49 protein-coding genes and 4 tRNA genes (1 of these 53 running past the window's edge) are annotated in these 57,003 nt (G+C 61.5%); 26 read left to right on the top strand and 27 right to left on the bottom strand.

Annotated elements, in window-relative coordinates:
• Positions 1-37: 37 nt before the first annotated feature.
• The 3 genes from ACR0JC_RS03310 to gyrA all read right to left on the bottom strand — a co-directional run bounded on the left by ACR0JC_RS03310 (position 38) and on the right by gyrA (position 4,107).
• Positions 38-484, bottom strand: a complete 447-nt coding sequence (locus tag ACR0JC_RS03310) for a YqfO family protein (protein ID WP_170338929.1) — start codon at positions 482-484, stop codon at positions 38-40.
• A 56-nt stretch (positions 485-540) separates the two neighbouring features.
• A complete protein-coding gene (locus ACR0JC_RS03305; RefSeq protein WP_170338932.1) occupies positions 541-1,266 on the bottom strand; it encodes an ArsR/SmtB family transcription factor in 726 nt (241 codons plus the stop codon).
• A 138-nt stretch (positions 1,267-1,404) separates the two neighbouring features.
• Positions 1,405-4,107, bottom strand: coding sequence for a DNA gyrase subunit A (gene gyrA, locus ACR0JC_RS03300; protein ID WP_170340044.1), 2,703 nt, complete (start codon positions 4,105-4,107; stop codon positions 1,405-1,407).
• A gap of 224 nt (positions 4,108-4,331) precedes the next feature.
• On the opposite strand from gyrA, the gene ACR0JC_RS03295 reads away from it, so the two are divergent.
• The 5 genes from ACR0JC_RS03295 (at position 4,332) to ACR0JC_RS03275 (ending at position 10,427) form a co-directional block, all read left to right on the top strand.
• Positions 4,332-4,601: an usg protein gene (locus tag ACR0JC_RS03295; RefSeq protein WP_093962206.1), complete on the top strand. Its 270-nt coding sequence runs from the start codon at positions 4,332-4,334 to the stop codon at positions 4,599-4,601.
• 293 nt (positions 4,602-4,894) lie between these two features.
• On the top strand, positions 4,895-6,349 hold the full coding sequence (zwf, locus tag ACR0JC_RS03290) for a glucose-6-phosphate dehydrogenase (protein ID WP_170338934.1): 1,455 nt from the start codon (positions 4,895-4,897) through the stop codon (positions 6,347-6,349).
• Positions 6,346-7,017: a 6-phosphogluconolactonase gene (gene pgl / locus ACR0JC_RS03285; RefSeq protein ID WP_170338936.1), complete on the top strand. Its 672-nt coding sequence runs from the start codon at positions 6,346-6,348 to the stop codon at positions 7,015-7,017. Before zwf ends, pgl begins: the two co-directional genes overlap by 4 nt.
• Before the next feature lie 4 nt (positions 7,018-7,021).
• Entirely contained in the window at positions 7,022-8,632 is a 1,611-nt protein-coding gene (gene pgi, locus ACR0JC_RS03280) for a glucose-6-phosphate isomerase (RefSeq protein WP_170338938.1), read from the top strand.
• Between the two features lie 175 nt (positions 8,633-8,807).
• Entirely contained in the window at positions 8,808-10,427 is a 1,620-nt protein-coding gene (locus ACR0JC_RS03275) for a long-chain-fatty-acid--CoA ligase (protein ID WP_170338940.1), read from the top strand.
• A gap of 21 nt (positions 10,428-10,448) precedes the next feature.
• Here ACR0JC_RS03275 and ACR0JC_RS03270 read toward each other — a convergent pair.
• Positions 10,449-10,523: transfer RNA gene (locus tag ACR0JC_RS03270), tRNA-Asn, on the bottom strand.
• A 256-nt stretch (positions 10,524-10,779) separates the two neighbouring features.
• Between ACR0JC_RS03270 and ACR0JC_RS03265 the strand changes: the two genes are divergently transcribed.
• Positions 10,780-12,102 (top strand): metal-dependent hydrolase family protein, encoded by a 1,323-nt coding sequence (locus ACR0JC_RS03265; RefSeq protein ID WP_170343573.1) that lies wholly within the window; start codon positions 10,780-10,782, stop codon positions 12,100-12,102.
• A gap of 258 nt (positions 12,103-12,360) precedes the next feature.
• On the opposite strand, the gene ACR0JC_RS03260 is transcribed toward ACR0JC_RS03265, so the two are convergent.
• Together ACR0JC_RS03260 and ACR0JC_RS03255 are read right to left on the bottom strand one after the other, a co-directional pair.
• Positions 12,361-12,435 (bottom strand) — tRNA-Asn (locus ACR0JC_RS03260).
• Between the two features lie 74 nt (positions 12,436-12,509).
• On the bottom strand, positions 12,510-13,424 hold the full coding sequence (locus ACR0JC_RS03255; protein WP_170338942.1) for an MBL fold metallo-hydrolase: 915 nt from the start codon (positions 13,422-13,424) through the stop codon (positions 12,510-12,512).
• 44 nt (positions 13,425-13,468) lie between these two features.
• Here ACR0JC_RS03255 and ACR0JC_RS03250 point away from each other — a divergent pair, with 44 nt between their 5' ends.
• Positions 13,469-14,788: an ATP-binding protein gene (locus ACR0JC_RS03250; RefSeq protein ID WP_170338944.1), complete on the top strand. Its 1,320-nt coding sequence runs from the start codon at positions 13,469-13,471 to the stop codon at positions 14,786-14,788.
• Positions 14,789-14,801: 13 nt separating this feature from the next.
• On the opposite strand, the gene ACR0JC_RS03245 is transcribed toward ACR0JC_RS03250, so the two are convergent.
• Positions 14,802-14,878 (bottom strand) — tRNA-Ile (locus tag ACR0JC_RS03245).
• A 106-nt stretch (positions 14,879-14,984) separates the two neighbouring features.
• Between ACR0JC_RS03245 and purM the strand changes: the two genes are divergently transcribed.
• The 3 genes from purM (at position 14,985) to rnd (ending at position 17,895) form a co-directional block, all read left to right on the top strand.
• Positions 14,985-16,031, top strand: coding sequence for a phosphoribosylformylglycinamidine cyclo-ligase (gene purM, locus ACR0JC_RS03240; RefSeq protein WP_170338946.1), 1,047 nt, complete (start codon positions 14,985-14,987; stop codon positions 16,029-16,031).
• The gene (purN, locus tag ACR0JC_RS03235) at positions 16,028-16,624 is read left to right on the top strand and encodes a phosphoribosylglycinamide formyltransferase (RefSeq protein WP_170338948.1); all 597 of its coding nucleotides are present in this window, start codon (positions 16,028-16,030) and stop codon (positions 16,622-16,624) included. Before purM ends, purN begins: the two co-directional genes overlap by 4 nt.
• 113 nt (positions 16,625-16,737) lie before the next feature.
• Positions 16,738-17,895, top strand: a complete 1,158-nt coding sequence (gene rnd, locus ACR0JC_RS03230) for a ribonuclease D (protein ID WP_170338950.1) — start codon at positions 16,738-16,740, stop codon at positions 17,893-17,895.
• A gap of 8 nt (positions 17,896-17,903) precedes the next feature.
• Here the strand turns inward: rnd and ACR0JC_RS03225 are convergent, their stop codons facing one another.
• Positions 17,904-18,428 carry a hypothetical protein gene (locus ACR0JC_RS03225; protein WP_170338953.1) on the bottom strand — a complete coding sequence of 175 codons (525 nt, stop codon included), beginning with the start codon at positions 18,426-18,428 and terminating at the stop codon, positions 17,904-17,906.
• Between the two features lie 138 nt (positions 18,429-18,566).
• On the opposite strand from ACR0JC_RS03225, the gene ACR0JC_RS03220 reads away from it, so the two are divergent.
• Entirely contained in the window at positions 18,567-18,977 is a 411-nt protein-coding gene (locus ACR0JC_RS03220) for a SufE family protein (protein WP_170338955.1), read from the top strand.
• Between the two features lie 25 nt (positions 18,978-19,002).
• Here the strand turns inward: ACR0JC_RS03220 and ACR0JC_RS03215 are convergent, their stop codons facing one another.
• Entirely contained in the window at positions 19,003-19,674 is a 672-nt protein-coding gene (locus ACR0JC_RS03215; RefSeq protein ID WP_170338957.1) for a DUF1638 domain-containing protein, read from the bottom strand.
• A gap of 175 nt (positions 19,675-19,849) precedes the next feature.
• A complete protein-coding gene (locus ACR0JC_RS03210) occupies positions 19,850-20,548 on the bottom strand; it encodes a corrinoid protein (protein ID WP_093962188.1) in 699 nt (232 codons plus the stop codon).
• Positions 20,549-20,825: 277 nt separating this feature from the next.
• Here ACR0JC_RS03210 and ACR0JC_RS03205 point away from each other — a divergent pair, with 277 nt between their 5' ends.
• On the top strand, positions 20,826-21,896 hold the full coding sequence (locus ACR0JC_RS03205) for a PA0069 family radical SAM protein (protein WP_170338958.1): 1,071 nt from the start codon (positions 20,826-20,828) through the stop codon (positions 21,894-21,896).
• A 38-nt stretch (positions 21,897-21,934) separates the two neighbouring features.
• Here ACR0JC_RS03205 and gltA read toward each other — a convergent pair whose 3' ends face one another.
• Together gltA and gltX are read right to left on the bottom strand one after the other, a co-directional pair.
• The gene (gene gltA / locus ACR0JC_RS03200) at positions 21,935-23,230 is read right to left on the bottom strand and encodes a citrate synthase (protein WP_170338439.1); all 1,296 of its coding nucleotides are present in this window, start codon (positions 23,228-23,230) and stop codon (positions 21,935-21,937) included.
• A 114-nt stretch (positions 23,231-23,344) separates the two neighbouring features.
• The gene (gltX, locus tag ACR0JC_RS03195) at positions 23,345-24,751 is read right to left on the bottom strand and encodes a glutamate--tRNA ligase (protein WP_480763204.1); all 1,407 of its coding nucleotides are present in this window, start codon (positions 24,749-24,751) and stop codon (positions 23,345-23,347) included.
• A 78-nt stretch (positions 24,752-24,829) separates the two neighbouring features.
• Between gltX and ACR0JC_RS03190 the strand changes: the two genes are divergently transcribed.
• Complete coding sequence (locus tag ACR0JC_RS03190) at positions 24,830-26,872, top strand: ComEC/Rec2 family competence protein (protein ID WP_170338963.1); 2,043 nt, start codon at positions 24,830-24,832, stop codon at positions 26,870-26,872.
• Here the strand turns inward: ACR0JC_RS03190 and lexA are convergent.
• The 6 genes from lexA to ACR0JC_RS03160 form a co-directional block, all read right to left on the bottom strand.
• Positions 26,856-27,554, bottom strand: coding sequence for a transcriptional repressor LexA (gene lexA, locus ACR0JC_RS03185; RefSeq protein WP_170338965.1), 699 nt, complete (start codon positions 27,552-27,554; stop codon positions 26,856-26,858). The two genes, ACR0JC_RS03190 and lexA, sit on opposite strands and share 17 nt — an antisense overlap.
• Before the next feature lie 80 nt (positions 27,555-27,634).
• The gene (locus tag ACR0JC_RS03180; RefSeq protein WP_170338967.1) at positions 27,635-28,807 is read right to left on the bottom strand and encodes a molybdopterin molybdotransferase MoeA; all 1,173 of its coding nucleotides are present in this window, start codon (positions 28,805-28,807) and stop codon (positions 27,635-27,637) included.
• On the bottom strand, positions 28,804-29,277 hold the full coding sequence (gene moaC / locus ACR0JC_RS03175) for a cyclic pyranopterin monophosphate synthase MoaC (RefSeq protein ID WP_170338969.1): 474 nt from the start codon (positions 29,275-29,277) through the stop codon (positions 28,804-28,806). Before moaC ends, ACR0JC_RS03180 begins: the two co-directional genes overlap by 4 nt.
• A complete protein-coding gene (trpC, locus tag ACR0JC_RS03170) occupies positions 29,277-30,089 on the bottom strand; it encodes an indole-3-glycerol phosphate synthase TrpC (RefSeq protein WP_170338971.1) in 813 nt (270 codons plus the stop codon). Before trpC ends, moaC begins: the two co-directional genes overlap by 1 nt.
• Positions 30,086-31,105: an anthranilate phosphoribosyltransferase gene (trpD, locus tag ACR0JC_RS03165; RefSeq protein ID WP_170338973.1), complete on the bottom strand. Its 1,020-nt coding sequence runs from the start codon at positions 31,103-31,105 to the stop codon at positions 30,086-30,088. The genes trpC and trpD overlap by 4 nt, the downstream gene beginning before the upstream one ends.
• Entirely contained in the window at positions 31,102-31,683 is a 582-nt protein-coding gene (locus tag ACR0JC_RS03160; protein WP_170338975.1) for an anthranilate synthase component II, read from the bottom strand. The genes trpD and ACR0JC_RS03160 overlap by 4 nt, the downstream gene beginning before the upstream one ends.
• 196 nt (positions 31,684-31,879) lie before the next feature.
• Here ACR0JC_RS03160 and ACR0JC_RS03155 point away from each other — a divergent pair, with 196 nt between their 5' ends.
• On the top strand, positions 31,880-33,343 hold the full coding sequence (locus ACR0JC_RS03155) for a divergent polysaccharide deacetylase family protein (protein ID WP_170338976.1): 1,464 nt from the start codon (positions 31,880-31,882) through the stop codon (positions 33,341-33,343).
• 46 nt (positions 33,344-33,389) lie between these two features.
• On the opposite strand, the gene trpE is transcribed toward ACR0JC_RS03155, so the two are convergent.
• The 5 genes from trpE to fabI all read right to left on the bottom strand — a co-directional run bounded on the left by trpE (position 33,390) and on the right by fabI (position 39,372).
• Positions 33,390-34,901: an anthranilate synthase component I gene (gene trpE / locus ACR0JC_RS03150; RefSeq protein WP_170338978.1), complete on the bottom strand. Its 1,512-nt coding sequence runs from the start codon at positions 34,899-34,901 to the stop codon at positions 33,390-33,392.
• 11 nt (positions 34,902-34,912) lie between these two features.
• A complete protein-coding gene (locus tag ACR0JC_RS03145) occupies positions 34,913-36,754 on the bottom strand; it encodes a peptidyl-prolyl cis-trans isomerase (protein ID WP_170338981.1) in 1,842 nt (613 codons plus the stop codon).
• 81 nt (positions 36,755-36,835) lie between these two features.
• The gene (locus ACR0JC_RS03140; protein ID WP_170338983.1) at positions 36,836-38,011 is read right to left on the bottom strand and encodes an aminotransferase; all 1,176 of its coding nucleotides are present in this window, start codon (positions 38,009-38,011) and stop codon (positions 36,836-36,838) included.
• Between the two features lie 40 nt (positions 38,012-38,051).
• Positions 38,052-38,561, bottom strand: a complete 510-nt coding sequence (gpt, locus tag ACR0JC_RS03135; RefSeq protein WP_093962173.1) for a xanthine phosphoribosyltransferase — start codon at positions 38,559-38,561, stop codon at positions 38,052-38,054.
• A gap of 4 nt (positions 38,562-38,565) precedes the next feature.
• Positions 38,566-39,372 carry an enoyl-ACP reductase FabI gene (gene fabI, locus ACR0JC_RS03130; RefSeq protein ID WP_170338985.1) on the bottom strand — a complete coding sequence of 269 codons (807 nt, stop codon included), beginning with the start codon at positions 39,370-39,372 and terminating at the stop codon, positions 38,566-38,568.
• A gap of 135 nt (positions 39,373-39,507) precedes the next feature.
• Here fabI and pdxH point away from each other — a divergent pair, with 135 nt between their 5' ends.
• The 4 genes from pdxH to ACR0JC_RS03110 all read left to right on the top strand — a co-directional run bounded on the left by pdxH (position 39,508) and on the right by ACR0JC_RS03110 (position 41,356).
• The gene (gene pdxH, locus ACR0JC_RS03125; protein ID WP_170338987.1) at positions 39,508-40,113 is read left to right on the top strand and encodes a pyridoxamine 5'-phosphate oxidase; all 606 of its coding nucleotides are present in this window, start codon (positions 39,508-39,510) and stop codon (positions 40,111-40,113) included.
• 121 nt (positions 40,114-40,234) lie between these two features.
• Complete coding sequence (locus ACR0JC_RS03120; RefSeq protein WP_093962172.1) at positions 40,235-40,762, top strand: cold-shock protein; 528 nt, start codon at positions 40,235-40,237, stop codon at positions 40,760-40,762.
• 12 nt (positions 40,763-40,774) lie between these two features.
• Complete coding sequence (locus tag ACR0JC_RS03115) at positions 40,775-41,236, top strand: DUF192 domain-containing protein (RefSeq protein ID WP_170340046.1); 462 nt, start codon at positions 40,775-40,777, stop codon at positions 41,234-41,236.
• Between the two features lie 43 nt (positions 41,237-41,279).
• Positions 41,280-41,356 (top strand) — tRNA-Pro (locus tag ACR0JC_RS03110).
• 6 nt (positions 41,357-41,362) lie between these two features.
• Here the strand turns inward: ACR0JC_RS03110 and ACR0JC_RS03105 are convergent.
• Positions 41,363-41,803, bottom strand: a complete 441-nt coding sequence (locus tag ACR0JC_RS03105; protein WP_367646430.1) for a hypothetical protein — start codon at positions 41,801-41,803, stop codon at positions 41,363-41,365.
• 522 nt (positions 41,804-42,325) lie between these two features.
• On the opposite strand from ACR0JC_RS03105, the gene ACR0JC_RS03100 reads away from it, so the two are divergent.
• Positions 42,326-45,952 (top strand): vitamin B12-dependent ribonucleotide reductase, encoded by a 3,627-nt coding sequence (locus ACR0JC_RS03100; RefSeq protein ID WP_170338991.1) that lies wholly within the window; start codon positions 42,326-42,328, stop codon positions 45,950-45,952.
• Positions 45,953-46,493: 541 nt separating this feature from the next.
• On the top strand, positions 46,494-46,739 hold the full coding sequence (locus ACR0JC_RS03095; protein WP_170338993.1) for an EF-hand domain-containing protein: 246 nt from the start codon (positions 46,494-46,496) through the stop codon (positions 46,737-46,739).
• A 51-nt stretch (positions 46,740-46,790) separates the two neighbouring features.
• Here the strand turns inward: ACR0JC_RS03095 and ACR0JC_RS03090 are convergent, their stop codons facing one another.
• On the bottom strand, positions 46,791-48,335 hold the full coding sequence (locus ACR0JC_RS03090; RefSeq protein ID WP_170338995.1) for a trimethylamine methyltransferase family protein: 1,545 nt from the start codon (positions 48,333-48,335) through the stop codon (positions 46,791-46,793).
• 415 nt (positions 48,336-48,750) lie between these two features.
• On the opposite strand from ACR0JC_RS03090, the gene ACR0JC_RS03085 reads away from it, so the two are divergent.
• Positions 48,751-49,269, top strand: coding sequence for an outer membrane protein (locus tag ACR0JC_RS03085; protein ID WP_170338997.1), 519 nt, complete (start codon positions 48,751-48,753; stop codon positions 49,267-49,269).
• Between the two features lie 16 nt (positions 49,270-49,285).
• Here ACR0JC_RS03085 and ACR0JC_RS03080 read toward each other — a convergent pair whose 3' ends face one another.
• Positions 49,286-50,473, bottom strand: coding sequence for a pyridoxal phosphate-dependent aminotransferase (locus ACR0JC_RS03080; protein WP_170339000.1), 1,188 nt, complete (start codon positions 50,471-50,473; stop codon positions 49,286-49,288).
• Positions 50,474-50,738: 265 nt separating this feature from the next.
• Between ACR0JC_RS03080 and cysS the strand changes: the two genes are divergently transcribed.
• Genes cysS through ACR0JC_RS03065 form a run of 3 tightly spaced genes read left to right on the top strand, consistent with a single transcriptional unit; the run spans position 50,739 to position 54,549 of the window.
• Positions 50,739-52,139, top strand: a complete 1,401-nt coding sequence (gene cysS / locus ACR0JC_RS03075) for a cysteine--tRNA ligase (RefSeq protein WP_170339002.1) — start codon at positions 50,739-50,741, stop codon at positions 52,137-52,139.
• Positions 52,136-53,770, top strand: a complete 1,635-nt coding sequence (cimA, locus tag ACR0JC_RS03070; protein ID WP_170339004.1) for a citramalate synthase — start codon at positions 52,136-52,138, stop codon at positions 53,768-53,770. Before cysS ends, cimA begins: the two co-directional genes overlap by 4 nt.
• Before the next feature lie 2 nt (positions 53,771-53,772).
• Positions 53,773-54,549: a squalene/phytoene synthase family protein gene (locus ACR0JC_RS03065; protein ID WP_170340048.1), complete on the top strand. Its 777-nt coding sequence runs from the start codon at positions 53,773-53,775 to the stop codon at positions 54,547-54,549.
• On the opposite strand, the gene ACR0JC_RS03060 is transcribed toward ACR0JC_RS03065, so the two are convergent.
• Positions 54,550-55,776 (bottom strand): MFS transporter, encoded by a 1,227-nt coding sequence (locus ACR0JC_RS03060; protein ID WP_170390708.1) that lies wholly within the window; start codon positions 55,774-55,776, stop codon positions 54,550-54,552.
• Positions 55,777-55,873: 97 nt separating this feature from the next.
• On the opposite strand from ACR0JC_RS03060, the gene ACR0JC_RS03055 reads away from it, so the two are divergent.
• Together ACR0JC_RS03055 and ACR0JC_RS03050 are read left to right on the top strand one after the other, a co-directional pair.
• Entirely contained in the window at positions 55,874-56,506 is a 633-nt protein-coding gene (locus ACR0JC_RS03055) for a DNA-3-methyladenine glycosylase family protein (RefSeq protein ID WP_480763188.1), read from the top strand.
• A protein-coding gene (locus ACR0JC_RS03050) for an alpha/beta hydrolase (protein WP_170338468.1) crosses the window boundary here: on the top strand, positions 56,503-57,003 show its 5' portion. The gene runs 165 nt beyond the window's last position; only the first 501 of its 666 coding nucleotides appear in the window; it begins with the start codon at positions 56,503-56,505; its stop codon lies off the right edge, out of view. Before ACR0JC_RS03055 ends, ACR0JC_RS03050 begins: the two co-directional genes overlap by 4 nt.

Below are 57,003 nucleotides of genomic sequence, written 5' to 3'. Positions count from 1 at the left end.
CTGGAAAGATGACCGCTATGGGTATGATAGGGGGCATCTAGCCGCGGTGTGCATCAGGCACCCAGTCTTCCAGAGGCCGGTTCCAGAACCGGTTCGGGTTGTCTTCGTCCTGACCGCGGATGTGCAGCGTTCGAAAACAAGGGTGCAGAAAGATCACCGGTTCTTCATAGGGATGGGCCGCGTAGATTGCGCGCAGCACCTTCGAACGCACGCCGTCCGACACATCCAGAAAGAACGAGACTTCGACGCAGGGAACATCCACCGTGTCGCAGGTGACGGCATTGCGTCCGGTCCCGAGTGACCGAAAGCTCTGCGTTCCGGGCGTCGACCGGAAGGTGACGCGATCATAATCGCCGTAAACAAGGTTGGCTTCGGCCAGAACGGCATCAATCACCGCCTGCGCGCGGTCCTCGGGAACCTGAACGATCACGCGCCAACCTTCGTCTGTCAGATATCGTTCGGTGTCCTGTGGTTTTTGGGTCATTCCAGTCTCCTAACCAAGCAACGTCAGAATGACCGGGTTTGTATCTCAAGTGTGACTTATCGATTCGCCATCGACCGAACCGACGAACCGAGGCAATCAAACGCGGCGTCCGACAAGCCGAAATGGCGAGTCAGTGCGATCTTGCCTTCCGGCGTGATGGTCAGGGCGCGACTGGACCTTTGGCGCGTCAGCCATTTGTCTTTCAGAGCTTTTTCCAGAATCGCGATTCCCAAGGGACCTGAGATGTGATTTCGGCGGTCCGTCCAGTCCAGACAGAATTTGGCGACCGGCCGGTGGGCGCTGACCCGCGGTGGGGCAAGGTCGAGATCGGTCAGAAACGCGTGATATCGCGGACCCGGCGCCAGAGCCCCATGTGCCAGTTGTAGAACACCCGTATCCAGCAGGTTGTAGGTGATCCACACACCGAGACGCCCGGCAAGATGATTATAGCAGCAACGGGCCAACAGGACGCCCGAGTCCGGTTTCGCGGCCCGTCGGACATGGTCGCTGGGAGTTAGCGTCGACAGCTTTTCCAAAACCGATGCGACCTGTGCGTTTGCGACTCGGTGATAGACATGCCTGCCGCTGCGTATCGAAGTGGTCAGGCCGGCCTGCTCCAACTGCTTGAGATGGGCCGTTGCAGTTGGTGGCGTTATGTTGGCTGCGCAGGACAACTCTTTGTTGGTGAACGCCCGCCCGTCCATCAGTTCGCACAGGATGCGTGCGCGGGTTGGGTCGGCGAGGGCGGCGCCGATGATGTCCAGTCTGGGTTCGGGTCTCATTGGATGAGCCTACCGCAAAACCCGGCTTGACCCCAGAAAGAACGCTTCGACATTCGCCGAAACGAAAAGGAGCGGCTGCTGTTGCAGAGCCGCTCCGTCGTCGTTGAAATGAGGGCCGCCGATCAGAGGCGGCCATCCTTACGTTTCGCTGTCGTCTTCCTCGTCACCCTGGTCTGCGATCCAAGCGACGCTGACGACTTCCTCGCCTTTGCCGGTGTTGAACACCTTGACCCCGCCCGCGCTGCGGGACCGGAACGATATACCATCGACCGGAACCCGGATCGACTGCCCCTTGGACGTGGCCAGCATGATCTGGTCGTCGATTTCGACGGGGAACGAGGCCACCAGCGGGCCGCCCCGCATCGCCTTGTCCATCGCCATCACGCCCATTCCACCGCGGCCGCGCACCGGGTAGTCATGCGACGAGCTGAGCTTGCCCGACCCGCCGGCCGTGATGGTCAGGATCAGGTTTTCCGCCGCAGACATCTCGGCATAGCGCTCCTGAGGCAGGATGCTGTCTGCGTTGCCTTCGTCTTCGTCGGTTTCGGTCTCTTCGGTGACGCCTGCCATCAGGCGGCGCATCTTGAGGTAGGCGGCGCGCTCGTCTGCCGTGGCCTCGAAGTGGCGAATGACGGACATCGAGACGACCCGATCGCCATTCGTCAGTTTGATGCCGCGTACACCGGTCGACTTGCGGCCCTTGAACACGCGCACGGCAGTGGTCGGGAAGCGGATCGCCCGGCCGGAGTTGGTGACCAGCATAACGTCGTCATCCTCGGAACAGATGCGCGCGTTGACCAGTTCCACACCCTCGGGCAGATCCATCGCGATCTTGCCGTTGCGCTTGACGTTGGTGAAATCGCTCAGCGCGTTGCGACGCACGTCGCCGGCGCTGGTAGCGAAGACGATCTGAAGGTTTTCCCATTCTTCATCCGGCACATCGACCGGCATGATCGCCGCAATCGAAACGCCAGTGGGAATCGGCAGGATGTTGACGATGGCCTTGCCCTTGCCGGTGCGCCCCGATTGGGGCAGGCGCCATGTCTTGAGCTTGTAGACCATCCCATCGGTGGTGAAGAACAGCAGTTGCGTATGCGTGTTCGCCACGAACAGATTGGTTACGACGTCCTCTTCCTTGGTCTGCATCCCCGACAGACCCTTGCCGCCGCGCTTCTGCGCGCGGAAGTCGGCCAGCGGCGTACGCTTGATGTAGCCGCCCGAGGTCACGGTGACGACCATGTCCTCGCGTTCGATCAGGTCCTCGTCTTCCATATCGCCGGACCAGTCGACGATTTCAGTGCGGCGCGCCACTGCGAACTGCTCTCGAACCTCGCGCAGCTCGTCGGCGATGATGCTCATGATGCGCTCGCGCGAGGACAGAATGTCCAGGTATTCCTTGATCTTGGCGGCCAGGTCTTCCAGCTCGTCCGTGACCTCTTTGACACCAATCTGGGTCAGGCGTTGCAGGCGCAGATCAAGGATCGCGCGGGCCTGAACCTCGGTCAGGTTGTAGGTGCCGTCGTCGTTCATCTTTGACAGCGGATCGTCGATCAGCCGCAGATAGCTCTCGATCTCGGCTGCGGGCCAGCGGCGGGTCATCAGCTTTTCGCGCGCCTCTGCCGCGTCGGCCGAGGACCGGATCGTGGCAACGACCTCGTCCACGTTCGAGACCGCTACGGCCAGACCGCACAGGATATGGCTGCGTTCCCGTGCCTTGCGCAGGTCGTATGCAGTGCGGCGGGCAACGACATCTTCGCGGAAGTCGATGAAGCTGGTCAGGAACCGGCGCAGGGTCAGCTGCTCGGGGCGACCGCCATTCAGCGCCAGCATGTTGCAGCCGAATGAGGTCTGCATCGGCGTGAACCGGTAAAGTTGGTTCAGCACCACCTCGGGCGTTGCGTCGCGCTTCAGCTCGACCACCACCCGCACGCCGTTGCGGTCAGATTCGTCCTGAACGTGGCTGACGCCTTCGATGCGCTTTTCACGCACGGCTTCGGCGATCTTCTCGATCATCGAGGCCTTGTTCACCTGATAGGGGATCTCGTCCACGATGATGGCATAGCGGTCCTTGCGCAACTCCTCGACGCGGGTTTTGGCGCGGATGATGACGCTGCCACGGCCCTCCAGATAGGCCTTGCGCGCACCGGACCGGCCCAGCATCACGCCGCCGGTGGGGAAATCGGGGCCGGGGATGTATTCGATCAGCTGTTCGCTGGTCAGGTCCGGATCGTCGATCAGCGCCAGCGTCGCGTCGACCACTTCGCCCAGGTTGTGCGGCGGGATGTTGGTGGCCATCCCCACCGCGATGCCGCCGGCGCCGTTGACCAGCATGTTCGGGAACCGCGCGGGCAGGACGGTGGGTTCCTTGTCCTTGCCGTCGTAGTTGTCCTGGAAATCTACCGTCTCTTTCTCAATATCCGCCAGCAGCGCGGCGGCGGGCTTGTCCATGCGGACCTCGGTGTAGCGCATGGCCGCCGGGTTGTCGCCGTCCATCGAGCCGAAGTTGCCCTGACCATCCAGCAGCGGCAGCGACATCGAGAAATCCTGCGCCATCCGCACCAGCGCGTCATAGATCGCGCTGTCACCGTGCGGGTGGTACTTACCCATGACGTCGCCCACCGGACGGGCCGATTTGCGGTAAGCTTTGTCGTGGGTGTTTCCGGTCTCGTGCATCGCATAGAGGATGCGCCGATGCACCGGTTTCAAGCCGTCGCGCAGATCGGGGATCGCACGGGACACGATGACCGACATGGCATAGTCCAGATAGGACGTCCGCATCTCGGATTCGATGGATACCGTCGGGCCGTCATAAACCGGGCGCTCGGGCGGGGTTTCATCCATGTTTTCGGGGATTTCTGGCGTATCGCTCACGTAAACTGCCCGTTTATTGTGCTGGGTCTATATCTTGTGGATGCATCTTATCAGACCCGGCACATAGGGTGCAAGCAAGCAACCCGGAAGTGGCCTGAAACCGCGGTGTTTTTCGGGTAACACATTGTTTTAATACGGATTGAAAAGGAATCATGTTACCCTGAAGGGACCTTTGAGGAAATCTGGAGGTCTGAATGGAGAAAAACGAAACCGAATTGATGCTGAAGGGGTATGGCCTGACAACGGCTGAAATTTTCTATCGCATGCCGGATTACATCCATGTTCTGAACACGTTCATCTGGCAGGATTACGACTTGGCGCCGGATCATCCCAAGCTGTTCAATTTCATCGAGTTCTGGCAGCGCGAAATCGAGGGTCCGCTGCATTCGGTGCGCTTTACCCACCGCAAGATGATCGCACCCGGAGAATGGCGGAACGTCGTCGGAGAATACCGGCTGAACTAGCGTTTCGGTCAGGTTGCGGAAAAGGCCAATGCGCCTTGATCCGGCCGATGGATCATCGAATGAATGCCGACCTGCGTTTCGGCGCAGGTTACTCACTCTCATAATTTCTGAACACAACCAGATCTTGGCAATCCGTTGACGGCGGACGCGTTGAGCGGTTGAATATTCTTGTGCGTTTCGGTGGCGGTCCGGTGCGGCGCACACGATTGGTACAGATTGGAAAACCAGAGAAAGTCCAGGATATGATTGCGCTAACATTGGACATGCCGGCGATGGCGCGTTAAGGACGGCTCATGGTTTCTCGCGTTATACCCGTCGACCCATTTGATCTGGTCATTTTTGGTGGCACCGGGGATCTGGCGCAGCGCAAGATTTTGCCTGCCTTGTTTCGTCGTTATTGCGCGGGACAGTGGAATGACGATGTTCGGATAATCGCCGCAGCAAGGTCCGCACATGATCAGGCGGGCTATCGTGCGATCGTCGCCGAGTCGCTGGCCCAGCACGCACCTCGTCAAGCGGCAGATCCCGGCAACCTTGATGGGTTCCTGAACCGGCTGCAGTATCTGCGGTTGGATGCCAGCTCTGATGATGGGTGGGAAAACCTTTCAGGTCTGTTGACGGATTCGCGGATCCGCGCCTTCTATTTCTCGGTCGGACCCGGATTGTTCGCCCCGTTGGCGGAAAAAATCCGCCAGCACGGTCTGGCTAACGAGCAGACGAGGATCGTCGTCGAAAAGCCGTTCGGTCACGACCTGGACAGCGCGCGGGCGTTGAATGCCACGCTGGCCTCGTATTTCAGCGAAAACCAAATCTACCGGATCGATCATTATCTGGGCAAGGAAACCGTCCAGAACCTGATGGCAGTCCGGTTCGGCAACATGCTGTTCGAGCCGCTGTGGAACAGTCAGTATGTCGACCATATCCAGATCACCGTCGCCGAGACCGTCGGCGTGGATGGTCGCGAAGAGTATTACGAGCGCGCTGGGGCAATGCGCGACATGGTGCAAAACCACCTGATGCAGCTTCTGTGCCTGATCGCGATGGAGCCGCCTGCCAAGTTCGATTCGGACGCCGTGCGCGATGAAAAGCTCAAGGTAATCCGCGCGCTGGACCCGGTGCAGCCGCACCACATCGTGCGTGGGCAGTATTCGGGTGATCCCGACGGGCCGGGCTACCGCGAAGCGGTGGGCAATCCGCGCTCGACCACCGAAAGCTATGTTGCGCTTCGGGCGCATGTCAGCAATTGGCGGTGGGCGGGTACACCATTCTACCTGCGCACCGGCAAGCGGTTGGTGGCGCGGTCCTCGGTGATCAACGTCATCTTCAAGGACGCCCCGCATTCGATCTTCGGGGCCGAGGCCGGGCGGCATGCCAACACGCTGTCGATCCGGCTGCAGCCGAACGAAGGCATAACGCTGAAAGTCACGATCAAAGAGCCGGGGCAGGGCGGAATGCGTTTGATCGACGTCCCGTTGGACATGAGCTTTGCCGAAGCGCTCGGGCCCGAAAACCAGGAAGCGCCGGATGCTTATGAGCGTTTGGTGATGGACGTGATCCGGGGCAACCAAACCCTGTTCATGCGCGGAGACGAGGTCGAGGCCGCCTGGGCCTGGACCGACCCGATCATTGCGGGGTGGCAGGCGCGCGGCGACGTGCCAAAACCCTATGACAGCGGCAGTACCGGTCCCGGCGACGCCGAACTGCTGATGAAACGCGACGGTCGCCATTGGCAAGGGATCAAGCCATGAAGATTCAGGAATATGCCGACAGGGACATGCTGGCCATTGATGTTGCCAACGTTCTGGCCGGAGAGTTGGAGGCCGCGCTGCTGCACAACGATGTCGTGGCTTTTGCGGTTCCCGGCGGCACCACGCCCGGACCGATCTTCGACAGCCTGTGCGCCGCGGATCTTGAGTGGGAGCGTGTCCGTGTGCTGCCCACCGACGAACGCTGCGTCCCGGCGGACAGTGACCGGTCGAACGAACGCTTGATCCGCGACCGTCTTCTGACCAACCGGGCGGCGGCGGCGGACTATGTCCCGCTCTATATTCCCGGCAAGGCGCCCGAAGAGGTTCTGCCCCAAATCGAAGCTCTGATCGAGCCGCTGCGCCCGTTGGCGGTGCTGGTTCTTGGAATGGGCGACGACATGCATACGGCCTCGTTGTTTCCGGGGATGGAGGGGCTGGCGCAGGCATTGGCCAGCAACGCACCGGCATTGGCCGTTGCTCGCCCGCAGACGCAGCCCGAGACGCGCATCACTCTGACGGGTCCGGTTCTGGATGGTGCCCTGTCCAAACACCTGGTCATCTATGGTGAAAAAAAGCGCGCAGCGCTTGAGCGTGCCATGAGCCTGCCGCCCGAGGAGGCGCCAATTGCGGCAGTCTTGGATGGAATGACGGTACACTGGGCGAATTGATCTCATGCAACTGGACACTCTCAGAACCCTTGCCGCGCAGGCGGCGGATACCCGCATCCTCGACCTGTTCGCGCAGGATCCCGACCGGGCGCAGAGATTCTCGGCCTCGACCGGGGATTTGCTGTTCGACTATTCGAAGACCCTGATCGACACGGACATCCGCGCGGCGCTGATCGACCTGTGCGATCAGGCCGGTCTAGCCGAGCGGCGCGACGCGATGTTCCGGGGCGACAAGATCAACGAGACCGAAGGCCGCGCTGTGCTGCATACGGCGCTACGCAATCTGGATGGCGGCCCAATCGAGGTTGATGGCCAGGACGTCATGCCCGAGGTGTTGGACACCCTGCAGCGCATGCGCGTGTTCGCCGAAGAGGTCCGGGGCGGAACGGCCCAGGGGGCAGGGGGCAGCTTTACCGACGTGGTGAATATCGGCATCGGCGGTTCGGACCTTGGGCCGGTGATGGCGACGCTGGCGCTGGCGCCCTATCACGACGGGCCGCGCCTGCACTATGTCTCGAACGTGGATGGCGCGCACATCGCCGACACGCTGCGCGAACTGGACCCGACGCGGACGCTGGTGATCGTGGCGTCCAAGACATTTACCACCATCGAAACCATGACCAACGCGCGGACGGCGCGGGCCTGGATGCTGGACGGCGGCGGCGACCCGGGGCGGCAGTTCGCGGCCGTGTCCAGCGCCGTGGACAAGACGGCGGACTTCGGCATCCCGTCTGACCGCGTGTTCGGCTTCGCCGATTGGGTCGGCGGGCGCTATTCGGTCTGGGGTCCGGTTGGACTGCCGGTGATGATTGCGGTGGGCTCGAACGCCTTCGACGCGTTCCTGCGCGGCGGGCAGGCGATGGACGTGCATTTCCGCGCCGCGGGCTGGGCCGAGAACATGCCGGTGATGCTGGCGCTGGTGGGCTTCTGGCACCGTCAGGTGCTGGGTCATGCCAGCCGCGCGGTTCTGCCCTATGACCAACGGCTGCTGCGGCTGCCGGCCTACTTCCAGCAGCTCGAGATGGAATCGAACGGCAAATCGGTGGCCATGGACGGCTCGGCGCTGAGCGTGCCTTCGGGGCCGGTGGTCTGGGGTGAGCCCGGCACCAACGGGCAGCACGCGTTTTACCAACTGATCCATCAGGGCACCGACGTGATCCCCTGCGAATTCATGGTGGCCGCCGAAGGCCACGAGCCCGAACTGGCCCATCATCACCGTCTGCTGCTGGCCAACTGCCTGGCTCAGTCCGAGGCGTTGATGCGTGGCCGGTCGCTTGAGGAAGCGCGAGCGCGCATGGCCGAGATGGGCCTGCATGGCGACGAGTTGGAGCGTCAGGCCCGGCATCGCGTGTTCCCGGGCAACCGGCCCTCGACCACGCTGATCTATCCGCAGCTGACACCCTTCGTTCTGGGCCAGATCATTGCGCTGTATGAACACCGGGTGTTCGTCGAAGGCGTTCTGTTGGGCATCAACTCGTTCGACCAGTGGGGGGTGGAGCTGGGCAAGGAGTTGGCCACCTCGCTGGGGCCAATCGTCGATGGCGATGCGGGCACCGAGGGCAAGGACGGCTCGACCGCCGCACTTGTGGCCTATGCGCTGCGGCACCGGGGCTGAAGCCCTGCAAATCTGACGGCCTGCCGCCACGGCAGGCCGCATTCTTTTATTGTCAGACAATTAAATGATTGGCAGGATCGGCCCCGAGGAGAAGCCCTGGGGCCGGCCATGCCGCCGTGTCGCCTGGCCGCAACAGACGCCGCATCAGGCCGGCGCGATGAATGGGAGGATGTCCATGCTGGGACAGATGATGACGCAACCGCTGTTGATTTCGTCACTGATCGATCATGCTGCGCGCTATCATGGTCAGACCGAGATCGTGTCGGTCGAAACCGACGGAACCGTCACCCGGACGAACTGGGGCGAGATCGCCGCCAATGCCGGGCGCATGGGGTCAGCGCTGACCAAACTGGGCCTGCAGCCGCAGGATCGGATCGGCACCCTGGCCTGGAACAACCGCCGGCATCTGGAAATCTACTATGCCGCCTCGGGTGCGGGTTTCGTCTGCCACACGATCAACCCGCGCCTGTTCCCCGAACAGCTGGTTTACATCATCAACCACGCGCAGGACCGGGTGCTGTTCTTCGACGCCACCTTCATCCCGCTGGTCGCCGCGATCCGCGATCAATTGACCGAAGTGAAGCATTTCGTCCTGATGCGACCGCGCAGCGAGGACGCACTGCAGCAGATCCCCGGACTGGAATTCTATGACGAGTTGATCGAGACCGGCGACGCCGATTTCGAATGGCCGGTCTTCGATGAAAACACGGCCTCGAGCCTGTGCTACACCTCGGGCACGACCGGTCACCCCAAGGGGGTTCTGTATTCGCACCGTTCGACCGTTCTGCACAGCTTTGCCTCGAACACCCGCGACGTCATCGGGTATTCGGCGATGGATGTGGTGATGCCGGTGGTGCCCATGTTCCACGTCAACGCCTGGGGGTCGCCCTATGGCTGCGCCATGTCCGGTTCGCAGATGGTGTTGCCCGGGCCCGACCTGCATGGCGAGGCGCTGGTGAACCTGATCGACACCTATGGCGTGACGCTGGCGATGGGGGTTCCCACGATCTGGCAGGGACTGCTGGCCCACGCCGCCAAATGCGGCACTAGGCTGGAAAGCCTCGAACGTACGGTGATCGGCGGTGCGGCGTGCCCGCCCTCGATGATCGAGACCTTCCGGGAAAAATACGGCGTCGACACCGTGCATGCTTGGGGGATGAGCGAAATGAGCCCGCTGGGCACCGCCAACATTCCGCTGGCCAAGCATCGCAAGCTGCCGATCGAGGAACAGCACAAACTGCGCGAGAATCAGGGCCGTCCGCCCTTTGGGGTCGAGCTGAAGATCGTCGATGACGACGGCAACGACCTGCCGCATGACGGGGTCACGCAGGGCGACCTGATGGTGCGCGGACACTGGGTGCTGGACAGCTATTTCCAGCTGCAGGATAAAGAGCTTCTGCAGGATGGCTGGTTCGCCACCGGCGACGTGGCCACGCTGGACCCGGATGGCTACATGACCATCCGCGACCGCTCCAAGGACATCATCAAGTCGGGCGGTGAATGGATCAGCTCGGTCGAGCTGGAAAACATTGCCGTAGCGCACCCGAAACTGGCCACCGCGGCCGTGATCGGCGTGCCGCATCCCAAATGGGACGAACGCCCGCTGCTGGTGGCCGTCAAGGCCGAGGGCGAAGACCCGTCCGAGGCCGAGCTGCTGGAGTTTTTCGACGGCAAGATTGCCAAGTGGCAGGTGCCGGACAAAGTGGTCTTCGTCGACGCGCTGCCACTCAATGCGACGGGCAAGGTCCTGAAACGCAAACTGCGGGATGAATTCAAGGACGCCTTGGCAGGTTAACGCTTGATTTCTAAGGATTTTTGGCTCCGGCGGTAGGGATCGAACCTACGACCAATTGATTAACAGTCAACTGCTCTACCGCTGAGCTACGCCGGAACTGAGGGGCGTGTACCAATCTGCAAAGACGAGGTCCAGACGAAAATTGCTTTCTCCGGACGAATTGCGCGCCCCAGGTTTCCGTTTCGGATTTCAATCGGGGTGAACAGGTTTGTTGTTTCGTGCGGCAGTGAAACGTTGCGTTGATCTACGCACCGGCCGCGACGTGATCGTTTCATCCGGATCAGAAAGAGACTAGCCTCTCGATAATGCACCATTCTTCGGTGAACCTGTTGAAATCGGAAAGGAACCCAAGATGCGGACAGCTTGCAGGATTGCAGCGAAGCTTTTCTTCTTTGTTCTCGCCGCGCCGGGGATCGCCCAAGAGGCCGGAACCCTGATCACCGGCGCTCGGATTTTCGACGGTGTCCGTTCCGACCTGATCGAGGGTCAGGACGTTTTGATCCAAGACGGCATGATCACGGCCATTGGCCCTGATCTGGATGCGCCGGAGGGGGCGACGGTGATCGATGCGCAGGGTCGGTTCCTGATGCCCGGATTTGCCGACATGCATGCGCATCTGATGTTTCAGATGCCGTTCGGTATCGCATTCAATGCCGATCGCGAATACTGGGCCTATGTTGCCGCAACCGTCGCCGAACAATACCTGATGCAGGGGTTCACGACGGTCCGCGATGTCGGCGGGAACTCGTTTTCACTGAAACGCGCCATAGACGAGGGCATCCTGTCGGGGCCTCGGGTCTATCCTTCGGGTCCCATGATCTCGCAGAGCTCGGGCCACTCGGATCATCGGACGGACGCAAACGAGCCCGGTTCATTGGTGTTCGAGCCCAGCATTCCGATGAAATACTTCCATGTCGCAGTTGCCGATGGGCGTGACGAGGTTCTGAAGACCGTACGCGAGGTGTTGCGCCGCAGGGCCTCGCAGATCAAGATTTCGGTCGGTGGCGGTACCGGGTCATTTGCTGATCCACTGGACACCACGCAGTACACGGCAGACGAAATCCGTGCAGCCGTCGAAGCGGCAGAAGACTGGAACACCTACGTAACCGCCCATGTCTACAACTCGGATGGCATCATCCGCGCCGTCGAGAATGGGGTGAAGTCCATCGAGCATGGCAATCTGATGAGCGAAGAGGCCATGCGCGTCATGATGGAGCATGATGCCTGGCTGTCGCCGCAGGTCATCGTCTACACATTCCATCCGGCAGGCTACAACGACGAACAAAAAGCCAAGCATGACGAAGCCTATGACGGCATCGACCAGATGTTCACCATGGCCAAGGAGCTTGGATTCGAGAATATCGTCTTCGGCACGGACGTGATCACTTCTCCTGAGATGATCAAGCGCGCAAACGAGGAGTTCGTTCTGAGAACGGAATGGTTCGACAATGCCGAAATACTCCGTCAGGCAACCTCGAAATCAGCCGAGTTGCTTGCCTTGTCGGGGCCGCGCAATCCTTATCCTGGGGCGCTGGGTGTCATTGCGGAAGGTGCTCATGCGGATATCCTTCTGATCGACGGCAACCCCCTTGAGGACATGTCTGTCATGACCGAATACGAAGAGCGCTTCGATCTGATCATGAAGGGCGGGGTGATCTACAAAAACGAACTGTAGCGGACGATCTGCTGTGCAAATGCATGGCGGACCAAACTTGCGTCACAGGCGCTGAAAAATTCTCTGATGTTTCGCGGGTTTGATTGACAGGATTGGGCTGATCGAAAGACCAACTCCAAACTAACGGCGCAGGTCCTTGGGGGCAGGCTGATTGTATGCCAAGAACCAGCTGAAAACCCGGCCTGTCGGATCGGCAACCGACCATACGCGGGACGCGAGCGGTTGGGTGCGCCACAAACTTCTGAAATCAGAGGATTTTGGCTCCGGCGGTAGGGATCGAACCTACGACCAATTGATTAACAGTCAACTGCTCTACCGCTGAGCTACGCCGGAACTGAGGCGCATATAGCAATCCGGTTTTTCGGCGTCCAGAGGGGAAAAGCACCGAGGGCGAATTTTTTGTGCGTTCAGGAGATGCGATGAAAACTGGTCTGCACCGACAGCGCGCCCCGGGGGGCGACGCGGTCTTTTCCGGTCAGGTCCACCAGATGGGCAAACACGTTGCGCTCGGCCGCTGGAAGCAGGGCAGGCGGGGTTTCGACATAGATCCGCTGGGCCAGATCCCGGGCTGTGCCCGGGCGCTCGGCCAGCGCGTCGAGGATTTGTGCCTCACGTTCGAGCCGGTGGTGGATCAACCAGTCAAGCCGACCCGAAGGGTCTGTGATCGGCGCGCCGTGTCCGGCATGGAAGACGGACCAGTCGCGTGCGCGTAGCCGGTGGCAGGCTTTCATGAAGTCTGTCAGATCGCCATCCGGAGGCGAAACCAGCGAACTGGCCCAGCCCATCACGTGATCGGCGGTGAAACACACGTCTCCCCAGGCCAGCGCGATGTGATTGCCCAGATGACCCGGCGTGTGAATGACCTCAAGGCCCCATCCGTTCCCCTCGATCCTGTCGCCGTCCGCCAACTCGATGTCCAAGCGGAATTCCGAGTCGATTCCCTCGCCGCCGCCGGCGAGGCCTTGCTCGGCGAGTTGGGACATGATCGCGCTGCGCCCTGCCTGTGGCCCGCCAAAGGCGTAGATCGGGGCACCTGTCCGCTCTGACAGCGGAGCAGCCAGCGGCGAATGGTCCAGGTGGCTGTGGGTGACCACGATATGGCTGATCTTTTGCCCGGGCTGCAGCGCATCCAGAATGGCTTGCATGTGACTGTCGCTCAACGGTCCGGGGTCGATTACGGCAAGGTCGCTGGTGCCCAGGAGGTATGTATTTGTCCCCAGATAGGTCATCGGCGACGGGTTCGGGGCCAGCAAGAGCCTGAGGCCCGGCTGCAGGGCGACAGGGATCCCCGGTTTCGGGTTGAAATCGTCTGCTGGCAGCATCTTGGCCTCTTTCTCTTGGCGGGGCAGCCCGCTAGGTTTAGCGCATGTCCTCGCGCTGGCTCAAACCCTATTTGCCCCGCAGCTTGTATGCCCGGGCGGCCCTGATTCTGGTGCTGCCGGTGATCGTGGTTCTGTTGGTGGTGTCGGTGGCATTCGTGCGTGAACACCTCGAGGATGTGACCGGTCAGATGACCCGCGCGGCGTCGCGCGAAGTGCGGCTGGTTCTGGAAGACATTCAGGGTGCCGAAACCCAACAGCAGGCGCTGGCCGCGGTGCGTCCGGATCTGAGGGTGCTGGACATGCAGGCCCGTTTTCTGGGGATCAACGAAACGCCTACGATTGAACCTCGGCGCTGGTATGATTTCATCGCACCGCAGATCGACGCTGATCTTCGAGAGCTGCTGCCGAACCTCGTAGCGGTATCGTTGCCGGACAGTCAGGTCGCGACTTTGTTCTTGAACACCCATCTGGGTGTGTTGGAGCTTGGCTTTGATCGCCGGCGTCTGTCGACGGTCGCCCCGCACCAGTTGATCGTCACGATGCTGTTCTTTGCGGTGATCATGACCTCGATTTCGTTCTTGTACATGCGCAATCAGTTGCGGCCGATCACTCGGCTGGCCGATGCGGCGCAGGCTTTTGGTCGCGGTCGGGTCGTGCCGTTCACCCCCGGAGGGGCAGTCGAGGTGCGGGCCGCCGGTAGCGCGTTTCTTGACATGCGCGCCAGGATCGAGCGGCAGATCGAGCAGCGGACCCTGATGCTGTCGGGAGTCAGCCATGACCTGCGAACGCCTCTGACCCGGCTCAAGCTTGGCCTGTCGATGCTGCCCGAGGAAGATGCAAAGCCGCTGCTTCAGGACGTGAACGAAATGCAGTCACTCCTGGATGCCTTCCTTGATTTCTCGCGCGGCGCGTCCGAGGGCGAGCAGGTCGAGGTTCGTCCGGATGAGCTTCTGCGCTCGATCGTGGATGATGCGCAACGGGCCGGACAAAGTGTCGAGTTGCTGCCGCCCGAAGGGCACGGTGCAGTGATGCTGCGTCCGACTGCAATCCGCCGCGCCGTGGAAAACCTGATCGGCAACGCGGTGCGCTACGGGTCGCACGCGATGGTCAGCATGACCCTGACTGACAAATCGCTGCGCATTCGAGTTGAGGATGATGGCCCCGGCATCCCGCCCGAACAGCGGACCGAGGCGGTTAAGCCGTTCAGCCGGTTGGACCCGTCGCGGAACCAGAATCAGGGCAGCGGGGTGGGCCTCGGGCTGGCCATCGTTGCAGATATCGCTCGTGTCCACGGGGGTGTTTTGCGCTTGGGCCAAAGCGAACGCTTGGGCGGTTTGTGCGCAGACATCATCATCGGGCGGTGATTTCGGCCGTATTTGGTAGGCCCGGAGGGACTCGAACCCCCAACCAAAGCGTTATGAGCGCTCTGCTCTAACCAATTGAGCTACAGGCCCGCCTGAGCGCTTGGGTACCACGCAGAACAGCCGCGTCAAGCCTGACCGTTGCAACGCGGCGCACAATCGACTAACCCGCGCTGAAAGCATTCATGAGGGAACGGCCATGACAGCGGGCAAGAACGGCATCACCTATGCAGATGCGGGCGTGGATATCGATGCGGGCAACGCGCTGGTCGACCGGATCAAGCCCGCCGCCAAGCGGACGAACCGCCCCGGCGTCATGAGCGGCCTTGGCGGGTTCGGCGCGCTGTTCGACCTGAAAGGGGCAGGGTATTCCGACCCGATCCTAGTTGGCGCAACCGATGGCGTGGGCACCAAGCTGCGGATTGCGATCGACACGGGCGTGGTCGATGGTGTGGGGATCGACCTGGTGGCCATGTGCGTGAACGACCTGATCTGCCAGGGGGCCGAGCCGCTGTTCTTCCTGGATTACTTCGCCACGGGCAAGCTGGACACCGACACCGCCGCGCGGATCATCGAGGGCATCGCCGAGGGCTGTGTCCGCTCGGGCTGTGCCCTGATCGGGGGTGAAACCGCCGAGATGCCGGGGATGTACCCCGATGGCGATTTCGACCTGGCCGGCTTTGCTGTCGGCGCGATGGAGCGCGGCAGCGATCTGCCCTCCGGTGTGCAGGCCGGGGATGTTCTGCTGGGGCTGGCCTCGGACGGGGTGCATTCCAACGGCTACTCGCTGGTGCGTAAACTGGTTCAGATCTCGGGCCTGGGATGGGACGCGGACTCGCCCTTCTGCGACGGGCCTTTGGGAGAGGCGCTGCTGACGCCCACGCGGCTCTATGTCAAACCCGCCTTGGCCGCGATCCGGGCCGGTGGCGTGCACGCGCTGGCTCATATCACCGGCGGCGGGCTGACCGAGAACCTGCCGCGCGTGCTGCCCGACGATCTGGGTACGCAAATCGACCTGAATGCCTGGGACCTGCCGCCGGTGTTCAGGTGGATGGCGGAAACCGGGGGCATCGCCGAGGCGGAAATGCTCAAGACCTTCAACTGCGGGATCGGCATGATCGTCGTCTGTGCCGCCGACCGCGCCGATGACCTGGCCGCCCTGCTGACGGATGCCGGCGAGAGCGTCGCGCGCATCGGATCGGTCACCGAAGGGGCGGGCGTCAGCTACGCAGGCACGCTGCTGTGAGCCACAAGCGCGTCGCCATCCTGATTTCCGGGGGCGGGTCGAACATGGTGTCGCTGGTCGACAGCATCACAGGCGACCACCCGGCGCGGCCTTGTTTGGTTCTGTCGAACAATGCAGATGCTGGCGGACTGGCCAAGGCGGCGGATCGCGGGATTGCCACAGCCGTGGTCGATCACCGGCCGTTCGGCGGTGACCGCGCCGCGTTTGAGGCCGAGCTGTGCAAGCCGCTGCTCGAGGCGCAGCCAGACATCGTCTGCCTGGCGGGGTTCATGCGCGTGCTGACGGGCGATTTCGTGTCCCGATTTCAGGGGCGGATGCTGAATATCCACCCCTCGCTGCTGCCCAAGTACAAAGGGCTCAACACCCACGCCCGCGCCATCGCCGCCGGGGATGCCGAACACGGCTGCACCGTCCACGAGGTCACCGCGGCGCTGGATGATGGTCCGATCCTGGGGCAGGCCCGGGTTCCGGTCGAACCCGGCGACACCCCGGATTCGCTTGCTCGGAAGGTTCTGGCCTGGGAACACAAGCTGTATCCGGCGGTTCTGGAGCGCTTTGCCCGTGGCGATCGCGCACCGGTGTTACTCCCCTGATCTTGCGCCAGAGATTTACATGAGCGGCCAATTCGGCCTATGGTCTGGCCAAGCGCTCGGGGCAGAAGAAACCAACGGGCAATGACCAGAGCAAGAGCAAGATTAGCAAGCGCATGAAGACCCTCAAAACCACGCGAGAGTTGGCTGACTTCTGCAAGGCTGCCGCCCAACACCCCTATGTGACCGTCGATACCGAATTCCTGCGCGAGCGGACCTACTACTCCAAGTTATGTCTGGTCCAGTTGGCCGTGCCCTCTGAAGAAGAGGACAGCGCGGTATTGGTCGATCCGCTGGCAGAAGGACTGTCGCTTGAGCCGCTTTACGAATTGTTCCAGAACGAAAACGTCGTCAAAGTTTTCCATGCCGCCCGCCAGGACCTTGAGATTTTCTGGGTGGAAGCCGGTATTTTCCCCAAGCCGCTATTCGACACGCAGGTCGCTGCAATGGTTTGTGGTTTCGGGGAACAGGTTGGCTATGAAACGCTGGTTCGCAAGATCTGCAAACAGGGTCTGGACAAGACCTCGCGGTTTACTGATTGGTCGCGGCGCCCGCTGAGCGAGGCCCAGCAGACCTATGCGCTGGCGGACGTAACGCATTTGCGCAAAATCTATGAACATCTGGCCGCAGAGCTGGAGAAGTCCAAGCGCAGCCATTGGGTGGCGGAGGAGTTGCGCGTTCTGACCGACCCCGCAACCTATGACATCCGCCCCGAAGAGGCATGGCGGCGGGTCAAGACCCGAACCAACTCGGCCAAGTTCCTTGCGGTGGTGCGGGAGCTTGCCCGGTTCCGTGAGGAATATGCCCAGCAGAACAACGTGCCACGCAGCCGTGTATTCAAGGATGATGCGCTGGTCGAGCTGGCGTCGACCAAACCACGCACGCATGCTGATCTGGGCAGCTCGCGTTTGCTGCTGCGCGAAGCGCGCAAAGGTGCCATCGCTGACGGTATTCTGGCCGCCGTACAGGCCGGTGTGAATTGCCCGCCAGAGGATCTTCCCCGGGTGGACAACAGCCGGGACAAGATCAAGGTGAACCCCGCGCTGGCTGATCTGCTGCGGGTATTGCTGAAGTCAAAGACGGAAACCGCAGGGGTCGCAGCCAAGCTCATCGCGACCAGCTCGGAGCTGGATCAGATCGCTGCTGGGGACCGTGACGTTGCTGCGATGTCCGGCTGGCGGTTCGAGGTTTTTGGCGAGGACGCGCTCAAGCTCTGCAGAGGCGAGATTGCCTTGGCAGCGAAGGGACAAACTGTTCAGGTCGTCCCCCTGTAAGACCGATTTCAGCGCCGACGCGATTCCAGGGCGTTCTGCTGACCGACCACGCGGATCAGACGAATGCCTTCAAGGTCCTGACGGCTGACGTTGACCGCATCGGTCACTTCACGCGTACGTTCGGGCCCCTGCGCAGTGGCATAGGTCGGGTAGTTCACGCGGAAAACGAACTCCATAACGCCGTTCTTCCGGTTTTCCTCGGATTCGACGAAGGTGAGCTTTGCGTCATAGGCGCCCTGGCGGAAGGCGGTGCCTTGCGCGACAACGATTGCCCCCGAGGCGTTCGGTTCGATCCGCAGCTCGGTGATGGTGGTGATCGGTACGCTGGTATCTTCGGGTTCAGGGCGCGCGAACAGTCCCCGGCCCGAGCTTTGCTTCGGCACCAGCGCATCTGCGTCGCTGGCCGATGTCTCGACCGGGGCAGGCGTGCTGTTCCCGAACCAGTTCGACGGGTTTGCCCGGGAATCGCGCCAGCTGCTGCAGGCGGACAGGGTCAACAGGGCGACAAGAAGGACGGAAACAGTTTTTTGCATGGACCCAAAGCTTTGCAAGGTATTACCCGCACTGGGTTAGCCTACTTTCGGTCGTTTGAAAAGCCGCCCATGGGGGTGGACACCGGACATCGAGCGACTTAGGTCAGAACCAGAACCGCAACCAGAGGACCCACGTTCATGGCCACGCCTGCCTTTGAGGAGATTGTCGAGGATTTCGAGTTCCTTGAGGACTGGGAAGACCGGTACCGCCACGTGATCGAGCAGGGCAAGGCGATGGAGCCGCTGGATGGCGCCTTGAAGGTGCCGGCAACCAAAGTCCATGGCTGCGCCAGTCAGGTCTGGCTTCATCCGGTGATCGAAGATGGTGTTTTTCGGTTTGACGGCGACAGCGACGCGCTGATCGTGCGCGGTCTGATCGCTGTATTGCGCTCGCTTTACAACGGTTTGCCCGTTGCCGAAGTGGAGAAGGTCGACGCCGCGGCCGAGCTTGCCCGGTTGGGGTTGAATGAACATCTGTCGGCCCAGCGGTCGAACGGTGTGCGCGCGATGATCGAGCGAATCCGAGACGTAGCGCGCGAAAACGCCTGAGCCGGATTCGCCACTCGGGGGGCAATTAGGAAGAATTGGGGCGTGCGCCGGCCCAGTCTTTCAGCGTGGTCTCGAGATCGCCATATCCGGTGAAACGGCGTTCGAACTCCAGCCCCATCCGATCCGCGCATTCCCGTGCCCGACGGGTCAGTTCGGGGTCATCTGTCTGCGCCTGGTAGATCAGCTTGGTGTAATTTCCGAAATACATGTCGCGCAGTTCCGGGTGCCGATCCAGCCCCAACGGCTTCCAGACGAAAGCATCAAATTGTCTGGCCAGAAAGTCGGTCAGGTAAAAGGCCGTAGTCTCATCGTCGCCGCGTTCGGCGAATTTGTCGTTTCCCTCGAAGAATGAGTAACAGTGCGGTCCCCGCACCATTTCGACACCCAGCCGTTTACACGCCTGCTCCAACAGTCCGCCGGTCCCGCAATCGGCATAGACGACAAAAATCCGGTCATAGTGGTCGCGATGCTTGGCGACGGCATCCTCGACGGCCTGAGTGATCCGTTCGGGATAGACATGCAGGATGGCAGGCAAGCACGTCAGAGCAAGGTGGTCCCAGCCGTTGCGTGTTTTCAGGTCCAGAATCTCGCGCGCCAACGCGCCGCAGGCGATCAACAGGATGCTTTGCTGTGCATCCATCTCGTCAAAGCCCTTTTCCGTCAGGCGTTTGTCGTCAGGCATGTCGTGCTGCGGCATGTTTCCCCTCTGCAAGGTTCCAATGTCAAATGACTGCGAAAAAGCCCCGGATGCAAGTTCGCGGCCTTTGGGATCACACACTCGGCACCTGAGTTTCGATCTCGTTGTGATGCCACGGCCCGGAAATGAAAAAGCCGCCCGGACAGGCGGCTTTGACAAAACAAGGCGTGCAGGATCAACCCGCCAGTTGGTTGTGCTTGCGCGAGACGAACTCCTTGGCGGTTTCGACCGCAACCGCCGCGTCCCGGCAATAGGCGTCAGCGCCGATCGCCTTGCCGAACTCTTCGTTCAGCGGGGCGCCGCCTACCAGCACGATGTAATCGTCACGCTTGCCCTGTTCGACCAACGTGTCGATGACCACTTTCATGTACGGCATGGTCGTCGTCAGCAGGGCCGACATGCCCAGAATATCAGGCTGCTCGGTTTCAAGCGCTTCCAGGTAGTTTTCGACCGGATTGTTGATGCCGATATCGACAACCTCGAAACCGGCGCCTTCCATCATCATCGAGACGAGGTTCTTGCCGATGTCGTGGATGTCGCCCTTGACGGTGCCGATCACCATCTTGCCAACGCGCGGAGCGCCGGTTTCCGCCAGCAGAGGCTTGAGGATGGCCATGCCGCCCTTCATCGCGTTGGCGGCCAGCAGAACTTCGGGCACGAACAGGATGCCGTCGCGGAAATCCTGGCCGACGATGGTCATGCCGCCGACAAGCGCCTTGGTCAGAATGTCATAAGGTGCCCATCCACGTTCCAGCAGGATGTTCACGCCTTCTTCGATCTCTTCCTTCAGACCATCGTAGAGGTCATCAAACATCTGTTCGACGAGTTCGTCGTCGTTGAGTTCCGACAGGACGATGTCTTCTTCATCGGACATGGGTCATTTCCCTGAGCTGGCGGGCCTTGCGCCCTTGGTGGCTGTTTTTCCCGTTTTGGCCATTTCGCCGCAGTTAGACTGTGACGATTGCGACCTCGGCGGTTCCGAGACCGACCTATAGGTGAAAATCTTGCCGCGCTCGACGCCAAATTTCACATGATCTTTCTGAGCGGTATTCATGGGTTCTGTGCTTGAGACAAGGCCGGCAACTGTGATGGCAGACTTGCCGCGGAAACCCGCAGATGCTAGGAATTACGTGAACAAAGAGGGAACAAATATGCCGTTGCGCTACACTATTTCCGGGCGAGGTGCCGTATCGAACGATGCTGGTCGGTACGAGGCGTATGCGCACGAAGCGGTCGATGACGGCTGGGAGGATCCCGAGCCTCTGCCTCCATTGCGAACGTCGGTTCGGGACGAGGTCGCGAAATCTCTGATCACCTACAACAAGTCACCGGATCTGCCATTTGACCGGTCGATCAACCCGTATCGCGGGTGCGAACACGGTTGCGTCTACTGCTTTGCCCGACCCACACATGCATATCTCGGTCTATCTGCCGGGTTGGATTTCGAAACGCGTCTGATCGCACGTCCGAACGCGCCGGATGTGCTTGCACGCGAGCTTTCGTCTGCGCGGTACAAGGTGGCGCCGATTGCTCTGGGTACAAATACGGACCCGTATCAGCCGATCGAAAAAACACGTTCGATCACAAGGGCCTGCCTGGATGTTCTGAGAGATTTCAACCACCCGGTTGCGATCGTGACCAAGGGCGCTTTGATCGAACGAGACATCGATATTCTAGCCCCGATGGCCGCCCTTGGGCTGGTCCGGGTCGGCATCTCGCTGACCACGTTGGATGATAGCCTGTCGCGGCGGATGGAACCGCGTGCCCCTGCACCAAGACGCCGGGTGCTCATGATCCGAAAGTTGACCGAGGCCGGGATACCCGTTCGCGTCATGACGTCCCCGATCATACCGGGACTGACCGATCACGAGCTTGAAGCGTTGTTGGAGGCGGGCCGTGACGCGGGCGCGGATGCGGCCAGTTGGATCATGCTACGGTTGCCCCGCGAAGTCTCGCAACTGTGGCAGGAGTGGTTGTCCGAACACGAGCCCGGTCGCGCCGAAAAGGTCATGGCGCGGTTGCGCGAAATGCACGGGGGCAGGGACTACGACCCGCGGTGGGGGCATCGGATGCGCGGCGAGGGGGTCTACGCCGAAATGGTCGCCAAGCGGTTCAAGTCTGCGATTGCGCGACTTGGCTTGGCGACCACAACTCCCAAACTGCGTTGCGACCTCTTTGCCCGGCCTGCGCGGGCCGGGGATCAATTGTCACTGTTCCAATAAGAAAAGACCCCGCTCGATGGCGGGGCCTGTTGTCTGTCTCAGCGGTTTTCGATGTCGACGTAGTCGCGCAGAGTTTCGCCCAGATACAGCTGGCGCGGGCGGCCAATCTTGTTCTGAGGATCGGCGATCATTTCTTTCCACTGGCTGACCCAGCCAACGGTGCGCGACAGCGCGAAGATCGGGGTGAACATCGAGGTCGGGAAACCCATCGCCTCGAGGATGATGCCCGAGTAGAAATCGACGTTCGGGAACAGCTTCTTGTCGACGAAATACGGATCTTCCAGTGCCTGTTTCTCAAGCGCCTTGGCGACCTGCAGTTTCGGGTTGTTCTCGATGCCCAGCAAGTCCAGAACCTCATCGGCCGACTGCTTCATCACTTTGGCGCGCGGGTCAAAGTTCTTGTACACGCGGTGGCCAAAGCCCATCAGGCGGAACGGATCGTTCTTGTCCTTGGCGCGTTCAATGAACTCGGGAATGCGGTCGACGCTGCCGATTTCTTCCAGCATCTCCAGGCAGGCCTGGTTGGCGCCACCGTGCGCAGGGCCCCAGAGGCAGGCGATACCGGCCGCGATGCAGGCGAACGGGTTCGCGCCCGACGACGAAGCCAGACGCACGGTCGAGGTCGAGGCGTTCTGCTCGTGATCGGCGTGCAGGGTGAAAATCCGGTCCATGGCGCGGCTGAGGATCGGGTTGACGACGTAGTCCTCGGCCGGAACGGCGAAGCACATGTACAGGAAGTTCGACGCGTAGTCCAAGTCATTGCGCGGGTAGATGAACGGCTGACCGATCGAGTATTTGTATGCCATCGCCGCAATTGTCGGCATTTTGGCGATCAGGCGGTGCGTCGCGATTTCGCGCTGGCGCTCGTCGCCTACGTCTGTTGAGTCGTGATAGAAGGCCGACATGGCTCCGACCACGCCCACCATCGTAGCCATCGGATGCGCGTCGCGGCGGAAGCCACGGAAGAAATAGTGCATCTGCTCGTGGATCATGGTGTGGCGGGTGATGGTCGTTTCGAACTCTTCCAGTTCGTCGGCCTTGGGCAGGTATCCGTACAGCAGCAGGAAGCACACTTCGAGGAAGTGCGATTTCTCGGCCAGTTGGTCGATCGGATAGCCACGGTGCAGCAATTCGCCCTTTTCACCGTCGATATAGGTGATGGTGCTGTCGCAGCTTGCGGTCGAAGTGAAGCCTGGGTCGTAGGTGAACACGCCGGCCTGACCGTAGAGCTTGCGGATGTCGACTACGTCGGGTCCGGCCGTTGGCGAATGAACCGGCAACTCATAGGTTTTTCCGTGGACGGTCAGAGTCGCTGTCTTGTTGCTCTCGGTCATGTTTTCCCTTCCTCAATCATACGAATGCCGGCTCGCTGACCGACAAAACGGGCGGTGATCGCGCAAGTCTACGCGAGTCAGGTCGTAGCGGAGCAGCGTTACCCGAATGTGAAGTCAGGACTGTACCGCTGCATCAGAAATCCGTGCAATGGTCTCATCCCGACCTAGCACGAGCATCATGTCAAAAACCGAAGGTGTGACGGCCCGACCCGCCAACGCAGCCCTGAGGGGGCCAGCCAGCTTGCCGAACTTCAACCCGTTTGCCTCGGCAAACGAATTGAGGGTCTCCTCCAGTTCGTTCCGGGTCCAGCTAGCATTTTGCAGCTGCGGCGTCAATTGATCCAGTATACCGTCGGATACAGAACTCAGCGCCTTTTCTGCCTTCTCATCGCGCTCGATCGGTCGCGAAGTCAGTGCAAAATGCGCCTTTTCAAGGAGTTCCGGAAATGTACGCGCCCGATCCTTGAGGCAATACATCGCACGTTCCAAATCACCCGATTGTGTTTCTGTCAGCGCAGGCAGGCCAGCGGCGTCCAGATATTCTTCGATTTCTTGCCGCAATGCAGCATCATCGGATATGGCGATGTGCTGTCCGCACAAGTTCTCGAGCTTTTTCAGATCGAACCGCGCCGGGCTTTTCCCGATTCCGTCCAGGTCGAACCATTCCTTGGCCTGTTCATCGGTAAAGAACTCGTCGTCCCCGTGGCTCCAGCCCAGGCGCGCCAGATAGTTTCGCATACCGGCGGCAGGATAGCCCATGGCCTGATACTCCTGCGCGCCCAATGCGCCGTGCCGCTTGCTGAGTTTCTTTCCGTCAGGGCCGTGGATCAGCGGGATGTGCGCCCAGACCGGAACTTTCCAGCCCATGGCTTCATAGATCATCATCTGCCGCGCCGCGTTGTTCAGGTGGTCGTCGCCACGAATGACATGCGTCACACCCATGTCGTGGTCATCAACGACCACCGCCAGCATATAGACCGGTGTGCCGTCCGAACGCAGGAGGACCATGTCGTCCAGCTGATCGTTTCGGATGGTTACGTCACCTTGGACCTTGTCGCGGATGACGGTTGTGCCATCCTGCGGCGCCTTGATCCGCACAACGAAGGGGCGGTCGGGGTGTGTGCTGGGGTCGGCGTCGCGCCACGGGCTGCGGAACAGGGTCGACTTGCCCTCGGCCCGGGCCTGCTCACGAAAGGCCGCGATTTCTTCCTGGGTAGCAAAGCACTTGTATGCTTTGCCTTCTGCCAGCAGCTGATGCGCGACTTCGGCGTGACGAGCTGCGCCCTCGAACTGGCTGATGACATCTCCGTCGTGGTCGAGCCCGAGCCAGCTCATGCCCTTGAGGATAGCCTCGGTCGCTTCGGGCGTTGACCGTTCGCGGTCCGTGTCTTCGATCCGCAGCAGGAACTTTCCGCCTCGACCACGGGCGTAAAGCCAATTGAACAGCGCAGTACGGGCTCCGCCAATGTGCAGATAGCCGGTGGGCGAGGGTGCAAATCGGGTGACGACCTGATCGGACATTATAGTGATTAACCTTTTGGTAACCGCGTTGAGCGTAGAGTCGAGCCTGTCTAACGAGCCTCAAGGACGGGGGCAACCATGCGTGTTGTGGCGTGGGTCGAAGGTGCGTTGCTAAACCAGCGAGGGCACCTTTTGCCTTGGTCTCCGGTTTGTCTGGCCATCGGCATAGGCCTGTATTTCGCAATCCGGTTCGAGCCGGATGCGCGGATTTATTCGAGCCTGTCCGGGTTGGTCCTGCTTGCCATTTGGGCCAGCCGCCGGATGTCGTCTGCCTGGGCTCCGTTGGCAATAGGGGGGGCGCTGGTCGCCGTCGGGTTCATCCTGGCGGGTGCTCGCGCTCACATGGTTGCAGAGCCGGTTTTGAAATGGCGCTATTACGGCCCGGTTGAGGGGAGGGTCGTGGCGTTGGATCGCTCTGCTTCGGATGCGCTGCGGGTTACGCTGGACCAGGTACGGATCGGGGACGTGCCGTCGGACCAAGCCCCGCGGCGCATCCGACTTTCGTTGCATGGCGACCATGTACCGATTGTGCCAGGGCAACGCATTATGACAACAGCCCATCTGTCACCGCCGCAAGGCCCCGTCGAGCCCGGCGGCTTTGATTTTCGCAGACACGCCTGGTTTCAGCGCTTGGGCGCGGTCGGATACACGCGCACGCCAGTGGTCACCGCCGCTCCGTCCCGCTTTGAGGCCGGGGTGCGTGTCGCTGCCGTGCGCATGGCCATTTCCGACAGAGTGAGAGAAGTGCTGCCAGGTGATGTCGGCGGCTTTGCCGCAGCTGTTACGACCGGGGATCGCAGCGGCATCAGCGCCGCCGCTTTGGACAATTTGCGTGCGTCGAACCTTGCCCATCTGCTTGCAATCTCAGGTTTGCATATGGGGTTGTTGACGGGGTTCGTTTTTGTGACTTGCCGGGTACTGCTTGCGGCCTTGCCCGCGCTGGCTTTGCGATGGCCGGTTCGCAAGGTTGCCGCGGTCTGCGCGCTGATCGCTGCAACGCTCTATCTGTTGCTTTCTGGGGGCAATGTCGCGACCGAGCGCGCCTTTGTGATGGTATCGGTTCTGTTTGGGGCGGTTTTGATCGATCGGCGTGCCATATCGTTGCGGGCCGTCGCGGTTGCCGCGCTGTTGGTGCTGTTTCTTCGCCCCGAGTCATTGCTCAGCCCCGGTTTTCAGATGTCCTTTGCCGCCACGACAGCACTGGTCGCGGTTTTCGGTGCCCTTCGCGACGTCGAGGTTCCAAGAGTGCCCAAGTGGTTGCGCCCGGTGGGTGGGCTTCTGTGCTCCTCGGCGGTCGCTGGTTTGGCGACGGCCCCAATTGGTGCGGCGCATTTCAACATGGTGTCGCACTACGGCTTACTGGCCAACACCCTGTCCGTGCCGGTTATGGGATCCGTCGTGGTTCCCTCGGCAGTTCTGGCAGCGATCCTCGCGCCTTTCGGGCTCGAGGCCGTGGCGATCCATGTGATGGGTATCGGGCTGGCGTGGATCCTGGCCGTCTCGGACTGGGTGTCCGGCCTGGATGGTGCGCGCGGCTTCGTTGCCAGCTCCCCCGGTTTTGTCCTGCCGCTGTTTTCCTTGGGTGCGCTGTGGGTCATCTTGTGGCAGGGACGCAGCCGCTGGGTCGGGGTTTTTCCGATGGCATTCGCCGCAGTATTCTGGGGACAAGGCCATCGGCCCGAGGTGCTGATCGCCGATTCAGGTGGTTTGGTCGGGGTGATGACCGAGAAGGGCCGCGCGTTGAGCAAGGAAAAAGGCGCTGGGTTCGTCGCTTCGGTCTGGCTTGAAAACGATGGAGACGGAGCAACCCAGCCGGAGGCTGCAGGCCGGTGGCCATCGACCCCAGATCTTGTTCAGCGATATCCTTCAGAGGATTTCCAGCTGGTCCACATCACGGGAAAGCGCGCGGCGCAGCAGGTCACCGTTTGCCGACGGGGCGAACTCGTGGTCTCTGCCGTGCCGATCAAACTGACTGGTGACTGCGCCGTTTTTGATCCTGACCGACTGCGAAAGACCGGGAGCCTTGCGATCCGCCAAGGAAAGCTGTTCAGCAGCGCTGATGCGACGGGGCCGCGCCTTTGGTCACAAGCTCGGCCCGACGGCTTCAGTAAGTCCGAATAAGTCCGACCAGACGCCCTTGAACCTTAACCTTGTCCTCGGGCAATACCCGCGTTTCGTAAGCGGGGTTGGCGGCCTCGAGCGCGATCGCCTGGCCGCGCCGGAAAAACCTTTTCAGGGTTGCCTCCTGATCTTCGACCAAAGCCACGACGATGTCGCCATTGTCTGCCGACGATGTTTCGCGGATGACGACCACGTCCCCGTCATTGATACCGGCGTCGATCATGGAGTCTCCGCGCACCTCAAGGGCATAGTGTTCGCCACGGCCCGATACCATCGTGCCCGGTACCGCAACATGATGGGAAACGTGGCTGATCGCCTCGATCGGAACACCGGCGGCAATTCTGCCCATCACTGGAAGTTCGAGAGCGTCCACCGACACAGGCTCGACATTGGCGGGGCGGGGCAAGCTGGGCTTGTCACCTTCGATCACGCGGGGCGTGAAGCCGGCGGTCGGCTCGCCTCCCAGACTTTCGGGCAGTTTCACGATCTCGATCGCGCGCGCCCTGTGGGCGAGACGCCGGATGAACCCACGCTCTTCCAGCGCGGTGATCAACCGATGGATGCCGGATTTGGATCTCAGGTCCAACGCCGTTTTCATTTCGTCAAAGCTGGGTGGAACACCGTCCGCCTGAACGCGTTTGTGGATGAATTCCAGCAAATCCAATTGCTTCTTGGTCAGCATCGCTCACACCTCGTTGCCCATGCGTTTTCTTTTGTTCTACGCATGTTCACGTTTTGTGTCAATGGATTTGCCGGCTGAACCTAAATCGGCAGGTAGGACACCGTTTCCCCCGCAGCCCGCGCGGGATCGTTTGGAGGGCGCATCAGCAAGGCGTTCGACCGCGCCAGAACGCTGAGCAGCGAACTGTCCTGCTCCTCGAACGCGCGTATTCCATCGCTTTCCAATCGAGCACGCATGTAATGCTCGCGCGGGCCGTTCGGTGGCAGGGCCTCCGACAGGATGGCCTGTTGGAGAATCGGATCAACAGTCTGGATGCCCAGCATCTTTTTGACCAAGGGGACCAGGAAGAGATATCCGCAAACCATCGCGCTGACTGGGTTGCCGGGCAACCCGATCATCGCCGCATCACCCAGCCGCCCCGCCATCAGTGGTTTGCCGGGGCGCATCAGGACCTTGTAGAAGGATTGTTCGAGCCCCAGCCGTTGCGATGCTTCGGCCACAAGGTCGTAGTCACCCACCGACGCTCCGCCAATTGTCACGACCAGATCGGAGCCTTCGGCCAAGCCAAATGCAGTTTCCAGCGATGACAGTGTGTCTTGTGCCACTGGCAACATGCGAACATGTGCGCCAGCTTTCTCGAGCAACGCTTTGATGCCAAACGAGTTCGAGGCAATGATCTGGTCAGGTCCCGGAGTTTCGCCCGGCATGACCAGCTCGTTTCCCGTGGCGATCAGCGCGATCTGAGGTTTGGTGGCCACGGAGACGGTTGGAACATTCATCGCCGCCAGCAATGCAAGATCTTCGGGCGAGAGGACTCGCGGCGCACTAACTACATCGCCGATGGTGAAGTCCACGCCTGCCGGTCGGATGTTGGTTTTTTGGCCGGGTTCTTCCGTGATCGTCAACAGATCGCCGCGCAGGTCGGTATCTTCTTGGATGACGACGAAATCTGCCCCCTCGGGGACCGGAGCCCCGGTGAAGATTCGAACTGCCTGGCCCGGGCCAACTGTACTGGTGAAACGCTGGCCAGCAGCGGCCTCACCGATTACCTTGAACATTGCGTGACGTTCAACCTCGGCCGACTTCAGCGCATATCCATCCATTGAAGAAGCAGCAAACGGGGGTTGGTCCCGCTCGGCTTTGACATCCCGCATCAGCACTCGGTCGGCCGCGTCAGCAAGCGCAATCTGCTCTTCGGGCATGGTGGCTACCAGGCCGAACAGCAACTGTCGGGCTTCTTCAACCGTTATCATTTCGCCTCGTAACGACCTGACTTACCGCCATCTTTCAGCAGAACGCGGATCCCGCCGATTTCCATTGCCTTGTCGACGGCTTTGGCCATGTCATAGACGGTCAGCGCCGCGGTAGACACGGCTGTCAGGGCCTCCATCTCAACACCAGTCTGTCCGGTGGTCTTGACCGTCGCTTCGATCTGCACACCGGGCAGGTCCGGGTCCAAGGTCAGGTCAACCGACACCTTGGTGACAGGCAAGGGATGGCACAGCGGTATCAGGTCCGGTGTCTTCTTTGCCCCCATGATCCCGGCCAAGCGGGCAACCCCCAGAACATCGCCCTTCTTCGCGCGGCCTTCGGAAATGATTTCAAAGGTTTGTTGCGCCATTTTCACGTAACCCGCGGCAACGGCGACGCGGTTTGTCGTGTCCTTGTCCGATACATCGACCATATGGGCCTGGCCGTCGCTGTCAAAATGCGTCAGGGGCATCACATGACCCCCGGCACCAGCGGGTTCGACAGGATGTGACGGGTTGCGGCGGCGACGTCCTGCTGCCGCATGAGGCTTTCCCCGATCAGGAAACACCGGGCACCATAGCGGGCGATATCCGCAAGGTCTTCCGGGGTGTTCAGCCCGCTTTCGCACACGATCATGCGGTCAGCGGGAACCAGCTTGGACAAGCGTCGAGTGGTATCAAGCGAGGTCTCGAACGTCTTGAGATTGCGGTTGTTTATCCCGATGAGAGGGCTTTTGAGATCGGCCGCGCGCTCAAGCTCGGCCTCGTCATGTACCTCGATCAGGACATCCATGTCCCAGTCAAACGCAGTCTGTTCCAGTTCGGCGGCTTGCTGATCGTCGACTGATGCCATGATGATCAGGATACAGTCGGCACCCAGTGCCCGCGCTTCGACCACTTGATAGGGATCATACATGAAGTCCTTGCGCAGTGCCGGAAGCGAGCATGCAGCCCGGGCGGCGGTCAGAAACTCCTTGGCGCCCTGAAAGCTTGGCGTGTCAGTCAAAACCGAGAGGCAGGCGGCGCCACCTTCTTCATAGGCTTTTGCCAGTGCGGGCGGATCGAAATCCTCACGGATCAACCCCTTGGACGGGCTTGCTTTCTTGATTTCGGCGATCAGGCCATAACCGCGGCGACTTGCCGTGCGCAGAGCATCCACAAAGCCGCGCGTTTCAGACGCTTCGCGGGCTTGTTGCTCGACCTCGTCCAGGGGAACTTGGGCTTTGTCGGCGGCGACTTCTTCCAGCTTGTAGGCCTTGATCTTGTCCAGAACGGTTTCGGTCATGCGGCTTCCTGTGTGAGTTGTGCCAGAGCAGCAATCTTGTCTTTCGCCTTGCCGCTGTCGATGCTTTCGGCGGCCATTTCGACGCCTTGCTTCAGGTCCGGTGCAGCTTCGGCGACCACAAGGGCCGCAGCCGCGTTCAGCAGGACCGCATCCCGATAGGCCGACGGCGCGCCATCCAGCAATGCGCGGAACGCGACGGCGTTTTCCTCGGGTGTCCCGCCCAGAATATCTTCAAACGGATGAACCGGCAGGCCCGCATCTTCGGGATGCAGTTCGACCTCTTTCACGCGCCCGTCCTCAAGCGACGCGACCCAACTGATGCCAGTAATCGTCAACTCGTCGGTCCCGTCCGAGCCATGTACCAGCCAGGCGTGCTCGGCCCCAAGCAAGCCAAGAGTCTCGGCCATCGGTCGGATCAGGTCACGGCTGAAGGCTCCGGTCAGCTGTCTCTTGACTCCGGCGGGGTTGGTCAGGGGGCCAAGGATGTTGAAGATGGTTCGGGTGCCAAGCTCTTGCCGGGTGGGCATGACATGGGCGATGGCCGGGTGATGCATAGGCGCCATCATGAACCCGATGCCGACGGTCTGCAAAGCCTTTTCAACGACTTGCGACCCGACCATCACGTTGATTCCCATCTGTCCCAATGCATCGGCGGCCCCGGATTTCGAGCTGAGATTCCGGTTGCCGTGCTTGGCCACGGTAACACCCGCGCCAGCCACGACAAAGGCCGTTGCGGTCGAGATATTGAGCGTGCCTTTCCCGTCACCGCCGGTCCCCACGATGTCGATCGCGCCCGCTGGTGCTTTGACCGCGTTGCATTTCGCGCGCATCACGGCGGCTGCGGCGGCATATTCCTCGACCGTTTCGCCGCGCGTCCGCATGGCCATCAACAGACCGCCGATCTGGCTGGGCGTGGCGCGACCCTCAAACAGGATCTCAAAGGCCTGTTCGGCTTCGGCACGGGTCAGGGCGCGATCGGCCGCAGCTCCGATCAGCGGTTTCAGCGCGTCACTCATGCGGGGACTTTCATTTCGTTCAGGAAATTCTTCAGCAGAGCGTGGCCGTGTTCCGAGGCGATCGATTCCGGGTGGAATTGAACACCGTGGATCGGCAGCTCTTTGTGTTGCAGGCCCATGATGGTGCCGTCTTCCAACTCTGCCGTGATTTCGAGGCAATCGGGCAGGGTATCCCGATCGACGACCAGTGAGTGGTAGCGGGTCGCTTCAAACGGTGACGGCAGGCCGGCGAACAGGCCTTTGCCAGTGTGATGCATGGTTCCCATTTTGCCATGCACGATTTCGTGGCACCGCACGACCTTGCCGCCAAAGGCCTGACCAATGGTCTGGTGACCCAGACATACACCCATCAAAGGCGTGCGCGTTTCCGCAGCTGCCTCGGTCAGCGCGAGGCAGATCCCGGCCTGGTCCGGATCACAAGGGCCGGGGCTCAGCAAGATGCCGGCGGGGTTCATGGCCATCGCTTCCTGCACATCCAGCGCATCATTGCGGCGCACGACCATTTCCGCGCCCAATTCGCCCAAATAGTGGACAAGGTTGTAGGTAAACGAGTCGTAGTTGTCGATCAGCAGCAGCATTTGGCACTTGTCTTGTGTTTGGGCAATTCGGACTGGCGATACAGCCCCGCGCCACGGTATAGTGTTGGGACATACATGCTCAGGCTTGTGCGGCAGCGTCAAGGGGACAACCCCAACAAGGCGACCGGACGGGTGAGTACCGCAAAGACGGTGCACGGGCTGCCGAGGCAGGATGAAAGACGAGAGGCAAGAACAGATGGGCGGATTTATCGGTGGACTGATCGCCGGCGCGGTCGTTGTGTTGGTTCTGGGCGCAGTGCTTTCCCTGAACACGCCACTTGGCAGCAAACCGGATATTCAGACAGCGGCGCCAGCGGCGGCGGAAGCCGATCTGCCCAAGGCGGATACGGAAGTGCAGGGCGCTGGTCCGGATTCCGATCTTGTCGAAATCGCACCACGAGCGCTTGAGGCACTGGACGATACGGCGGATGGGTCCACTGGACTGGATGGCATTCAGGCCGAGCCGGATGATCGTCCGCAGGTCGGTGACACCGTGGCAGGCTTGAACGACCCGGGTGCGGGAGACGCCGCTTCGGTCGATGTGACGACCGACGCGCCAGCCGCACCCCCGGCGCCTGGACCGGTTCCGTCCAGTCCGGACGAGGAGGTCCAGCCCGTTACCGTGGACGCGACACCGCCGGCCGCACCACAGCCCCCGGTGCAAGAGGTCACGGCCGGCGAGCCAGAGACCGCCGAACCAGAGACCACGGCAAATGCGGAACCTGAAGCGACCCCCGAGCCGGAAACAGCCGCGCTGCCGTCGACACCTGAGCCGGATCAACCGACTGGAACCGGCGACAGCCCGATCGCGGTCGAGGGGGACGAAGACACGCAGCCCCGCAAACGGGCCCGGATCGCGGCCTTGCCCCAGATCGGCGGCGAACAGGCAACGGCCTCATCTTCGATTGCCGGCAAACGCGTGATCCCGCTGACCGAACGCGATGATGCCCCAGCCGATCAGCCGGCAGAGGGTGAGGGCATGCCCGGTAAGCCGATCGATGCTTATGCCGCCGCCTTTGACAACCCGGATGCCAAACCTCTGATGTCGATCATCCTGATCGATGACGAAGGTGCGTTCGGGGCTGAGGCGCTGAAGGATTTTCCGTATCCCCTAAGCTTTGCGGTCAGCCCTTCGGATCCGCAAGCGGCGGAGAAGATGAAGCGCTATCGCGAGGCTGGGTTCGAAGTTCTGGCCTTGACCGACCTGCCAAAGGCGGCCAGCGCGCAGGATGCCGAAGTTTCGCTGGCGGTCTGGCTCGAAACCTTGCCTGAAACCGTTGGCCTGCTTGAGGGCGTGAACACCGGGATACAGGGCAACCGCAAGTTGGCCGATCAAGTGGCTGCCATCGCGGCAGGAACTGGCCGTGGGCTGGTCGTGCAGGACAACGGGTTGAACACCGTTCAAAAGCTGGCCGCGCGGAACGGCATTCCATCCAGTGTGGTGTTCCGCGACATCGACGGTGCGCGTCAGGATCCAACGGTCATGCGCCGGTTCCTGGACCAGGCCGCATTTCGTGCCGGGCAGGAAGGCGCAGTTGTGATGTTGGGCCGATTGCGGCCCGAGACAATTTCGGCGTTGTTGCTCTGGGGGCTTGAGGATCGCGGCAACCGAGTTGCCCTGGCCCCGATCTCGGCGGTGATGAAAAGCCAGATCCAGTAATCAGTGAAGAAAAAGAAGAAAAGGCGGCCAGATTGGCCGCCTTTTTTTATGAATTCCCGGATCCGGTGAACCGCGCCGCATCCGCCGCAGCTCGCCTGATGGCATTCGATTTGTGCACGGTTTCCATGTATTCGGCCTCGGGGTCGCTGTCATAGACGACACCACCACCGGCCTGGATATACAGTTTCTGGTCCTTCACGATGGCCGTACGCAGCGCGATGCACATGTCCATGTCGCCACCGGCGCTGAAATAGCCGACACCGCCGCCGTAGACACCGCGCTTTTCGGGTTCCAACTCGTCGATGATCTGCATCGCCCGGACCTTCGGTGCGCCTGACACCGTGCCCGCAGGCATCCCGGCAAAGAAGGCGTCCAGGGCATCCTTGTCGTCGGCCAACTCGCCCACAACGTTCGACACGATATGCATCACGTGGCTGTAGCGCTCAATGATGAATTCCTCGGTCGGGCGGACGGTGCCGATTTTGGACACGCGTCCTGTGTCGTTGCGGCCCAGGTCCAGCAGCATGAGGTGCTCGGCCAGTTCCTTTTTGTCGGCCAGCAAATCCAGCTCGTTCGCCTTGTCCTCTTCGGGGGTGGCACCGCGAGGACGTGTTCCGGCGATCGGCCGGATGGTCACTTCGTTGCCGAACACGCGCACGAGTATCTCGGGGCTGGCGCCGATCACCTGGAAGCCACCGAAGTTGAAATAGAACATGAACGGCGACGGATTCGTGCGGCGCAAGGAACGATACAGCGCAAAGGGCGGCAGCGGAAAATCTTGTGTCCAGCGTTGTGCCGGAACCACCTGGAAGATGTCACCAGCCCGGATGTACTCCTTGGCCTTTTCCACGGCTTCCATGTAGCCCGACTTGGTGAAGTTGGATACCGGCGGCGCGATCTCGTGTGCTTCGCCCAGATCTCGAGACTCCGAGGGCATTGCGCGTTCCAGGTCGCGCACCGCGTCCATCACACGCTCGGCCGCCTGTGCGTAGGCGGCCTTGGCTGACTGCCCGTCGCTGGCCCAGGCCGGAGACACAATGGTGACTTCGCCTTTCACGCCGTCCAGGACCGCAACCACCGACGGACGCAGCAGTATCGCATCCGGCAGCCCCAAAGGATCGGGGTTCACATCCGGCAGGTGTTCGACAAGGCGCACCATGTCGTATCCCAGATAACCGAACAGGCCGGCGGCTGCCTGGGGCAGGTCATCGGGCAAGTCGATGCGGCTTTCGGCGAGCAGCGCACGCAGGTTGTCCATCGGGTTGCCATCTTGCGCGTCGAACGCATCCGCATCAAACCGCGCCGAACGGTTCAATTCCGAAGTTTCGCCCCGACAGCGCCAGATCAGATCCGGCTTCATCCCGATGATCGAATACCGCCCGCGAACTTCGCCTCCGGTCACCGATTCAAGGACGAAGGCGTCCTTCTGAGCGCCCGTCAGCTTGAGCATCAGCGAAACCGGCGTGTCCAGATCCGCGGCCAGACGGGTATAAACGACTTGGTTCTGTCCGGCCTCATAGGCGCGGGCAAAGCTGTCGAAATCGGGTGTCAGAGCCATTTTCGTTCCGGTCAGAAGTTGGCCTGAACCGCGTTCAGCGCGCGTTGGTCCAGGGTCGGCCGCGCGCGTGTCTGAGCGTCGCGCACATAGATGTCGAAGATGTTTTGGGCCAGTGCCTGGTTCAGCTGAGCGGCAGCGGCCTCTTGCATCAGGCGCTGTTCGTCGGATTCCGCAGGCGGAAGAACCTCGTCCAGCCGCACGATGAATGCCGCATCCGGTCCGGCGATCACGCGCAGTTCATTGGGCTCCATCTCAAAGATCTGGGTCATGAAATCGGCCGGAACGTTATCCAGAAACGCGGTGCGGGTCAGCGCGTTTTCGACACGGAATGGCAGTCCGGTCGCCGTGAAATCACCGTCGACGGCCAATTGAGTCACGATGCCGTTGGCCTGTTCCTCAAGCGCCTTGGCTGTCTGTTCCTGTACCCATGCGGCGGCGACGCGGTCGCGTGCGGACTCCAGCGGCTCGGGGCGCGGCGGCAGAACCTCATCCAGTCGCAGGGCAAAGATCGAACCATCCTCGAGGAATCCGATTTCAGGGAAGTCATCTTCGCGGACGGCCTGTGCAGCCTGGCGGAAGCCGTCATACGCGGCGATGCCGTCGTCGCTTTGACGGGTCCAGTCAATCTTGCCAAGCTCCATTTCGGTTTCGTTGGCCAATTCTTCCAGCGTGGCGCCGCCGGCCAGCATGTCGTTGATGTCTTCGGCCTGGCTTTCGATCAGGCGCCGGGCGCGTTCACCAGCCAGCTCTGCACGCAGTTCCGGTTCGGCGTCCTCAAAGCTCACGTTCTGTTCGGCCAGCGATCCGTTGACCCGGAACAGGGCCGGACCAAAGACCGAGGGCAGGGGACCCACGACCTGATCAATCTCTGCGGCAAAAACGGCATCCGCGGCCTCGCCCAAATCTTCGCGGGTCACATCACCCAGATCGACACTGCTCAGTTCAAGTTCGCGCTCGCGTACCAGCTGCTCAAAATCCGCCCCGCCGACTTCCAGCTGTGCCATCGCCGCAGTCGCCTCTTCTTCCGTGGGGTAGACCAACCGCTCAACCAGACGACGTTCGGGTTGCTGATACTGGTCCTTGCGCTGTTCATACAGGCGCTTGAGCGCGTCTTCGTCGATTTCGACCGTATCCTGCAGCATCTCCGGCGACAGGACGGCGTAGGTGATCTTTTTGGTGCGCGGCAGGGTGAACCGATCGGTATTCGCGTCGTAATACGCTTGGACCTCGGCGTCTGTCGGCTCTGGGATCGGGGTCGTCAGGGCGTCCGGCGACAGAGTTGCGACGGTAAAGCTGCGGCGAGCGAGAACATAGTCGGCCAGGGCCTTGGTCATGATCGCGGGCATTTCAACACCGTCCATCACCGCGCCTTGGACGATTGTCCGCGCTGTTTCCTTTCGCAGGTCTTCCTCGAACTCGGTTTCGGTCATGCCGATCTGTTCCAACTGGAACCGGTAGGCTTCGCGGTCAAAAGATCCGTCAGGGCCCTGAAAGGCCTGAATACCCACGATTTCCTTCTGCAGGTTGGCATCACCGATCGAAACACCCAGCTGTGCGACCTCGTTGTTCAGGGCTGCCAGCGAAACCAGACGCGCCAAGGCCCGCTGATCCAGCCCCAGCTCGCGGGCCTGTGACATCTGCATCGGTTGACCGGTCTGCGCCTCGACCGCGCGGATTTCGCGCTGTAGCTCGCGGACATAGGCATCGACCGAAACGTCCTCATCCCCGACCTGGGCGACTGTGCGAACCGTTCCGCTGAGGTTGACGGCGCCAAAACCGGCAAGACCCAGCATCAGCATGCCCATGAGAATCCAGACGAAGGTTTTGGAGAGTTTGTTAATGCCTGCGGCCATAGTGCCCTCTTGGATCTTGCGGCAGGGTTCTGCCGTGACTGTTGCGGCCCTGAATACGACGCGGGATGCCGGGGGGCAAGCTCAGAAGGACAGAGCCTGCAAGCGGTCGAACAATAGCCCGATTCCGGCACGGTCCAGATTGGCAAAAGCAATGCGCACCTGGCGTTTCCCGGCGGGGTCGTAATCGGGCATGAACATCGTGCCCGGCAGCAGCAGAATACCGGCCTCGGCGACCAATCTGCGCGCCAATTCGTCCGACGGCATGTCGAACGGGTGTTCGAGATAGGCGAAATAGGCCCCCAGACCCAGCAGCCGCCAGCCCTTGTCGGTCAGGCGGGGCATGCTCTCGGTGATTGCGGCGCGGCGATCCAGAATCTCGGCGCGTTCGCCCGCCAGCCATTGAGACAGGTTCTGCATCCCCCACAGCGCCGCGAACTGGCCCATCTGGCCCGGGCAGATGGCGACGGTGTCGAGGAATTTCTCAACCTCGGCCAGCAGCGGCGCACCTGTGGCGATCGCGCCCACGCGGTGACCGGTCAGGCGGTAGGCCTTCGAGAAGGAATAGAGATGCACCAGCGTCCGATCCCAGTCGGGCTGCTGGAACAGCGCGTGCGGCGGGCCGCTGCGGCTGTCGAAATCACGATAGGTTTCATCGACCAGCAGGCGCAGGCCATGCTGTTGCGCCAGGTCATAGAAGGCGCGGACCAGATCCGCCGGGTATTCGACGCCACCCGGGTTGTTGGGCGTGACCAGCGCGATCGCGCGTGTGCGCTCGGTGATCAGCGCGCACGCCTGTTCCGGATCGGGCAGCAGGTCCGACCCGGTCGGCAGATCAACCGCCCGCACACCGGCCATGTCCAACCACATTTTATGGTTGAAATACCAAGGCGTTGGCAGGATGACCTCATCCCCCTGATCGGTGATCGCCGAGATGACCGAGGCAAAGGCCTGATTGCAGCCCGAGGTGATGGCTGTCTGCTCCGGCCGAACCTCGGCAGCGTAGTGATCGCCGATCTCACGCGCGAGCTCCGTGCGCAGATCGGGGTTGCCCAATACCGGGCCGTAGAGATGCGCGGCGTCCTGATTGATCGCAAAATCAGCCATCGCCTGCCGCAGCGCCAAAGGCGGCGGATCGACCGGCGCCGCCTGGCTGACATTGATCAGCGGGCGGTCTTCCGAGAACGTGACCCCTTCGAGCCAACGCCGCGCCTCCATCACCGGAGGGGCGAAGGTGGCGGCGGTGCGGGTCAATGTCATCGGGTGTCCGGTCTTGCTGATTTCTGGTGGATAAGTGGGATCAGTCAGTGCCGCGATAGGGCTCAACGTATTGCAGGGCCATATCCCAAGGGAAGAAGATCCAGGTGTCCTGGCTGACCTCGGTGATATAGGTGTCAACCATTGGGCGGCCCTTGGGCTTGGCATAGACCGTGGCGAAATGGGCCTTGGGGTACATCTTGCGCACCAGTTCCAGCGTCTTGCCGCTGTCGACCAGGTCGTCGATGATCAGCACGCCCTCACCATCCCCCATCAGATCGGCATCGGGGGCCTTGAGAACCTCTGCCTCGCCACGTTCCTGATGGTGATAGGATTTGACGCTGATCGTATCGACGGTGCGGATGTCCAGCTCTCGGCTGACGATCATCGCGGGTGCCATGCCGCCGCGCGTGATCGCCACCACGGCGCGCCAAGCACCGTCATCGGGACCCTGACCGTCCAGCCGCCAGGCCAACGCGCGCGAGTCACGGTGAATCTGGTCCCAGCTGATGTGAAAGCCTTTTTCGTGGGGCAGGCGGTCCTTTGCGCTCATGGTCTTATCCCTTTTCCACATCCGGCGCGTCGACGGCTTTCATGCCTACGATGTGATAACCCGAGTCAACGTGCAGGTTTTCACCGGTCACGCCGCTGCTGAGGTCGGACAGAAGATAAAGGGCCGATTTGCCCACGTCATCGATGGTCACGTTGCGGCGCAGGGGCGAGTTGTATTCGTTCCACTTCATGATGTAGCGGAAGTCGCCGATGCCGCTGGCGGCGAGGGTTTTGATCGGTCCGGCCGAGATCGCGTTGACGCGGATGTTGTCCTTGCCCAGGTCCTCGGCCAGGTATTTCACCGACGCCTCGAGCGCGGCCTTGGCCACACCCATGACATTGTAGTGCGGCATGACCTGCTCGGCGCCGTAATAGGTCAGGGTGATGGCGCTGCCGCCGTCGGTCATCAGCTTCTCGGCGCGTTGCATCACCGCCGTGAAGGAATAGACTGACACATCCATCGTCAGCTTGAAATTCGCGCGCGACGTGTCGACATAGCGGCCGCGAAGTTCGTTCTTGTCGGAGAAACCAATGGCGTGGACCACGAAATCCAGCTTGCCCCATTTCTCTTTCAGTGCCGCGAACAACTCGTCGATCGACTGTTCGTTGCTGACGTCACAGGGCAGGACGATCTCGCTCCCCAGTTGGGCCGCCAACGGGTCGACCCGTTTTTTCAGTGCATCCCCCTGATAAGAGAAAGCCAGTTCGGCTCCGGCTTCGGACAAGGCGCGGGCGATTCCCCATGCGATTGATTTGTCATTGGCCAGTCCCATGATGAGGCCGCGCTTGCCGGCCATCAACTGATTTGACATGTTCGGTTCTCCGCCTGTCGTCGCGATGTGTTGCGTTGGTTTATGCCATTGATTGCGCTGCATCAAGGCCATGCACTCTTGCCCGGGGCGGGTTCTCGCCGTAGGGTCATGTTCAATTCGTTCCAGGGGATGGACATGAGTGAGCGAAACGGCATCTTTGCCGGTGACGATCCGTTCGTGATCGCGGCCCGTTGGTTGGCCGAGGCCGAAAAGACGGAACCGAACGATCCGAACGCGATTGCCCTGGCGACCGTGGACCCCGATGGTATGCCGAACGCACGGATGGTGTTGCTGAAGGATATCGAGGCGGACTCCTTCGTTTTCTATACCAACTATCACAGTGCCAAGGCCCAAGAGCTGGATGCGGCCGGCAAAGCCGCCTTTGTGATGCACTGGAAATCACTGCGGCGTCAGATCCGGGTTCGTGGTACAATCACCAAAGAAGACGGTCCCTTGGCCGACGAATATTATGCGTCACGCTCGCTGAAAAGCCGGCTGGGTGCCTGGGCATCGCGACAGTCGGAACCTCTGAGCAGCCGGGCTGCTTTGATGGCCGAAGTTGCAAAGGTGACGGCAAAGCTGGGATCCAACCCGCCGAGGCCCGAATTCTGGGGTGGCTACAGGCTGATGCCGGTTGAAATCGAGTTTTGGGCGGATGGTGCCTTTCGGCTGCACGACAGGTTCCGCTGGCGGCGCGACCCGTCCGAGCAAAAGTGGAACGTACAGAGGTTGAATCCATGACGTTCGCGTATCGTGAAATGCAACACACGGAAATGTCTGAATTTTTTCAGCTTGAATTTGCCCGACGTTTCCATACACATCAGACCCCTAACGACCCTTTGAATCTCGTGATGGGAACACCGTGCCAGAAGACCTGAACAGCATGTACCGCGTTCGTGGACACGTAAAATGGTTTGACCCCGCAAAGGGGTATGGCTTTGTCGTGTCCGACGATGGCGGTCCTGATATCCTGCTGCACGTGAACGTTCTGAGGAACTTCGGGCAAAGTTCGGTCGCGGATGGCGCGGGCATTGAGATCATGACTCACCGCACGGATCGTGGGGTTCAAGCGGTTGAGGTCGTGAGCATCGATCCGCCCGAGCGCGCCGACTCGGTGATGCTGGCGGATTTCGCCGAAATGGATCCCAATGAGATCGCGCATGCGCCGCTAGAGGCCGCGCGCGTCAAGTGGTTCGACAAGAGCAAGGGTTTCGGCTTTGCCAATGTCTTCGGCCGCAGCGAGGACGTGTTTCTGCATATCGAAGTTCTGCGCCGGTCCGGGTTGGCGGATCTCCAGCCGGGCGAGGCGCTGGCGATGCGGGTCATCGACGGCAAGCGGGGGCGCATGGCCGCACAAGTGCTTGCGTGGGAATCCGCGCTCAATGACTGAGCGCTGCGCGTGATGCGGATTCTGGCCGGTCTTCTTTTGAGTATTTTTCTGTCACAAGGCGCCTTTGCTGAATGCCGGTCTGACCGGGTCGACCTTCGCAATGACAAGGCACAGGTCCGGTTTCTGGTCGAATTGGCCGTTTCTCCGCAGGAGCGGGCAAAGGGTTTAATGTTCCGCGAAAGCATGCCACAGGGCGAAGGGATGCTGTTCGTGTTCGATCCGCCCCAGCCGGTCGCATTCTGGATGAAGAACACCTTGATCCCGCTGGACATGATCTTTCTGGATCGCACTGGAGTGGTGACCCATGTTCATTCCGACGCCGTGCCGGGGGATTTGACCCCAATCGAGGGCGGCGATTCGGTCTTTGCAGTCCTTGAGGTCAATGCGGGACTGGCCGCCCGTTACTCGATCGCACCAGGTACGGTCATGCGCCACGAAATTTTTTCGCAAGGCTATGCAATCTGGCCCTGTTAGGGCTTTTCAAATCCGAATGACGCCGTTAGGAAGGCGCACGGTCCGGGGCGTGGCGCAGTCTGGTAGCGCACCTGTTTTGGGTACAGGGGGTCGTGAGTTCGAATCTCGCCGCCCCGACCACTTTCCTTACAACGGAGTTCCACCGAAATAACGGTAGAGCCGTGTCAACTCATCATCCAGAACCGAGCTTTCGACGGGAACCTTGATCGTCGCTCCGTCCTTCTGGGGGACTAGGAAAAACAACTCGGCATCTACCCGGTAACCGGCCTGATTGCGGGTCGAAGACATGCGGCGCACCCCTTTGGGCAAGTCCTGCGGGTAACCGTCATAGTTGAGGATCAAGAACGCGGTGGTTTCCGGAGGCAGAGAGGAACGGCACTCGAAACTGCTGCGCTCGGGCCGTGTGAACCGTTCCTCCGGACCTTCGCAGCTGATCTCGAACGTGCTGAATAACTGATCGGGGTATTCGGCGAACTGAGCACTGCGTGAAGACTGTTCCGGCTCGGGCGTCGCACAAGCGGCCAGCAAGGTAAGGACCGGAAACAAACGGAAAATCGAGGTTCTCACGGCGCACTCCGTCATTTGTGTGTCGTGATGCGCCGCGTTGCGCTGCCACGAAGATTGGTGATTCTCCTCACAGTATGGGGCACGGGCGGGCAGGTGACCATTTTCTCGTAACCGGGCCGGGAAAAAAGAAAATCCGATTTGACCGATCTACACGGTTTTGTGGACAGCGTTGTGGAGGAATCGGCGCGTTCTGCCTTGGCCCATCCTGCGGTTTTGCGGTCAACAGAAAAGTTTTGGTTCGGAGCCAAAAAATGCCGTTGACCAACTATGGGTAGATACGCCAGATTGTATGGGCCGAGTGAGTTGCCACTAAATCTGGTAGGAATAGCCAGAGTTGGCATAGGGCGAGGGTCGGAAAGCACTCCAAACTGACGTGCGACCGTGCAAACGGGTTTGCGCTGCCAAAGGCAGCGCCCGGTCCTCTGCGTCCCTGATCGGCGGTCAAGGCGGGCGGCACCCCGCCACAAAACGGAATTGGTGCCGGACAACCGAATTTGGGCTGATTGATCTAGGGCGGCGGACATGAAGATTGAAAGAACATTTACCAAGGCAGGGCAAGACGCATACGCAGAGTTGGACTTCGTGTCCGTCACGTCCGAGATCCGCAATCCGGATGGAACGATCGTGTTCCGCCTTGATAACATCGAGGTCCCCTCTCGGTGGAGCCAGGTCGCCAGCGACGTGATCGCTCAGAAGTATTTCCGCAAGGCCGGCGTTCCCAGCAAACTGAAAAAAGTCCGTGAGAAGGACGTGCCCGAGTTTCTGTGGCGCTCGGTTCCGGCCGACGATGCCGAATTTGGTGGCGAAACGTCTTCGAAGCAGGTTTTTGACCGCCTCGCGGGTGCCTGGGCCTATTGGGGCTGGAAGGGCGGTTACTTCTCGACCGAGGAAGACGCGCGCGCCTATTTCGACGAGATGCGCTACATGCTGGCGACCCAGCGCGCCGCGCCGAACAGCCCGCAATGGTTCAACACCGGTCTGCACTGGGCCTATGGGATCGACGGCCCGGCCCAAGGTCACCACTATGTGGACTACAAAACCGGCAAGCTGACAAAGTCGAAATCGGCCTATGAACATCCGCAGCCGCACGCGTGCTTCATCCAGTCGGTCGATGACGACCTGGTGAACGAAGGCGGCATCATGGATCTGTGGGTGCGCGAGGCGCGCCTGTTCAAATACGGCTCGGGTACCGGGACCAACTTCAGCCATCTGCGTGCAGAAGGCGAAGCGCTGTCGGGTGGCGGCAAGTCCTCGGGCCTCATGGGCTTTCTCAAGATCGGCGACCGCGCCGCTGGCGCGATCAAATCAGGCGGGACAACCCGTCGGGCAGCAAAGATGGTGATCGTCGATGCAGATCACCCTGACATCGAGCAATTCATCGAATGGAAGGTGATCGAAGAGCAGAAGGTGGCCTCGATCGTTGCTGGATCGAAGATGCACGAGAAGATGCTGAACGGCATTTTCGAGGCCATCCGCGCTTGGGACGGCGCACAGGACGACGCCTATGACCCCAAGAAAAACGACGCGCTGAAAGCGGCGATCCGCGAAGCGAAAAAGGTCGCGATCCCCGAGACTTATATCAAGCGCGTGCTGGATTATGCCAAGCAGGGCCACGACAGCATCGAGTTCCCGACCTATGACACCGACTGGGACTCTGAGGCCTACAGCTCGGTCTCGGGGCAGAACTCGAACAACTCGATCCGTGTGACCAACGCTTTCCTGAAGGCGGTAGAGAAAGATGCCGATTGGGAGCTGATCAACCGTACCGACGGCAAGGTTGCCCGGACGGTCAAGGCACGCGATCTGTGGGAAAAAGTCGGCCACGCGGCCTGGGCCTGCGCCGATCCGGGCATTCAATTCCACGACACGGTCAATGAATGGCACACTTGCCCTGAAGACGGCGAGATTCGTGGTTCGAACCCGTGCTCAGAGTACATGTTCCTGGATGACACGGCCTGCAACCTGGCTTCGATGAACCTGTTGACCTTCCTGAGGGATGGCGAGTTCCAGGCGGCCGACTACATGCACGCGGCCCGTCTCTGGACGCTGACGCTCGAGATCTCGGTAACAATGGCGCAGTTCCCGTCGAAAGAGATCGCGCAGCTGTCTTACGACTTCCGTACGCTGGGTCTGGGCTATGCCAACATCGGCGGCTTGCTGATGAACATGGGCTATGGATACGACTCGGACGAGGGTCGTGCGATCTGTGGCGCACTGACCGCGATCATGACCGGCGTTGCCTATGCCACCTCGGCCGAGATCGCCGGAGAGCTGGGGCCGTTCGCCGGCTACAAGCGCAACGCCGAGCATATGCTGCGGGTCATCCGCAACCACCGTCGCGCTGCGCAGGGTGTGACCGAGGGCTATGAGAAGCTGTCGGTCAAGCCGGTGCCGCTGGATCACGCCAACTGTCCGGACAAACGCCTTGTCGATCTGGCCATGAGTGCCTGGGACGAAGCGTTGAGCTTGGGCGAGAAGAACGGCTATCGCAACGCGCAGGCCACGGTGATTGCGCCGACCGGCACGATCGGTCTGGTGATGGACTGCGACACCACCGGGATCGAGCCCGACTTTGCGCTGGTGAAGTTCAAGAAACTGGCCGGGGGCGGCTACTTCAAGATCATCAACCGCTCGGTGCCGTCGGCGCTGGAAAAGCTGGGCTATTCCTCGGCCCAGATCGAGGAGATCGTGTCCTACGCGGTGGGTCACGGCACCTTGGGCAACGCGCCGGGGATCAACCACACCTCGCTGACCGGTCACGGGTTCGGCCCGAATGAACTGGCCAAGATCGATGCCGCGCTGGAAAGCGCGTTCGACATCCGGTTCGTCTTCAACCAGTGGACGCTGGGCGAGGATTTCTGCACCGGTGTTCTGGGCATACCGGCCAGCAAGCTGAACGATCCGACCTTTGACATGCTGCGCCATCTGGGCTTCAGCAAGTCGGATATCGACGCGGCCAACGACCATGTCTGCGGCACCATGACCCTGGAAGGGGCCCCGCATCTGAAGCCCGAGCACTACTCGATCTTCGACTGCGCCAACCCCTGCGGCAAGAAGGGCAAGCGGTTCCTGGGTGTTGACAGCCACATCACCATGATGGCTGCGGCGCAGAGCTTCATCTCGGGCGCGATCAGCAAGACGATCAACATGCCCAATGACGCCACGATCGAAGATTGCCAGAAGGCCTACGAGCTGTCCTGGAGCCTGGGCGTCAAGGCCAACGCGCTGTATCGCGACGGGTCCAAGCTCAGCCAGCCGCTGGCGGCGGCGCTGGTCGAGGATGACGACGAAGCGGCTGAAATCCTCGAAAGCGGCTCGATCCAGGAAAAGGCAGTGACTCTGGCCGAGAAGGTCGTCGAAAAGGTGGTGGTCAAAGAGATCATCCGCAGTCACCGCGAAAAGCTGCCGCACCGTCGCAAGGGGTATACCCAAAAGGCGATCGTGGGCGGGCACAAAGTCTATCTGCGCACCGGCGAATTCGAAGATGGGCAACTGGGTGAGATATTCATCGACATGCACAAGGAAGGCGCTGGCTTCCGAGCGATGATGAACAACTTCGCCATCGCCGTCTCGGTCGGTCTGCAATATGGCGTGCCGCTGGAAGAGTTTGTCGACGCCTTCACCTTCACCAAGTTCGAACCCGCCGGGATGGTTCAAGGCAACGACTCGATCAAAAACGCCACGTCGATCCTCGACTACATCTTCCGCGAACTGGCCGTGTCGTACCTGGATCGCACCGACCTGGCGCATGTGAAGCCCGAAGGTGCAACATTCGACGACCTGGGTCGTGGCGAGGAAGAGGGTGTATCGAACGTCTCGGAGATCAGCGACAGCGCGGCTTCGAAATCCCTGGAGGTGCTGAAACAGATCAGCTCGACCGGTTATTTGCGCAAGCGTTTGCCGCAGGACCTGATGATGTTCAACGGTGCTGCCGAAGCGACCGGGCTGTCCGAAGCGGCCGTGACCTTTGAAACCAAGAGCGAAACCACTGTCGTCACCGAAACGGCCACCGGGATGGATGCCCGGACAAAAGCCAAAATGCAGGGATACGAGGGTGACCCTTGTGGCGAATGCGGAAACTACACGCTGGTGCGCAACGGCACCTGCATGAAATGCAACACCTGCGGGGCAACCAGCGGGTGTAGCTAAGGCAAACGCCCCGCCAGGCGGGGTGTAGGGACCTGGATTTCCCCCCGGACTTCCGGTCCCGACGAATTCGGAGCAGGGCAAAACCTGAGACTTACCCTAGGTCGCCCTGGTCCACTCGGCCGGCATGCCCGTGCTGGCCGGGAACAGGGTGGGGCGGAATATCGGTCCTTCCCACTCTCTCACGGGGCGGGTGCGCTCGTCCCATGTGCAGTCCAGGCCGCAGGCAAAAAAACACCGGGCGGTCAACGAATTGAGCCTGGAAGGCAAAACTGACAGGGGGCTTCGGCCCCCTTTCTTTTTTGCGACTCGGTCAGGCTGAGCGGCGGATTGCCGGGAACAGGGGTACCGATGAGGGAAGTTGTGCCGATGCGCTGGCGGACGGCTTGGCGCAGCGAAAGCTTGCGAATCCAAATGGCCCAAACGGGCAGGGATTGGCGCGAATTGCGGGAAAATCTCTTCGGCCGATGACAGTGCGGCTGAGCGGGTGTTTGGTGTGCCTGTCCGGACAGACTACCACAAACCCCCTATCAGGAGACTGACAATGAACTCTCAGAAACTGGCCGTTCTGGCCGCAGTTGCCCTCGGGTTCCCTGCGCTTGCATTCGCGCAGAGCTCGGCTGACGCAAATGGCGACGGTGTTCTGACCATCGAAGAGGTTCAGGCCGTTGTGCCCGACATGGATGCCGATGCGTTCTCGCTTTTGGACGCGAATGGTGACGGCGCTTTGGATGAGGCCGAAATTGCAGCCGCGCAAGAATCCGGTCTGCTGCCGCCCAGCAACGGTTAACAGCTTGAAGCACGAGGCAGCCCAGAGCGATCTGGGCTGCTTTTCAATTGGTTATGCAGGCAAATGAATGTTGAATTTGCTTCTGAGTTCCGCATCCAGCGCCGGATCGAATCGCGCCGGAGACGGAGCGCCAAGGATCTCTTCTTTGCGTGCGGTGGCCTTTTCGACCAGGTCCGGCTTGCCCAGTTCTGCCCATTCCTTGGGCGAGGTCCGGTCGCCAAGCGCCGGATAGACATAGTCGGCCTGCATCCGGCTGAGTGTTGCGTCCGTTCCCAGGTAGTGACCCGGGCCACCGAGACAGACCGACGCGATCTGGTCCAGCGCCAGCGTGTCGTCCGTGACCTCGATCCCACGAACGCATCGCAGGGCCTGACCGATCAGATCGTCACCAAGGATCAGGCTTTCAAAGCAGAAACCCAGCAGCGAAGCGTGCATGCCCGCTGCTTCGTAGACCATGTTCAGGCCGGACAGCCCGGCCATGACGTTGGAACACATCTGCTCCCATCCGGCTTGCATGTCGGGCAGCTTGGAGTCCGAAGCACCTGCTGCAGCGCCGCCGGGCAGGTCATAGAATTTGTGCATCTGGGCGCAGCCTGCCGTCAACAGGGCCTGCTCGCCAGACCCGACGCTCATCGCACCGGTCCTGAGATCAAGGCCAAAGGGCCAAGTGCCAAAAACCGCCGGAGCGCCTGGGCTTACGGCGTTTACATAAACCAGACCGGCCAAGCATTCCGCCGTAGCCTGGACAATCGCACCGGCCACCGTTGACGGGGCGGTGGCGCCCGCCATCCCAGCGGATAGCAACAGGACCGGCATCCCCGCCTTGATGCATTCTTCCATCACCTGACAGCTCTCGGTCGCGAATTTCATCGGAGGCACGACAAAGCAGTTGGAGTTCGAAACGAAGGGCCGCTCACGCCATTTGTCCTCGCCGCCAGCGATCATATGCAGCATTTCCATGGCCGGAGCCACATAACTGGGGTCTGTGAAGGATGTTCCGATATGCTTGTAAGTTCCAGAACAACAAGCATAAATCGTGTTCAGATCCATTTCGCGGTTGTCGGTGATGTCGCGGCAGACCATGGGGCGCTGCACGAAATGGATATTGTCCAGTTGTTCGCAAATCCGCGCGGCATCGTGCAAGTCCTGCACTGTCGAGTCGCGGTAATTGCGTGCCTGGGCGTCGACCATGCTGACGGCTGCCCCGGCGGTTCCATAATGAACACGTCCGCCGGACAGTTCGAGATCGGTTTTGCCGTCGCGGCTGTACAGCGTGACCGAGCGGTTGGCGCGGGCGATCGTGTCCTCGACCAGCGCCCGGGGGAAACGGATACGCCCGTCATCGCCCAGCGTACAGCCGGCATTCACCAGGTAATCGATCCCGCTGGGTGGTGCGTCGGCCAGACCGATGGTTTCGAGCGCATCGAGAGCGGCGGAGTGAATACGCTCCATGTCCTGTTGGCTGAGCGGTTTGTAGGTGCCGCCCTCAAGCCCCGGGCGGACGGGGCGCAGATGTTCGGGCAGGGCCGCGGCACGGGCGGCCCGACGGGCGGCACGGCCGCCACTGCGGGACGTTGAGCGGGATTGGTCGTTCATGGTGAGGATTCCAAATTAAAAGTCAGGTCAAAGGGGGGAAGCTTCAACCCGTCACGGCCGTCCTCGTGCCGCACGCCCCCGATCGGCACCGATGGTGCGGCTGATCAGGCAAATCTTCCAAATATCGTTTGGCATGTGGTCCTCAACTCCTGCGACGAATGGTGTCAGGGTCCGAGCAAGCAATCTGTCCTGTTTGCGACCGATGTCGCTTTTGGCCTCGAAAATTTGGAACGTCGATGAACGCCGCAGGAAATCCTCACGCAAAGGGCGAAATATGTTATGCTTCCATTACTTATTGTTAAGATTTGCGTGACTTGAATTGATCTGACGGCACCAAAGCACATGTGTAATTGAGGTGCACATCACCGCATCTGTTGCAATCGCAAAGGGTGCTGAACGAAAACCGGAGGTCTGCATGAAACTGATCCGCGCCTTGCTGTCGGCCCTGCTGATTCCAGCGGCGCAGGTGGCGTTGGCCGAGGATTGGACCGGACCTTATGCCGGGTTCACCTTCGGTTATACCGACGCGGACGGCCCCGGCGGCAGTGGAGGCAATTCGGGCAGCATCGGCGCGAATATCGGATACGATCTGGATCTGGGCAGCTTCGTCGTCGGGGGTGAGTTGGAGTATGATCGACTGAATCTCGACCTAGGCGCCTCGGAGGGCAGTTTGGACAGCGTGTCCCGCGTGAAACTGCGCGGTGGGTACGAGTTCGGGCCCGCTTTGGGCTACGTCGTGGTGGGTGCCGCGCGGGCGAATACTTCGGGCGACAGCGACACAGCAGCAGTCTACGGGATCGGCGTCGCTTATCCTTTGGGCGACCGGCTGATTATCAGTGGCGAAGCCTTGCGGCAGAATTTCAACGATGTCACGCGGTCGCGCGGCGATCTGGATACCAACACCTTCAATCTGCGCACGACCTTCCGGTTCTGAACGAAACCCGTCTCGGTCACTCGGCCGCTGTCTGACCCGCCAGCCGGGCAGCGAAATCGCATAGGGTCTGAAGAGCGGCGGCGAACCGATCATCATCAATGGTCATGGCAACGCGCACATGCCCTGCGGCGGCTTGGCCGAAGCTTTCGCCGGGCATGACCGCGATGGCGTGGGTGTCCAGCAGCGCATTGGCGAAGTCTTCGCCGCTTTGCCCCGTCGCGCGGATGTCCAGCATCAGGTACATCGCGCCTTGTGCGGGGATCAGGCCCACCGTGTTCTGTCGGGCCAGAACCTGCATCGCCAGGGCGCGGCGGCGGCGGAAGGGGGCCGCAACCTCTTCTTCCAGTTCGTCCCCCGCGGTCAGCGCATAACTGGCAGCGTCCTGTATGAATCCCGGAACCCCGTAGGTGGTGTGCGTGGCAAGGTTGATCAGATGTTCGATGGCCTCTTCGGGGCCAACGATCCAACCGCAGCGCGATCCGGTCATGGCGTGGGATTTCGACATCGAGCCCACGACCAGGGTGCGGTCGGCCATACCGGGCAGGGCGCGGGGCGACAGGTGCGCGCCTTCCCAGATCTGCGTGTCATAGACCTCGTCCGAGATCAGCCAGAGGTTCCGCTCGCGGCACAGATCGGCAATCTCGGTCAGGGTCTCGCGGGAATAGACGACCCCGGTCGGGTTGTTTGGCGTGTTGATCAGCAGCGAAGCGGCACCCTCGGCCTGTTCCGCGATCATGGCTGCGTCAGGCTGAAAGGCGTCCTCGGCCCGGGTCTGAACCGCGCGCGCGACAGCGACCGCTCCGCGGATCGTACCGGGGTAGGTGGCGTAGAACGGATCAAGATAGAGGCCCACATCGCCCGGGTCGCACGCAGCCATATGCGCGGCGAACAGCGCGGCCTGTCCGCCCGGGGTGATTAGCACGTTGTGGCGCGTGGTGGGAACACCCGTGCGGGTCTGCACCCGCGCGGCCACGGTATCGCGCAGCAGATCCGTGCCCGGCACCATGGCGTATCCGGTATGGCCCGCACGCGCCGACCGGTCCATCTCGGCCAGGATCGAGGGGTGGGTACGGATGTCATGCTCGCCGATGGTCAGCTCGGTCACGGCTTGGCCTTCGGCGATCATGCGGCGCGCACGATAGAACACGTCCCACCCGTCCGAACCTCCTCCGGTCAGATGCGTGATGCGGTGCGAAAGTTTCATGGCGCGCCTCCGTTGCAGCAAGCCCGCCGAATGGGTCAGAGCCGCGGTGATTTGTCAATCAGCTTCCCCGGTTGGCAACAGAAGTCTTGGCGCGCGGGACCGGGCGTGCTATGCGGTGGGCCATGAACCGGACGACCTGCATCATTATCTGCTGCATTCCCTGCTGAACTTTCACGCGGGCCGGTTTCTTTCGTTTTCTTCCCTGAGACAAGTTGCTAAGCCCGCGTCAACGCGCACGCTATTGCTGTATCCAGGAGTCAGACGCATGACGACGATCAAACTGCACAACACGCGGACCCGGACGAAGGAAGACTTCGTTCCGATCGATCCTGACAACGTGCGGATGTATGTCTGCGGACCCACCGTGTATGACCGGGCGCATCTGGGCAACGCGCGGCCCGTGGTGGTATTTGACGTGCTGTATCGCCTGCTGCGTCACGTCTACGGGCCCGAGCATGTGACCTATGTGCGCAACTTCACCGACGTCGATGACAAGATCAACGCGACGGCCTTGGCGCGCAAGCAGGCCGGGGCCGAAGGAACGCTCGAGCAGTTGGTGCAGGAGCGGTCGGACGAGACGATCGGGTGGTACCTGCATGACATGGGCGCGCTGGGGACGCTGGAGCCCGACCAGATGCCGCGGGCCACGCGGTATATCGACCAGATGATCGCGATGATCGAGGACCTGATCGCCAAGGGGCACGCCTATAAGGCCGAGGGGCATGTTCTGTTCGCGGTGGACAGCTGGCGCGACGAGTATGGCAAGCTGTCGGGTCGGTCGGTCGATGACATGATCGCAGGCGCGCGGGTCGAGGTGGCGCCCTACAAGAAGAACCCGATGGATTTTGTGCTGTGGAAGCCCTCGGACGATGAACTGCCCGGTTGGGAGTCGCCCTGGGGTCGAGGGCGTCCGGGCTGGCATATCGAGTGCTCGGCCATGAGCTATGAGTTGCTGGGCGAAAGTTTCGACATCCATGGCGGCGGCAATGACCTGATGTTCCCGCACCACGAAAACGAGATCGCCCAGAGCAAATGCGCCCATCCGCACGGCGAATTCGCGCGCTATTGGCTGCATAACGAGATGCTGCAGGTCGAGGGCAAGAAAATGTCCAAGTCGCTGGGCAATTTCTTCACCGTGCATGACCTGCTGGATCAGGGCGTGCCGGGCGAGGTGATCCGGTTCGTCTTCCTGCAGACCCACTATCGCAAGCCGATGGACTGGACCGAGAAGAAGGCGCGCGAAGCCGAGGCCACGTTGCGCAAGTGGCGGGCGCTGACTGCGGGCATCGAACCCGCAGCCAGCGCGGCGCCCGCGGTGATCGAGGCGCTTGCCGATGACCTCAACTCGGCGGGCGCCCTGGCCGAGCTGCACCGTCTGGCCTCGGACGGCGACGCCGCGACCTTGCTGGCCAGTGCGCGGGTCTTGGGCCTGTTGGAGCCTGACATGGGGGCCTGGGCCGAAACCGACGGCGTGGATCTGTCGGCCCATGCCGACCGTCTGGCCCGTGTTCGGGCCGAGGCGATGCAGACCAAGGATTTCGCGGAAGTGGATCGGTTGAAGGCCGCCTATCTGGCGGCTGGTCTGGAAGTGCGGATGAGCAAGGACGGGGTCGAACTGGTGCCCGGCGCGGGCTTTGACGCCAGCAGGCTGGAGGGCGTGGAATGACCAAAGAGCGCCTGTACCTCTATGACACCACGCTGCGCGACGGGCAGCAGACGCAGGGCGTTCAGTTCTCGACCGCCGAAAAGGTCCAGATCGCGCAGGCGCTGGATGCTTTGGGGGTGGACTATATCGAAGGCGGCTGGCCCGGCGCGAACCCCACCGACAGCGCGTTTTTTGACGCCGCGCCCAAGACGCGCGCGCGCCTGACCGCCTTTGGCATGACCAAGCGGGCCGGGCGCTCGGCCGAGAATGACGACGTGCTGGCCGCCGTCATGAACGCCGGTACGCGGGCGGTCTGTCTGGTGGGCAAGTCACATGACTATCACGTGACCGACGCGCTGGGGATCTCGCTGGAGGAGAATGTCGAGAACGTCCGCGCCTCGGTCGCGCATATCGCCGCGCAGGGGCGCGAGGCGCTGTTCGATGCCGAGCATTTCTTTGACGGCTACAAGGACAACCCCGCCTATGCCATGCAGGTCTGCGAGGCGGCGCTCGAGGCCGGTGCCCGCTGGGTGGTGTTGTGCGACACCAATGGCGGCGCGCTGCCGGCCGAAGTGGGGCGGATCGTGTCCGAGCTGATCGCAGCGGGTTTTCCTGGCGACCGGCTGGGCATCCACACCCACAACGACACCGAAAATGCCGTGGCCTGTTCTCTGGCGGCCGTGGATGCCGGCGCGCGCCAGATCCAAGGCACGTTGAACGGGCTGGGTGAGCGCTGCGGCAACGCAAACCTGACCGCGCTGATCCCGACGCTGCTGTTGAAAGAACCCTATGCCTCGACCTTCGAGATCGGGGTCAGCCGCGACGCGCTGACCGGTCTGACCCGCATCAGCCGCATGCTGGACGACATCCTGAACCGGGTGCCCAGCAAACAGGCGGCCTATGTCGGCGCCTCGGCCTTTGCGCACAAGGCGGGGCTGCATGCCAGCGCGATCCTCAAGGACCCTTCGACCTATGAACATGTCGACCCGGCGACCGTTGGCAATGCGCGGATCATTCCGATGTCGAACCAGGCGGGGCAGTCGAACCTGCGCAAACGCCTGACCGAGGCCGGGTTGCAGGTAAAGCCGGGAGACCCGGCGCTGGGGCGCATCCTGGAACGGATCAAGGCGCGCGAGGCCGAGGGGTATTCCTATGACACCGCGCAGGCCAGTTTCGAGCTGTTGGCCCGCGATGAACTGGGCCAGCTACCGCAATTCTTCGAGGTCAAGCGCTACAAGGTCACCGTCGAGCGGCGCAAGAACAAGTACAACCAGATGGTCAGCCTGTCCGAGGCGGTCGTCGTGGTGAAGGTGGACGGTGAGAAGAAGTTGTCGGTCAGTGAGTCGATGGACGAGAGCGGCAACGACCGTGGCCCGGTGAACGCGCTGGCCAAGGCGTTGGCCAAGGATTTGGGGCAGTACTCGCCCATTCTGGACGATATGCACCTGGTGGACTTCAAGGTCCGCATCACCCAAGGCGGGACCGAAGCCGTGACCCGCGTCATCATCGACAGCGAAGACGGGCAGGGGCGGCGTTGGTCCACGGTTGGGGTCAGCGCGAACATCGTCGATGCCTCGTTCGAGGCGCTGCTGGAAGCGATCCAGTGGAAGCTGGTGCGCGACTGCAGCCCGCAATCGGTGGTGGCCGAGTGAGCGTGACCTTCGACGACGACGTCAAGGCCTGCGCGGCGCTGGTCCACCGGGCCGACCCCGATCGGTTCATGGCCGCGATGGCGGCGCCGGTTCAGGCGCGGGCCGTGCTGTTTCCGATCTATGCGATGAACATCGAGGTCGCCCGCGCGCCGTGGGTCACCCAAGAGCCGATGATCGCGGAAATGCGCCTGCAATGGTGGCGCGACGCGCTGCAGGAGATCGCCGAAGGGCCCTCCGTGCGGCGGCACGAGGTGGTCACGCCCCTGTCGCGCGTCCTGTCCCCGCATCTGGCGGCGATGCTGGATGAATTCGTGGCCGTAAGGCGTTGGGATATCTACCGGGATCCGTTCGAGGATGAGGAACACTTCGAGGCCTACCTGACGCACAGCGCAGGGTCGCTGATGGTCGCCTCGGCGCAAGCCCTGGGTGCCGCCGACGAAACGGTCCTGCGCGATTTTGGCTCCGCGGTCGGTGTGGCGAACTGGTTCCGAGCCATCCCCGAGCTTGAGGCCCGCGGGCGCGTCCCCCTGTTGGACGGGACACCGGACGGGGTGCGCCAATTGGCCGAGCGCGCGCTGGACCGGATGGCCGCGGCCCGGGCGCGTCGCGCCGATGTTTCGGATCAGGCACGCCCTGCGCTTTATGTCGGCTGGCAGGCAGACCGCGTCCTGCGTAATGTTCTGGCTGAGCCCGGTCGGGTCGCTGCTGGTGCGCTGGACGTGGGCGAGATCCGACGGCGCGTGTCACTGATCTGGACCGCGACCACCGGTCGGTGGTGATCAGGAGAGTTTGGCCTCGCGGGGTCTGAGCACCAGCCACAGCAGCGCGCCGCCCGCCAAAGTCAGCAACGGCACCATCGCCAGGTTGACGGCGGTCCATCCCTCGACCGGGGATCCGCCCGAACAGTTCATCAATCCGCCCGAGGCCAGCGACGCAATCGTCACGCCTCCGAACACCAACAGGTCGTTCAGGCCCTGCACACGGCCGCGTTCATGCACATCGTGCTCGGCCGCCAGCATGCTGGTGGCACCGATGAAGCCGAAGTTCCAGCCGATGCCAAGCAGCACGAGGGCCAGAAAGAAGTTCCCGATCTCAACGCCCTGCAGCGCGACGACACCCGCGCCGCCCAAAATCGCCAACCCGATGGCGACCATCTTCTCGGCCCCGAACCGGGCGATCAGATGGCCGGTGAAGAAACTGGGAACATACATCGCCAGAACGTGGCTGGTGACCACATCCGCCGCATCCCCTTCGGAGAAGCCACAGCCGACAACGGCCAGCGGCGTCGAAGTCATCACAAGGTTCATCAGCGCGTATGAGACCATGGCACAGATGATGGCCACGGCGATGCGCGGAGTCTTCAGCAGCTCGAGCCGCGACCGGCCTTTGGGTGCATCCTGTGACGGGCGGTCGGGGGTCGGAATGTCCAGAAACAGGAACAGGACCGACCCGATGACGTTCACCGCGATCACCGCGAAATATGTGCCCAGGAACGGAATGACATAGGCCTGCGAGGTCAGCTTGACGATCTGCGGCCCGATGATAGCCGCAGCCAGACCACCGGCCATGACGTACGAGATCGCCTTGGGCCGGAACGCGTCCGACGCGGTATCGGCGGCGGCAAAGCGATAGAAGCCATGTGCGCTCATGTAGATGCCGGTCAGCAGGCTGCCGACAAGAAAGACGGGAAACGACCCCAGGTACAGGCCATAGGCGCCCACGGCGCCGCCCACCGCTCCGGCGGTGGCGCCGACGAGGAACCCGGCGCGGCGGCCCCAGCGCTGCATGATGGCCGAGACCGGCGTGGCCGCCAGCATCGACCCCAGAACGATCAGCGAAATCGGCAGCGTGGCCAGGCAAGCGTTGCTGGCCAGCGACTGGCCCGCCAATCCGCCGACGATGAAGATCATCGGCATCTGTGCGCCCAGAATCGCCTGCGCCGCCACCAGAACGGCAACGTTGCGCTTAGCGCGGGTATCGTCGGGGGCGGTGCTGGTCATCGTCATGCGCAAATGGGTATCGGCGAACCGGCGGACATACAAGCGGGTTGCATATGCGACAAAGCAGCCTAACCTGCGCCCCGAACCGCCACCCGGAGCAGCCATGACCGTTGGTCGAATTATCGAGACACCAGAATGCGTTGCGGAAGGGGCCGAGTGGCTGTCTGACGCCTGTCCGCGCATGGCGCACGCGATCGAACTGACCCGCCCGTTGCCCCTGCGCCGCCGGCCCGACGGCTTCGCGCAACTGCTCAGCGCCATCGTCAGCCAGCAGGTCAGCGTGGCCTCGGCCAACGCGATCTGGGGGCGGATGCAGCAGGCGGGCCTGACCGGGCCGCGCAAGATCAAATGGGCCACCGATGATGAGCTGCGCGCAGTGGGGTTGAGCCGTCAGAAGATCCGTTATGCCCGGGCGTTGGCCGAGGCGCGGATCGACTACAAGGCCCTGCGCGACGCACCCGATGACGTGGTCATTGCGACCCTGACGCAGGTGCCGGGTATCGGGGTCTGGACGGCCGAGATCTATGCAATGTTCTCGCTGGGGCGGGCGGATGTGATCGCGCCGGGCGATCTGGCCCTGCAGGAGGCCGCGCGGATGTTGTACAGCCTGCCGGATCGGCCGACCGACAAGGCGCTGCGGCAGATGGCCGAGGCGTGGTCGCCGTGGCGGTCGGTTGCAGCCCGGGTTCTGTGGGCCTATTACCGCGTGGCCAAGGATAGGGAAGGGATCAGATGACAAGGGTTTTGAACGCGCTCCGCAAAGAGCCGGTTTCGGGCGACACGCGCTCGGTCGTGGTGTTCGTGCACGGCTATGGCGCCAACGGGGCCGATCTGCTGGGGCTTGCGGATGTTCTGGGCGAACACCTGCCCGACACGCTGTTCGTGGCCCCCGACGCGCCCGAGCAGATCCCCGGCATGCCCAACGGGTATCAGTGGTTTCCGATCCCGTGGATCGACGGCTCGTCCGAGGAAGAGGCTCGGCGCGGCATGGAAATGGCGGTCGAGGATTTCAACGCCTTTCTCGATGCCCTGATGGTGGACGAGGACGTGCTGCCCGAGCAGGTGGTGCTGTTCGGCTTTTCCCAGGGCAGCATGATGAGCCTGCACGTGGCTCCGCGCCGCGAAGATCCGGTGGCCGGAGTGATCGCGTTTTCCGGCCGCCTGCTGGAGCCGGACCTGCTGGCCGACGAGGTGGTCAGCCGGATGCCTGTACTGCTGGTTCATGGAGATGCC

The sequence above is a fragment of the Ruegeria sp. CH5 genome (assembly GCF_056537025.1).
Note: the sequence above shows the minus strand (reverse complement) of the source record. Positions and strands in the feature narration are given on the sequence as shown.

Coding starts and splice junctions, on each gene's coding strand:
- ACR0JC_RS03250 (WP_170338944.1), top strand. CDS start 13,469: ATGTCCTCGCGCTGGCTCAAACCCTATTTGCCCCGCAGCTTGTATGCC.
- ACR0JC_RS03160 (WP_170338975.1), bottom strand. CDS start 31,683: ATGCTGCTGCTGATCGACAACTACGACTCGTTTACCTACAACCTTGTC.
- moaC (WP_170338969.1), bottom strand. CDS start 29,277: ATGCCCCTGACGCATTTTGACAGCGACGGCCAGGCCCATATGGTCGAT.
- ACR0JC_RS03255 (WP_170338942.1), bottom strand. CDS start 13,424: ATGCTGCCAGCAGACGATTTCAACCCGAAACCGGGGATCCCTGTCGCC.
- cysS (WP_170339002.1), top strand. CDS start 50,739: ATGACGACGATCAAACTGCACAACACGCGGACCCGGACGAAGGAAGAC.
- gltX (WP_480763204.1), bottom strand. CDS start 24,751: ATGTCCGATCAGGTCGTCACCCGATTTGCACCCTCGCCCACCGGCTAT.
- ACR0JC_RS03295 (WP_093962206.1), top strand. CDS start 4,332: ATGGAGAAAAACGAAACCGAATTGATGCTGAAGGGGTATGGCCTGACA.
- ACR0JC_RS03225 (WP_170338953.1), bottom strand. CDS start 18,428: ATGCAAAAAACTGTTTCCGTCCTTCTTGTCGCCCTGTTGACCCTGTCC.
- gltA (WP_170338439.1), bottom strand. CDS start 23,230: ATGACCGAGAGCAACAAGACAGCGACTCTGACCGTCCACGGAAAAACC.
- ACR0JC_RS03190 (WP_170338963.1), top strand. CDS start 24,830: ATGCGTGTTGTGGCGTGGGTCGAAGGTGCGTTGCTAAACCAGCGAGGG.
- gpt (WP_093962173.1), bottom strand. CDS start 38,561: ATGAGCGCAAAGGACCGCCTGCCCCACGAAAAAGGCTTTCACATCAGC.
- ACR0JC_RS03100 (WP_170338991.1), top strand. CDS start 42,326: ATGAAGATTGAAAGAACATTTACCAAGGCAGGGCAAGACGCATACGCA.
- ACR0JC_RS03265 (WP_170343573.1), top strand. CDS start 10,780: ATGCGGACAGCTTGCAGGATTGCAGCGAAGCTTTTCTTCTTTGTTCTC.
- rnd (WP_170338950.1), top strand. CDS start 16,738: ATGAAGACCCTCAAAACCACGCGAGAGTTGGCTGACTTCTGCAAGGCT.
- ACR0JC_RS03215 (WP_170338957.1), bottom strand. CDS start 19,674: ATGCCGCAGCACGACATGCCTGACGACAAACGCCTGACGGAAAAGGGC.
- ACR0JC_RS03095 (WP_170338993.1), top strand. CDS start 46,494: ATGAACTCTCAGAAACTGGCCGTTCTGGCCGCAGTTGCCCTCGGGTTC.
- trpD (WP_170338973.1), bottom strand. CDS start 31,105: ATGAGTGACGCGCTGAAACCGCTGATCGGAGCTGCGGCCGATCGCGCC.
- pgl (WP_170338936.1), top strand. CDS start 6,346: ATGAAGATTCAGGAATATGCCGACAGGGACATGCTGGCCATTGATGTT.
- fabI (WP_170338985.1), bottom strand. CDS start 39,372: ATGTCAAATCAGTTGATGGCCGGCAAGCGCGGCCTCATCATGGGACTG.
- ACR0JC_RS03220 (WP_170338955.1), top strand. CDS start 18,567: ATGGCCACGCCTGCCTTTGAGGAGATTGTCGAGGATTTCGAGTTCCTT.
- gyrA (WP_170340044.1), bottom strand. CDS start 4,107: ATGGATGAAACCCCGCCCGAGCGCCCGGTTTATGACGGCCCGACGGTA.
- ACR0JC_RS03055 (WP_480763188.1), top strand. CDS start 55,874: ATGACCGTTGGTCGAATTATCGAGACACCAGAATGCGTTGCGGAAGGG.
- trpC (WP_170338971.1), bottom strand. CDS start 30,089: ATGACCGAAACCGTTCTGGACAAGATCAAGGCCTACAAGCTGGAAGAA.
- trpE (WP_170338978.1), bottom strand. CDS start 34,901: ATGGCTCTGACACCCGATTTCGACAGCTTTGCCCGCGCCTATGAGGCC.
- cimA (WP_170339004.1), top strand. CDS start 52,136: ATGACCAAAGAGCGCCTGTACCTCTATGACACCACGCTGCGCGACGGG.
- ACR0JC_RS03080 (WP_170339000.1), bottom strand. CDS start 50,473: ATGAAACTTTCGCACCGCATCACGCATCTGACCGGAGGAGGTTCGGAC.
- purM (WP_170338946.1), top strand. CDS start 14,985: ATGACAGCGGGCAAGAACGGCATCACCTATGCAGATGCGGGCGTGGAT.
- lexA (WP_170338965.1), bottom strand. CDS start 27,554: ATGCTGACCAAGAAGCAATTGGATTTGCTGGAATTCATCCACAAACGC.
- ACR0JC_RS03085 (WP_170338997.1), top strand. CDS start 48,751: ATGAAACTGATCCGCGCCTTGCTGTCGGCCCTGCTGATTCCAGCGGCG.
- ACR0JC_RS03155 (WP_170338976.1), top strand. CDS start 31,880: ATGGGCGGATTTATCGGTGGACTGATCGCCGGCGCGGTCGTTGTGTTG.
- ACR0JC_RS03090 (WP_170338995.1), bottom strand. CDS start 48,335: ATGAACGACCAATCCCGCTCAACGTCCCGCAGTGGCGGCCGTGCCGCC.
- ACR0JC_RS03180 (WP_170338967.1), bottom strand. CDS start 28,807: ATGATAACGGTTGAAGAAGCCCGACAGTTGCTGTTCGGCCTGGTAGCC.
- ACR0JC_RS03145 (WP_170338981.1), bottom strand. CDS start 36,754: ATGGCCGCAGGCATTAACAAACTCTCCAAAACCTTCGTCTGGATTCTC.
- ACR0JC_RS03310 (WP_170338929.1), bottom strand. CDS start 484: ATGACCCAAAAACCACAGGACACCGAACGATATCTGACAGACGAAGGT.
- ACR0JC_RS03275 (WP_170338940.1), top strand. CDS start 8,808: ATGCTGGGACAGATGATGACGCAACCGCTGTTGATTTCGTCACTGATC.
- ACR0JC_RS03305 (WP_170338932.1), bottom strand. CDS start 1,266: ATGAGACCCGAACCCAGACTGGACATCATCGGCGCCGCCCTCGCCGAC.
- ACR0JC_RS03140 (WP_170338983.1), bottom strand. CDS start 38,011: ATGACATTGACCCGCACCGCCGCCACCTTCGCCCCTCCGGTGATGGAG.
- pdxH (WP_170338987.1), top strand. CDS start 39,508: ATGAGTGAGCGAAACGGCATCTTTGCCGGTGACGATCCGTTCGTGATC.
- pgi (WP_170338938.1), top strand. CDS start 7,022: ATGCAACTGGACACTCTCAGAACCCTTGCCGCGCAGGCGGCGGATACC.
- zwf (WP_170338934.1), top strand. CDS start 4,895: ATGGTTTCTCGCGTTATACCCGTCGACCCATTTGATCTGGTCATTTTT.
- ACR0JC_RS03115 (WP_170340046.1), top strand. CDS start 40,775: ATGCGGATTCTGGCCGGTCTTCTTTTGAGTATTTTTCTGTCACAAGGC.
- ACR0JC_RS03210 (WP_093962188.1), bottom strand. CDS start 20,548: ATGTCCGATGAAGAAGACATCGTCCTGTCGGAACTCAACGACGACGAA.
- ACR0JC_RS03205 (WP_170338958.1), top strand. CDS start 20,826: ATGCCGTTGCGCTACACTATTTCCGGGCGAGGTGCCGTATCGAACGAT.
- ACR0JC_RS03060 (WP_170390708.1), bottom strand. CDS start 55,776: ATGACGATGACCAGCACCGCCCCCGACGATACCCGCGCTAAGCGCAAC.